Source organism: Paraburkholderia fungorum, from assembly GCF_046026025.1.
Classification (GTDB): Bacteria; Pseudomonadota; Gammaproteobacteria; order Burkholderiales; family Burkholderiaceae; genus Paraburkholderia; species Paraburkholderia fungorum_E.
Genome location: NZ_JAQQFL010000005.1, coordinates 170701 through 226128 on the forward strand (window position 1 = coordinate 170701; position 55428 = coordinate 226128).

57 protein-coding genes, 1 tRNA gene and 1 pseudogene (1 of these 59 only partly in view) are annotated in these 55428 nt (G+C 62.3%); 34 read left to right on the plus strand and 25 right to left on the minus strand.

Translation table 11 applies throughout. The features are described from left to right. Positions 1 to 39: 39 nt before the first annotated feature. The 3 genes from PQR67_RS08370 to gpmA all read right to left on the minus strand — a co-directional run bounded on the left by PQR67_RS08370 (position 40) and on the right by gpmA (position 3649). The gene (locus PQR67_RS08370) at positions 40 to 798 is read right to left on the minus strand and encodes a HesA/MoeB/ThiF family protein (protein WP_408456947.1); all 759 of its coding nucleotides are present in this window, start codon (positions 796 to 798) and stop codon (positions 40 to 42) included. Between the two features lie 203 nt (positions 799 to 1001). Then, positions 1002 to 2588: a S41 family peptidase gene (locus PQR67_RS08375; protein WP_408456949.1), complete on the minus strand. Its 1587-nt coding sequence runs from the start codon at positions 2586 to 2588 to the stop codon at positions 1002 to 1004. Positions 2589 to 2902: 314 nt separating this feature from the next. Beyond that, positions 2903 to 3649, minus strand: coding sequence for a 2,3-diphosphoglycerate-dependent phosphoglycerate mutase (gpmA, locus tag PQR67_RS08380; protein WP_115781735.1), 747 nt, complete (start codon positions 3647 to 3649; stop codon positions 2903 to 2905). Positions 3650 to 3786: 137 nt separating this feature from the next. Here gpmA and PQR67_RS08385 point away from each other — a divergent pair, with 137 nt between their 5' ends. The 5 genes from PQR67_RS08385 to PQR67_RS08405 all read left to right on the plus strand — a co-directional run bounded on the left by PQR67_RS08385 (position 3787) and on the right by PQR67_RS08405 (position 6779). Further along, the gene (locus PQR67_RS08385) at positions 3787 to 4212 is read left to right on the plus strand and encodes a rhodanese-like domain-containing protein (protein WP_408456952.1); all 426 of its coding nucleotides are present in this window, start codon (positions 3787 to 3789) and stop codon (positions 4210 to 4212) included. Next, positions 4209 to 4469, plus strand: coding sequence for a glutaredoxin 3 (grxC, locus tag PQR67_RS08390; protein WP_028199035.1), 261 nt, complete (start codon positions 4209 to 4211; stop codon positions 4467 to 4469). The genes PQR67_RS08385 and grxC overlap by 4 nt, the downstream gene beginning before the upstream one ends. A gap of 175 nt (positions 4470 to 4644) precedes the next feature. Next, positions 4645 to 5115: a protein-export chaperone SecB gene (secB, locus tag PQR67_RS08395; protein WP_028199036.1), complete on the plus strand. Its 471-nt coding sequence runs from the start codon at positions 4645 to 4647 to the stop codon at positions 5113 to 5115. A gap of 21 nt (positions 5116 to 5136) precedes the next feature. Continuing rightward, the gene (locus tag PQR67_RS08400) at positions 5137 to 6135 is read left to right on the plus strand and encodes an NAD(P)H-dependent glycerol-3-phosphate dehydrogenase (RefSeq protein ID WP_408456955.1); all 999 of its coding nucleotides are present in this window, start codon (positions 5137 to 5139) and stop codon (positions 6133 to 6135) included. A 95-nt stretch (positions 6136 to 6230) separates the two neighbouring features. Then, a complete protein-coding gene (locus tag PQR67_RS08405) occupies positions 6231 to 6779 on the plus strand; it encodes an O-acetyl-ADP-ribose deacetylase (protein ID WP_408456958.1) in 549 nt (182 codons plus the stop codon). Here the strand turns inward: PQR67_RS08405 and trmL are convergent. Both trmL and PQR67_RS08415 read right to left on the minus strand, forming a co-directional pair. Further along, positions 6752 to 7222, minus strand: a complete 471-nt coding sequence (gene trmL / locus PQR67_RS08410; protein ID WP_408456961.1) for a tRNA (uridine(34)/cytosine(34)/5-carboxymethylaminomethyluridine(34)-2'-O)-methyltransferase TrmL — start codon at positions 7220 to 7222, stop codon at positions 6752 to 6754. The genes PQR67_RS08405 and trmL overlap by 28 nt on opposite strands. A gap of 18 nt (positions 7223 to 7240) precedes the next feature. Continuing rightward, the gene (locus PQR67_RS08415; RefSeq protein WP_408456964.1) at positions 7241 to 8035 is read right to left on the minus strand and encodes a ComF family protein; all 795 of its coding nucleotides are present in this window, start codon (positions 8033 to 8035) and stop codon (positions 7241 to 7243) included. A gap of 84 nt (positions 8036 to 8119) precedes the next feature. Between PQR67_RS08415 and PQR67_RS08420 the strand changes: the two genes are divergently transcribed. The 8 genes from PQR67_RS08420 to PQR67_RS08455 all read left to right on the plus strand — a co-directional run bounded on the left by PQR67_RS08420 (position 8120) and on the right by PQR67_RS08455 (position 15361). After that, positions 8120 to 9085 (plus strand): methyltransferase domain-containing protein, encoded by a 966-nt coding sequence (locus PQR67_RS08420; RefSeq protein WP_408456967.1) that lies wholly within the window; start codon positions 8120 to 8122, stop codon positions 9083 to 9085. A 313-nt stretch (positions 9086 to 9398) separates the two neighbouring features. Next, positions 9399 to 9872 (plus strand): DUF2244 domain-containing protein, encoded by a 474-nt coding sequence (locus PQR67_RS08425; RefSeq protein WP_408456970.1) that lies wholly within the window; start codon positions 9399 to 9401, stop codon positions 9870 to 9872. 66 nt (positions 9873 to 9938) lie between these two features. Beyond that, entirely contained in the window at positions 9939 to 11558 is a 1620-nt protein-coding gene (gene coxB / locus PQR67_RS08430; RefSeq protein WP_408456973.1) for a cytochrome c oxidase subunit II, read from the plus strand. Positions 11559 to 11602: 44 nt separating this feature from the next. Continuing rightward, positions 11603 to 13216: a cytochrome c oxidase subunit I gene (ctaD, locus tag PQR67_RS08435; RefSeq protein WP_120297519.1), complete on the plus strand. Its 1614-nt coding sequence runs from the start codon at positions 11603 to 11605 to the stop codon at positions 13214 to 13216. A gap of 120 nt (positions 13217 to 13336) precedes the next feature. Beyond that, the gene (locus PQR67_RS08440) at positions 13337 to 13471 is read left to right on the plus strand and encodes a cytochrome oxidase small assembly protein (RefSeq protein WP_097391202.1); all 135 of its coding nucleotides are present in this window, start codon (positions 13337 to 13339) and stop codon (positions 13469 to 13471) included. Positions 13472 to 13514: 43 nt separating this feature from the next. Beyond that, complete coding sequence (locus PQR67_RS08445) at positions 13515 to 14129, plus strand: cytochrome c oxidase assembly protein (RefSeq protein WP_408456976.1); 615 nt, start codon at positions 13515 to 13517, stop codon at positions 14127 to 14129. 33 nt (positions 14130 to 14162) lie between these two features. After that, positions 14163 to 14372, plus strand: a complete 210-nt coding sequence (locus PQR67_RS08450) for a DUF2970 domain-containing protein (protein WP_408456979.1) — start codon at positions 14163 to 14165, stop codon at positions 14370 to 14372. Between the two features lie 131 nt (positions 14373 to 14503). Continuing rightward, the gene (locus PQR67_RS08455) at positions 14504 to 15361 is read left to right on the plus strand and encodes a cytochrome c oxidase subunit 3 (RefSeq protein ID WP_408456982.1); all 858 of its coding nucleotides are present in this window, start codon (positions 14504 to 14506) and stop codon (positions 15359 to 15361) included. 187 nt (positions 15362 to 15548) lie between these two features. Here the strand turns inward: PQR67_RS08455 and PQR67_RS08460 are convergent, their stop codons facing one another. Next, entirely contained in the window at positions 15549 to 15758 is a 210-nt protein-coding gene (locus PQR67_RS08460; protein ID WP_007179452.1) for a twin transmembrane helix small protein, read from the minus strand. 114 nt (positions 15759 to 15872) lie between these two features. Here PQR67_RS08460 and PQR67_RS08465 point away from each other — a divergent pair, with 114 nt between their 5' ends. The 5 genes from PQR67_RS08465 (at position 15873) to PQR67_RS08485 (ending at position 20010) form a co-directional block, all read left to right on the plus strand. Continuing rightward, positions 15873 to 16589, plus strand: coding sequence for an SURF1 family protein (locus PQR67_RS08465; RefSeq protein WP_408456985.1), 717 nt, complete (start codon positions 15873 to 15875; stop codon positions 16587 to 16589). Positions 16590 to 16659: 70 nt separating this feature from the next. Next, positions 16660 to 17322 (plus strand): SCO family protein, encoded by a 663-nt coding sequence (locus PQR67_RS08470; RefSeq protein ID WP_408456988.1) that lies wholly within the window; start codon positions 16660 to 16662, stop codon positions 17320 to 17322. A 31-nt stretch (positions 17323 to 17353) separates the two neighbouring features. Beyond that, positions 17354 to 18463 carry a COX15/CtaA family protein gene (locus PQR67_RS08475; RefSeq protein WP_408457198.1) on the plus strand — a complete coding sequence of 370 codons (1110 nt, stop codon included), beginning with the start codon at positions 17354 to 17356 and terminating at the stop codon, positions 18461 to 18463. 6 nt (positions 18464 to 18469) lie between these two features. After that, complete coding sequence (cyoE, locus tag PQR67_RS08480; RefSeq protein WP_408456991.1) at positions 18470 to 19375, plus strand: heme o synthase; 906 nt, start codon at positions 18470 to 18472, stop codon at positions 19373 to 19375. 5 nt (positions 19376 to 19380) lie between these two features. Next, a complete protein-coding gene (locus tag PQR67_RS08485; protein ID WP_408456993.1) occupies positions 19381 to 20010 on the plus strand; it encodes an SCO family protein in 630 nt (209 codons plus the stop codon). Between the two features lie 66 nt (positions 20011 to 20076). Here PQR67_RS08485 and PQR67_RS08490 read toward each other — a convergent pair whose 3' ends face one another. Then, a complete protein-coding gene (locus PQR67_RS08490; protein ID WP_408456998.1) occupies positions 20077 to 20367 on the minus strand; it encodes a YciI family protein in 291 nt (96 codons plus the stop codon). A 282-nt stretch (positions 20368 to 20649) separates the two neighbouring features. Here PQR67_RS08490 and PQR67_RS08495 point away from each other — a divergent pair, with 282 nt between their 5' ends. After that, on the plus strand, positions 20650 to 22215 hold the full coding sequence (locus PQR67_RS08495; RefSeq protein WP_408457001.1) for a methyl-accepting chemotaxis protein: 1566 nt from the start codon (positions 20650 to 20652) through the stop codon (positions 22213 to 22215). Positions 22216 to 22378: 163 nt separating this feature from the next. Continuing rightward, complete coding sequence (locus tag PQR67_RS08500) at positions 22379 to 23191, plus strand: MetQ/NlpA family ABC transporter substrate-binding protein (RefSeq protein ID WP_408457004.1); 813 nt, start codon at positions 22379 to 22381, stop codon at positions 23189 to 23191. A 90-nt stretch (positions 23192 to 23281) separates the two neighbouring features. Here the strand turns inward: PQR67_RS08500 and PQR67_RS08505 are convergent, their stop codons facing one another. Beyond that, positions 23282 to 24208, minus strand: a complete 927-nt coding sequence (locus tag PQR67_RS08505; RefSeq protein ID WP_408457201.1) for a bifunctional helix-turn-helix transcriptional regulator/GNAT family N-acetyltransferase — start codon at positions 24206 to 24208, stop codon at positions 23282 to 23284. Positions 24209 to 24578: 370 nt separating this feature from the next. On the opposite strand from PQR67_RS08505, the gene PQR67_RS08510 reads away from it, so the two are divergent. The 5 genes from PQR67_RS08510 (at position 24579) to nagE (ending at position 32010) form a co-directional block, all read left to right on the plus strand. Beyond that, positions 24579 to 25313 carry a GntR family transcriptional regulator gene (locus tag PQR67_RS08510; RefSeq protein ID WP_408457007.1) on the plus strand — a complete coding sequence of 245 codons (735 nt, stop codon included), beginning with the start codon at positions 24579 to 24581 and terminating at the stop codon, positions 25311 to 25313. A gap of 111 nt (positions 25314 to 25424) precedes the next feature. After that, positions 25425 to 26528 carry an N-acetylglucosamine-6-phosphate deacetylase gene (nagA, locus tag PQR67_RS08515; RefSeq protein WP_408457009.1) on the plus strand — a complete coding sequence of 368 codons (1104 nt, stop codon included), beginning with the start codon at positions 25425 to 25427 and terminating at the stop codon, positions 26526 to 26528. After that, positions 26521 to 27528 (plus strand): SIS domain-containing protein, encoded by a 1008-nt coding sequence (locus tag PQR67_RS08520; protein WP_408457204.1) that lies wholly within the window; start codon positions 26521 to 26523, stop codon positions 27526 to 27528. Before nagA ends, PQR67_RS08520 begins: the two co-directional genes overlap by 8 nt. A gap of 38 nt (positions 27529 to 27566) precedes the next feature. Further along, positions 27567 to 30131: a phosphoenolpyruvate--protein phosphotransferase gene (gene ptsP, locus PQR67_RS08525; protein ID WP_408457012.1), complete on the plus strand. Its 2565-nt coding sequence runs from the start codon at positions 27567 to 27569 to the stop codon at positions 30129 to 30131. A gap of 97 nt (positions 30132 to 30228) precedes the next feature. Beyond that, on the plus strand, positions 30229 to 32010 hold the full coding sequence (gene nagE / locus PQR67_RS08530; protein WP_408457015.1) for an N-acetylglucosamine-specific PTS transporter subunit IIBC: 1782 nt from the start codon (positions 30229 to 30231) through the stop codon (positions 32008 to 32010). A 191-nt stretch (positions 32011 to 32201) separates the two neighbouring features. Here the strand turns inward: nagE and cydX are convergent, their stop codons facing one another. The 5 genes from cydX to rpoH all read right to left on the minus strand — a co-directional run bounded on the left by cydX (position 32202) and on the right by rpoH (position 36655). Beyond that, a complete protein-coding gene (gene cydX, locus PQR67_RS08535) occupies positions 32202 to 32318 on the minus strand; it encodes a cytochrome bd-I oxidase subunit CydX (protein ID WP_408457018.1) in 117 nt (38 codons plus the stop codon). A gap of 28 nt (positions 32319 to 32346) precedes the next feature. Continuing rightward, the gene (gene cydB / locus PQR67_RS08540) at positions 32347 to 33483 is read right to left on the minus strand and encodes a cytochrome d ubiquinol oxidase subunit II (RefSeq protein ID WP_408457021.1); all 1137 of its coding nucleotides are present in this window, start codon (positions 33481 to 33483) and stop codon (positions 32347 to 32349) included. A gap of 34 nt (positions 33484 to 33517) precedes the next feature. Further along, the gene (locus PQR67_RS08545; RefSeq protein ID WP_408457024.1) at positions 33518 to 35107 is read right to left on the minus strand and encodes a cytochrome ubiquinol oxidase subunit I; all 1590 of its coding nucleotides are present in this window, start codon (positions 35105 to 35107) and stop codon (positions 33518 to 33520) included. After that, positions 35097 to 35357 carry a cytochrome oxidase putative small subunit CydP gene (gene cydP / locus PQR67_RS08550; protein WP_408457027.1) on the minus strand — a complete coding sequence of 87 codons (261 nt, stop codon included), beginning with the start codon at positions 35355 to 35357 and terminating at the stop codon, positions 35097 to 35099. Before cydP ends, PQR67_RS08545 begins: the two co-directional genes overlap by 11 nt. Before the next feature lie 362 nt (positions 35358 to 35719). After that, the gene (rpoH, locus tag PQR67_RS08555; RefSeq protein WP_408457030.1) at positions 35720 to 36655 is read right to left on the minus strand and encodes an RNA polymerase sigma factor RpoH; all 936 of its coding nucleotides are present in this window, start codon (positions 36653 to 36655) and stop codon (positions 35720 to 35722) included. Between the two features lie 363 nt (positions 36656 to 37018). Between rpoH and PQR67_RS08560 the strand changes: the two genes are divergently transcribed. Beyond that, positions 37019 to 37582 carry an acyloxyacyl hydrolase gene (locus tag PQR67_RS08560; RefSeq protein ID WP_408457033.1) on the plus strand — a complete coding sequence of 188 codons (564 nt, stop codon included), beginning with the start codon at positions 37019 to 37021 and terminating at the stop codon, positions 37580 to 37582. Positions 37583 to 37625: 43 nt separating this feature from the next. Then, positions 37626 to 38009, plus strand: coding sequence for a nuclear transport factor 2 family protein (locus PQR67_RS08565; RefSeq protein WP_408457036.1), 384 nt, complete (start codon positions 37626 to 37628; stop codon positions 38007 to 38009). Positions 38010 to 38230: 221 nt separating this feature from the next. Here PQR67_RS08565 and PQR67_RS08570 read toward each other — a convergent pair. Beyond that, a pseudogene (locus PQR67_RS08570) lies at positions 38231 to 39238 on the minus strand (2-isopropylmalate synthase); the annotation flags it as partial. Between the two features lie 544 nt (positions 39239 to 39782). Further along, positions 39783 to 40754, minus strand: coding sequence for a DNA-binding protein YbiB (gene ybiB, locus PQR67_RS08575; RefSeq protein ID WP_408457039.1), 972 nt, complete (start codon positions 40752 to 40754; stop codon positions 39783 to 39785). A gap of 243 nt (positions 40755 to 40997) precedes the next feature. Here ybiB and PQR67_RS08580 point away from each other — a divergent pair, with 243 nt between their 5' ends. After that, positions 40998 to 41696 carry a fumarylacetoacetate hydrolase family protein gene (locus PQR67_RS08580; RefSeq protein ID WP_408457041.1) on the plus strand — a complete coding sequence of 233 codons (699 nt, stop codon included), beginning with the start codon at positions 40998 to 41000 and terminating at the stop codon, positions 41694 to 41696. 25 nt (positions 41697 to 41721) lie between these two features. After that, positions 41722 to 42366, plus strand: coding sequence for a maleylacetoacetate isomerase (maiA, locus tag PQR67_RS08585; protein WP_408457044.1), 645 nt, complete (start codon positions 41722 to 41724; stop codon positions 42364 to 42366). Between the two features lie 77 nt (positions 42367 to 42443). Here the strand turns inward: maiA and ftsY are convergent, their stop codons facing one another. Further along, positions 42444 to 43604: a signal recognition particle-docking protein FtsY gene (gene ftsY / locus PQR67_RS08590; protein ID WP_408457047.1), complete on the minus strand. Its 1161-nt coding sequence runs from the start codon at positions 43602 to 43604 to the stop codon at positions 42444 to 42446. Between the two features lie 240 nt (positions 43605 to 43844). On the opposite strand from ftsY, the gene rsmD reads away from it, so the two are divergent. The 3 genes from rsmD (at position 43845) to PQR67_RS08605 (ending at position 45407) form a co-directional block, all read left to right on the plus strand. Further along, positions 43845 to 44459, plus strand: coding sequence for a 16S rRNA (guanine(966)-N(2))-methyltransferase RsmD (gene rsmD / locus PQR67_RS08595; protein ID WP_408457049.1), 615 nt, complete (start codon positions 43845 to 43847; stop codon positions 44457 to 44459). A gap of 111 nt (positions 44460 to 44570) precedes the next feature. Next, positions 44571 to 45086, plus strand: a complete 516-nt coding sequence (gene coaD, locus PQR67_RS08600) for a pantetheine-phosphate adenylyltransferase (protein WP_028199075.1) — start codon at positions 44571 to 44573, stop codon at positions 45084 to 45086. A gap of 63 nt (positions 45087 to 45149) precedes the next feature. Next, positions 45150 to 45407 carry a YfhL family 4Fe-4S dicluster ferredoxin gene (locus PQR67_RS08605; protein WP_028199076.1) on the plus strand — a complete coding sequence of 86 codons (258 nt, stop codon included), beginning with the start codon at positions 45150 to 45152 and terminating at the stop codon, positions 45405 to 45407. Between the two features lie 108 nt (positions 45408 to 45515). Here PQR67_RS08605 and hisC read toward each other — a convergent pair whose 3' ends face one another. The 8 genes from hisC to PQR67_RS08645 all read right to left on the minus strand — a co-directional run bounded on the left by hisC (position 45516) and on the right by PQR67_RS08645 (position 52746). Beyond that, entirely contained in the window at positions 45516 to 46595 is a 1080-nt protein-coding gene (hisC, locus tag PQR67_RS08610; protein ID WP_408457052.1) for a histidinol-phosphate transaminase, read from the minus strand. Positions 46596 to 46647: 52 nt separating this feature from the next. After that, the gene (gene pth / locus PQR67_RS08615) at positions 46648 to 47253 is read right to left on the minus strand and encodes an aminoacyl-tRNA hydrolase (RefSeq protein ID WP_408457054.1); all 606 of its coding nucleotides are present in this window, start codon (positions 47251 to 47253) and stop codon (positions 46648 to 46650) included. Between the two features lie 150 nt (positions 47254 to 47403). Then, positions 47404 to 48027, minus strand: a complete 624-nt coding sequence (locus PQR67_RS08620) for a 50S ribosomal protein L25/general stress protein Ctc (RefSeq protein WP_408457057.1) — start codon at positions 48025 to 48027, stop codon at positions 47404 to 47406. A gap of 165 nt (positions 48028 to 48192) precedes the next feature. Further along, the gene (locus PQR67_RS08625; RefSeq protein WP_028199080.1) at positions 48193 to 49149 is read right to left on the minus strand and encodes a ribose-phosphate pyrophosphokinase; all 957 of its coding nucleotides are present in this window, start codon (positions 49147 to 49149) and stop codon (positions 48193 to 48195) included. Positions 49150 to 49194: 45 nt separating this feature from the next. Then, a tRNA-Gln gene (locus tag PQR67_RS08630) sits at positions 49195 to 49271 on the minus strand. A gap of 50 nt (positions 49272 to 49321) precedes the next feature. Continuing rightward, positions 49322 to 50203, minus strand: a complete 882-nt coding sequence (gene ispE, locus PQR67_RS08635; protein WP_408457061.1) for a 4-(cytidine 5'-diphospho)-2-C-methyl-D-erythritol kinase — start codon at positions 50201 to 50203, stop codon at positions 49322 to 49324. A 69-nt stretch (positions 50204 to 50272) separates the two neighbouring features. After that, entirely contained in the window at positions 50273 to 50905 is a 633-nt protein-coding gene (lolB, locus tag PQR67_RS08640) for a lipoprotein insertase outer membrane protein LolB (RefSeq protein WP_408457063.1), read from the minus strand. Next, a complete protein-coding gene (locus tag PQR67_RS08645; protein ID WP_408457065.1) occupies positions 50905 to 52746 on the minus strand; it encodes a tetratricopeptide repeat protein in 1842 nt (613 codons plus the stop codon). Before PQR67_RS08645 ends, lolB begins: the two co-directional genes overlap by 1 nt. 87 nt (positions 52747 to 52833) lie before the next feature. Between PQR67_RS08645 and mutM the strand changes: the two genes are divergently transcribed. Together mutM and mutY are read left to right on the plus strand one after the other, a co-directional pair. Beyond that, positions 52834 to 53664: a bifunctional DNA-formamidopyrimidine glycosylase/DNA-(apurinic or apyrimidinic site) lyase gene (gene mutM, locus PQR67_RS08650; RefSeq protein WP_408457068.1), complete on the plus strand. Its 831-nt coding sequence runs from the start codon at positions 52834 to 52836 to the stop codon at positions 53662 to 53664. 7 nt (positions 53665 to 53671) lie between these two features. Further along, the gene (gene mutY, locus PQR67_RS08655; RefSeq protein ID WP_408457070.1) at positions 53672 to 54796 is read left to right on the plus strand and encodes an A/G-specific adenine glycosylase; all 1125 of its coding nucleotides are present in this window, start codon (positions 53672 to 53674) and stop codon (positions 54794 to 54796) included. Between the two features lie 27 nt (positions 54797 to 54823). Here mutY and PQR67_RS08660 read toward each other — a convergent pair whose 3' ends face one another. Beyond that, positions 54824 to 55428, minus strand: the 3' portion of a protein-coding gene (locus PQR67_RS08660) for an LON peptidase substrate-binding domain-containing protein (protein ID WP_408457073.1). The gene runs 28 nt beyond the window's last position; the window shows 605 of its 633 coding nt (coding positions 29-633); its start codon lies off the right edge, out of view — the gene reads right to left on this strand; its stop codon occupies positions 54824 to 54826.

The window sequence follows — 55428 nt, forward strand, 5'->3', positions numbered from 1 at the left end:
TGTGCGGCGTTTTTCATTTGGCGTCGAGCTTGGATCCAGTCAGGCCTGATGCTGTTGCCCACAGACCGGGCAATCCGGCTGGCGCGCGATGCGCATCGTGTTCCATTCCATTCGCAGCGAATCGAGCATCGTGAGGCGGCCCACCAGCGGCGTGCCGATTTCACCGATCACTTTCAGCGCTTCGGCGGCTTGCATCGAACCGATGATGCCGACCGTGGGCGCGAACACGCCCATGGTCGAGCACGCAACTTCCTCGAAAGGCTGATCCTCGGGAAACACGCAGGCGTAGCAGGGTGATGCTTCGTCGCGGAAATCGAAGGTGCTGATCTGGCCGTCGAAGCGCAACGCCGCACCCGACACGAGCGGCACGCCATGTTTCACGCACGCCCGGTTGATCGCATGGCGGGTCGCGAAGTTATCGGTGCAATCGAGCACGACGGTGGCGTGCGGCACCTCGCGATCGAGCCATGCATCGTCGACACGTTCGGCGACCGCATTCACCACCACCTCGGGATTGATCTGGGCGATCGCGTCGCGCCCGGAGTCCACCTTCTTGCGCCCGACCGACGCGCTCACGTGCAGAATCTGCCGCTGCAGATTCGTCAGGTCGACCGTATCGGCATCGACCAGCGTTAAGCGGCCGACGCCCGCCGCCGCCAGATACATCGCTGCGGGCGAACCTAGCCCGCCCGCGCCGATGACGATCGCGTGCGCGTCGAGAAAGCGCTGCTGCGCCTCGATGCCGATTTCGTCGACGAGGATGTGGCGGGAATAGCGGAGGAGTTGATCGTCATTCATGGCGGGGCGCGTGGAGTGTCGCGCAATGAAATGCGGGCCCGGTGGCCTGCCATGCGCGGTTTCGTTATTTTAATCGCGCGAGGGAGCGGGGGTTCGTGCTGGGGCCGGGTATTGAGTCCTGGATATTGCAAGACGCACGCCGGCGTCTACTGCGACGTGCCTTCGCAGCCGGACAAGCTGCGAAGGCACGCTGGGTTTGCTGCTTAGTTGCTTTGCGTGGCAGGCGTCGAGGCCGGGACCGGGGTTGCTGCGCCCGGCACCGGTTGCGTCGGCTTCACCGCGACCGGCGCGGACGCCGACGTTGCCGGCTTGTTCTGCGCCAGACGCCGCTCGGTCAGCGACTTCGATTCCTGCACCGGCTTGCCTTCCAGCTTGTTCAGCGCCTGCGTCAGCATGAAGTCGTCGGTCGAACCGAACTCGACCGGCTTGCGCTCACGATCCTTTTGACGCTGTTCCGGCGTCTTCTTGTCGTTTTGCTCTTCAAGCTGGCGCAGTTGATCCATGCGCTCCTGTTCGCGCTGATCGGCTTCCTTCTTCTCGTTCGGATCCTGCGTGTTCGCAAGGTGGTTCGAGTAGTCGACTTCGCGGGTCACCAGCGCGTCGTCCGGATCGCCTTCTGCGTATTGGTCGACCGCGATGTCAGGACGGATGCCCTTGTTCTGGATCGAACGGCCGCTCGGCGTGTAGTAGTACGCCGTGGTCAGACGCAGGGCCGTATCGGCCGTCATCGGACGGACGGTTTGCACCGAGCCCTTGCCGAAAGTGGTCTTGCCGACGATCAGCGCACGATGCTGATCCTGCAGCGCGCCGGCGACAATTTCCGAAGCCGACGCCGAGTAGGCGTTGGTCAGTACGATCATCGGCACAGTCTTGAAGATCGGCGCTTCGTCTTTCAGCGGATCGCTGTCGAAGGACTGAAGGCGATAGTTATCGTACGTATCGCGATAGACCTGCTTCGAATCCGGGATCTGACCGTTGGTGGACACCACAACCGAATTTGCCGGCAGGAACGCGCCGGCAACGCCGACGGCGCTTTGCAGCAGACCGCCGCCGTTATTGCGCAGGTCGAGCACGAGACCCTTCAGGTTCGGCTGTTGACGCGCGATGTCTTGCAGCTTGGCGGCCAGATCAGGCGTGGTGCGTTCCTGGAAGCTGGTGACGCGGATATACGCATAGCCCGGTGCCAGGATCTTCATCTTGACCGACTGGACCTTGATGATCGCGCGCGTGACCGTGAGCGGGAACGTACGGTCGTCGGTCTTGCGGAAGATGGTCAGCGTGACCTTGGTGCCCGGATCGCCACGCATCTGCTTGACGGCCTGATCGAGCGTCATGCCGCGCACGGGTTTGTCGTTGATGCGGGTGATCAGGTCGCCCGGACGGATGCCGGCGCGAAATGCAGGCGTGTCTTCAATCGGCGAGATCACCTTGATCAGGCCGTCTTCAGACGAAATTTCGATGCCGAGACCCGCGAAGCGACCCTTGGTCTGCTCCTGCAGTTCTTCGTAATCGGTTTTGTCGAGATACGACGAGTGCGGGTCGAGGCTCGACACCATGCCCTTGATCGCGGCGGTGAGGAGTTTCTTATCGTCGACCGGTTCGACGTACTCATGCTTGATTTGCCCGAAGACTTCGGCAAAGAGCCTGAGCTGGTCCAGCGGCAACGGCGCGACGGCGCTCGAGGCGGCGCTGGCGGGTTGCTGGGCCGAGGCGGAGAGTTGCAGGGTGGCGAATACGCCGGTTGCAAGGCCCGCGGCAATCAGGCCGATATTTTTCAGGTTCTTTCGCATAGAGTCTGTTGCGGTCGGAAGCGCGTGGCAGCGTCGATAGAGATGGGGACGGACAAGTATAACTGCACACCCGCCCTGTCAGGGCGCGGCGCAGGCAATCGTGATTCGACAGCACAGGCGGGCCCTGGTTCGTGAGCCGGAGGTCGCGGTGCCGAAGTAATGTGCCGTAACGGCAAGATGGCAGTGCGATGGCGCAATTGACAGCCGGCGCGCCGCGTACGCCGGTAGGTCTTGCCGGTGGAATGGCCCGTTTGCCGGGCCCCCGCGGCAAATTTCCACTACAGGCGGGGGCCGCGGCGGCCGGTGGCCCCGGTTTAGCCCGCTTTGCCTTGCTTGGCCACAGCGGCTTGCGCCTTGGCAATCGCGTCCTGGTCGCCCAGATAGTAGTGCTTGATCGGCTTCAGGTTTTCGTCGAGTTCATAGACGAGCGGCACGCCGTTCGGGATATTCAGGCCGACGATGTCGTCGTCCGAAATGTTGTCGAGATACTTCACCATGGCGCGGATCGAGTTGCCGTGCGCGGCGATCACGACCTTGCGCCCCGACTTGATGGCCGGCGCAATCGACTCGTTCCACAACGGCAAAACGCGCGCGACGGTATCCTTCAGGCACTCGGTGAGCGGCAATTGCTCGCGCGGCACCTTGGCGTAGCGCGGGTCGCTGTAGGGCGCGCGCTCGTCCGAGGGATCGAGCGCCGGCGGCGGCGTGTCGTAGCTGCGGCGCCAGACCAGCACCTGCTCGTCGCCGAATTTCGCGGCGGTTTCCGCCTTGTTCAGACCCGACAGCGCGCCGTAGTGGCGTTCGTTCAGGCGCCACGAATGCACCACCGGCAGGTACATCAGATCCATCTGGTCCTGCACGTGCCACAGGGTGCGGATCGCGCGCTTGAGCACCGACGTGTAGGCAATATCGAACGAGTAGCCCGATTCCTTCAGCAGCACGCCCGCTTGCTGCGCTTCACGATTGCCCTGCTCGGTCAGGTCGACGTCGACCCAGCCCGTGAAGCGGTTTTCCTTGTTCCACGTCGATTCGCCGTGGCGGATGAGAACGAGTTTGTACATGAGATTGCCGGTCGGTAGTAAGGAAGCGGTAAAGCGTTGCGAGGGTCCTCTAGAGGAGCGCCGCCATCGCGTCAGACGGTTATTTTATAATGGGTGGATTGCCCTTTTCGATTTCTCTCTTTTTCGGCGGATTTTCCGTGAAGTTTTTCACTGATTACACAAACCTTGTACTGATCGCAATCGTCCTCATCTCCGGTGGGTTGCTGCTGTGGCCAACGATCAGCCGGCGCGGCCGCGGTGGCCTCTCGGCCGCTGAAGCGACCCAACTGATCAACCGGCGCAATGCGGCGGTCGTCGATCTGCGTTCCTCCGCCGAGTTTGCCAAGGGCCATTTGCCCGCGGCGCGGAACCTTGAATTTGCAGAGTTGCAGGCGAAAGTCGCGCAACTCGTGAAGAACAAGAACAACCCGGTGTTGCTGGTATGCCAGACCGGCCAGCAGTCGAACAAGGCGGCGCGTATCGTGCAAGATGCCGGATACGCCGAAGTCCACGTTCTCGACGGCGGTGTCGACGCCTGGCAGAAGGCCGGTATGCCGGTTGTGAAACAAGGAGCAGCCAAGTGAACAAAGTGATCATGTACAGCACGCAGGTGTGCCCGTATTGCCAGATGGCCGAACGTCTTTTAAAGTCGCGCGGCGTCGAGCACGTTGAAAAGGTACTGATCGACAAAGACCCGGCCCGTCGTGAAGAAATGATGACCCGGACCGGTCGCCGCACGGTGCCGCAGGTGTTCATCGGCGAGACGCATGTCGGCGGGTACGATGATCTGTCCGCGCTCGATCGCGCGGGCGGTTTGATGCCGCTGCTCGAAGCTGCCTGAGCGAAGTTGCCTTACTCATGCGCCGGCCGGCGCGTGAATGGGGCGGATGAAATACAAGTCGGCGCATGCCGGCCCTGCGAGGACAACTTCGAGGGCAGGCATGTGCCGCAACGATCTGGCGGCCCGTGAAACCATGGGCCGCCGCCATGCATACCTATCAGGGAATCACTCAATCATGTCCGACGAGAACAACCAGCCGTTTTTCAACATCCAGCGCATCTACCTGAAGGACATGTCGCTCGAGCAGCCGAATTCGCCGGGCATCTTCCTCGAGCAGGAAATGCCGTCGGTTGAAGTCGAAGTCGACGTGAAGGCCGAGCGCCTCGCCGACACCGTGTTCGAAATTCTCGTGACGGGCACGGTCACGGCCAAGGTGTCGGACAAGGTCGCGTTCCTGATCGAAGCCAAGCAAGCCGGCATTTTCGACATCCGCAACATTCCGGCTGAACAGATCGACCCGCTGGTCGGCATTGCCTGCCCGACGATCCTGTTCCCGTACCTGCGCTCGAACATCGCCGACGCGATCACCCGTGCAGGCTTTCCGCCGATCCACCTCGCCGAGATCAACTTCCAGGCGCTGTACGAGCAACGTCTCGCGCAAATGGGCGGCCAGGAAGGCGCGGTGCAGAACGGCGTCACGCATTAACGCGTCCGTTCGGTGCCGGCTATGAAGGTCGCTGTCCTCGGCGCCGGTGCATGGGGCACAGCCCTCGCCGGCCATCTGGCCGCGCGGCACGACACGGTGCTGTGGGCGCGCGAACCCGCGCTCATCGCCGATCTCTCCGCTTCGCACGAAAACGCCCGCTATCTGGCGGGCGTTGCTTTGCCGCCGTCCCTTCGCTATGAAGCCGATCTGAACGCAGCGCTCGACCACGCGCTCGCCGACGACGCGTTATGCGTCGTGGCGACGCCCGTCGCCGGTCTGCGGGGTCTGTTCCGGGCCATGCACGACGCGGGCAAAGTGCCGGCGCATGTGGTGTGGTTGTGCAAAGGTTTCGAAGCCGACTCGCAGTTGTTGCCGCATCAGGTGGTCGCGGCTGAATTGCCGGGGCATGGCAGCAACGGCGTTCTGTCGGGGCCGAGTTTCGCGCGTGAAGTCGGGCAGGGCTTGCCGGTCGCGTTGACGATCGCGAGCACGTCATCGACATGCCGCGAGCGCACAGTGGCCGCGTTCCATCATGGCGCCATGCGTATCTATACCGGCGACGACATCGTCGGTGTGGAAGTGGGCGGTGCGGTGAAGAACGTGCTGGCGATTGCCACGGGTATTGCCGATGGCCTCGGCCTTGGTCTCAATGCGCGTGCGGCGTTGGTCACGCGCGGCCTCGCGGAAATGTCGCGCCTCGGTGTGACGCTCGGCGGACGGGCGGAGACGTTCACCGGTTTGACCGGCCTGGGCGATCTGATCCTGACCGCCACGGGCGATCTGTCGCGCAATCGCACGGTCGGCCTGCAACTTGCCGCGGGCCGTACGCTCGACGATATCCTCGGTGGGCTCGGTCACGTGGCCGAGGGCGTGCGTTGTGCGCAAGCCGTACTGGCGATTGCCCGCGCTCATGCGATCGAGATGCCGATCACGCAGGCAGTCTGCGCCGTGCTGTTCGACGGTGTAGCGCCTCGCGACGCCGTCAGCGCTCTGCTGCGGCGCGATTCGAAAGCAGAATAAGTCTTGTCTTTCAGCCGTTTAGCGCGAAAAGCGCTGAACGGCTGCCCGCTATCGCTGTCCACGTTGTATCGACGCTTCGGACCAGCGAGGTTCTCATGCCCAATTTCCACAACCGCATCCTGGAAGCGCGTCGGGTCGACATCACGACACTGGCCGTGGATGCGATCGTCAATGCCGCGAATACCTCGTTGCTAGGCGGCGGCGGCGTGGATGGCGCGATCCACCGCGCGGCCGGCGAGGAACTGCTGCGAGAGTGCGAGACGCTCGACGGCTGCGCGACTGGCGACGCGAAGATCACCGGCGGCTACCGCCTGCCGGCCAATCATGTGATTCACGCGGTCGGCCCGGTGTGGCGGGGCGGGGCGCATGGTGAGGCCGACCTTCTCGCCTCCTGCTATCAGCGCGCGCTCGAAGTGGCGCATCAGGCGCATTGCACGAGCATTGCGTTTCCCGCGATTAGTTGCGGCATCTACCATTTTCCCGCCGACGAGGCCGTGAAGATTGCCGTGGGCATCGTGCTCGAAACCTTGCCACGCGCGCCGAAGATCGAGCGCGTGATATTCGCCTGTTTCGACAGCGCCATGCTCGCGCTTTACGAAGCCGAATTGGCGCGCCGTCAGGCGCCGCCGTCGAAACCGGTCTGACGCCACGCCTCGAACACGACCACGGCGACCGTATTCGAGAGATTCAGGCTGCGGTTGCCTGGCCGCATCGGCAGACGTACGCGTTGCTCATTGGCGAATTGACCGAGCACCGTGTCAGGCAGGCCGCGCGTTTCGGCGCCGAACACGAACCAGTCGCCGGATTGAAACGCATGCTCGTGAAACCGGCCCGAGCCCCGCGTGGTGAAGGCGAACATCCGCGCTGGATCAGGCGTTTCCCTGGCGACGAACGCTGCCCAATCGGCATGCACGTTCATCTGCGCATACTCGTGATAGTCGAGTCCGGCGCGGCGCAACTTGGCGTCGTCGAGCGGAAAGCCAAGTGGCTCGATCAGATGCAGCCGCGCGCCAGTGTTGGCGCACAGGCGGATAACGTTACCGGTGTTCGGCGGGATTTCGGGTTCGACGAGAACGACATTGAACATGATGGCTTCGGGTAGGGACTAGTTTTTCGGCGTGCGCAGCGCGACGAAGTTGGTGACGCGTCGCGCACCGGCAGCTTTGAGCGTACGCGCGAGAGCCTCGAGCGTCGCGCCGGTCGTCATCACATCGTCGACGATACCGACATGCAGGCCGTGTACCGGTTTGGCGACTTCGAACGCGCGGCCCACGTTCAACCGGCGCGCGTCCAGATCGAGCCGTGATTGCGGTGCAGTATGGATCACGCGATGCAGCAAGGTGGCGTCGCTGCGTACATTCAGCGTGCGGGCGAGAGGTCTCGCAATCTGCCAGGCCTGGTTGTAGCCGCGCTCGGCGAGACGCTTGCCGGCCAGCGGCACGGGGGCGAGCACGTCGGGTTTTTCGGACACGTCGACCCAGGTGTCCTGCGCGAGACGCGCCAGGCGTTGTGCGAACTCGCGCGCCAGCATCAGCCGGGCGCGGAACTTCAGGCCGAGCGCGAGAGTGTCCAGCGGCTGGCGGTAATCGGCGAGAGCAAAGCTAGCCTCGAACGGCGGCGGTTCGCCGACGCAATCCGCGCAACGATATTCAGCGTGACCCGCCCGGCGCATTCCGGACAGCGGGACCGCGCACACCGTGCAACGCAGCCGGCCTTCGTTCCAATAGGTTTCGTCACAACCGCCACACAGCGTCTTATGCGACAAATTGCCGCACAATGCGCACAGGTTCGGCAGCGCGGCGTGCATCACATGCGGCCATGCCGTATACAAGCCGCGCGTGAATCGCGCAAAAGGTGCCTTCGAACTGTCGGGAGACACAGAATTTTTTCGGAATGGCATGATTGGACCGCCCACTAAGGCCTTTCAGGCTGAATGGAAGGAAGCGAGCGAGTATACTTCGTGCTCCACGCCAGTACGACACCCATGCCCCCAACTACGTCTCAATCTGGCCGTCCGGCCTATGATTCCCGGCGCCTCAGGCAGATTTTCGACCGCCGTGCAGCGACCTTCGACAATGTCGCGTTCCTGCCGCGCGAAATCGCGCAGCGCATGCGCGAGCGCCTCGACTACATCAAGGTTACGCCGGTGAGCGTACTCGACGCTGGTTGTGGCGCGGGCGAGGACATTCCCGCATTGCGCGAGCGCTTTCCCGAGGCGCCGGTGTTCGGCACCGACCTGTCGCACGGCATGCTCAGCCGCGCGCTGCGTCACGATTCCGGCGACACGAGCTGGCGGCGTTTTCTACCGGCCACGCTCGGCCGCGCGCTTGGCGCACGCGGCCCGCGTTTCGCGCAGGCGGACTTCTCGGCACTCCCGTTCGCGGCCGGCGCCTTCGAATTCATCTGGTCCAATCTCGCCTTGCACTGGCACTCGCGGCCCGACCTCGTGTTTCCCGAGTGGCAACGCGTGCTCAAAGTGAACGGCCTGCTGATGTTCAGCACGCTCGGTCCCGATTCGCTGAAGGAATTGCGCGGTGCCTACGCCGAGGTCGAGGCGGCGCACGGCGTGGCCTCGCGCAAGCATGTGATCGACTTTGTCGATATGCACGACCTTGGGGACATGCTGGTCGAGAGCGGTTTCGAGATTCCCGTGATGGACCAGGAAACCCTCACTATTACGTATAAGTCGCCTGAGTCGCTGCTCGCCGACGTGCGCCGCTGGGGCGCCTATCCGTTTGAGCGGGAGGCCAGTTCGAATGCCGTCGCGCGTAGGCTGCACAAGGCTTTGCTGGCGGCGCTCGAAGCCCGCCGGCGCGCCGACGGCACGATTGCGTTGACCTTCGAAGTCATCTACGGCCACGCCTGGAAAGCCGTGCCGCGCACTACGGCTGAAGGTCATGGAATCGTGCGGATCGAGGATATCGGACGAGGTTCGTCGAGGAGTCGCTGAGGAATACATGAAGCGGTAAAGAGGACATCTGTTATGTCTGAAATTACCGCTTCAAAAGACGCGTGAAAGCTGCGTCAAAACGGCGCGGAGGCTTGTCGCACCTGGCTTGTGGGCCGATTGAGGCTTGCTTGTGGATGCTATGGATCGCGCCTATAATGCGTCAGTTTGTCGCCCGGAGTTCCCACATTTGGGGCGGCAGGCCCGAGGTACAGGGCTGCAATATGACGTGACGCGGCGGGGAATCGAGTGGCCGCTCAGCGGTCGCGAGCAATGGCCGCAGGTGGTGATAGGCGACGGTCGGCAGGAGGCAGCGATGGAAGCATCAGATCTGCTGGCGGATTCAGAACCGGTTCTCAAAGACTGGACGATGAAACGCAACTGTTCGATTTCGCCGCGGCAGTTTGTATGTTTCTACGTATCACTTGCGTTGTTCTCGTTGGCAATTGCTTTCATGCTGGTTCTGGTCGGCGCCTGGCTGGTGTTGCCGTTCACCGGTATCGAATTGCTGGCGGTAGGCATCGCGTTTGCCATATATGCGCGTCATGCTGTCGATTACGAGCGCGTCCGGCTGTTTCAGCACCGGCTCGTGATCGAGCAGGTCAGCGCCGAGCGGCTCACGCAGTTCGAATTCAATCCGCGCTGGGTGCGGATCGAACCGGGCGCAACGCCGCGTGACCAGATCAAACTGGTCTCGCGCGGGCAGACGATCATGATCGGGCAACATCTCGCGCAGTATCGGCGCGCGCAGTTCGCAGGCGAATTGCGTATGTGGCTCACACGGTGTTAGACGTGTTGAGACGCGCGGCGTTCAAGGGGAGCGCGAGACAGCCCGCCAGCGGGATCGAGGGTTTGAATGGAAATTTTGGGTAAGGAAGCTATGAAAACAATCAAGCGAGCCCTCATGGGTGTGCTGGCGATGAGCGGACTGCTTTTCGCCGGTGCCGCCCTGGCAGTGGGCGATGTTCCGGGCGGCCCTGCCGTCAACGAGATCAATCTCCAGCCGCCTGCGACAAAAATCGCTGAGGAGCTCTTCAGCCTCCACATGTTCATGCTGGTTCTTTGCCTGGTGATCTTCGTCGGCGTGTTCGGCGTGATGTTCTATTCGATCTTTGCTCACCGCAAATCGAAAGGTCACAAGGCTTCGAATTTCCACGAAAGCACCACCGTCGAAATCATCTGGACGATCGTGCCGTTCATCATCGTCGTGTTGATGGCGCTGCCCGCCACCAAGACCGTCGTCGCGATGAAAGACACCACGAACGCCGACCTCACTATCAAGGTCACTGGCTACCAGTGGAAGTGGGGCTACGACTACGTGAAGGGTCCGGGTGAGGGCATCAACTTCCTGTCTACGCTGGCCACGCCGCGTGCGGAAACCGATGGCCGCATGCCGATTTCCACCACGTATCTGCAGGAAGTCGACAATCCGCTCGTCGTCCCGGTCGACAAGAAAATCCGCATCATCACCACCGCGAACGACGTGGTCCACTCCTGGTACGTGCCGGCTTTCGGCGTGAAGCAGGATGCGATCCCGGGTTTTGTGCGCGACACGTGGTTCAAGGCTGACAAGACCGGCACCTTCCGCGGCTTCTGTACCGAACTGTGCGGTAAGGAACACGCGTTCATGCCGGTGGTGGTCGAAGTGCTGTCGGCGGATGACTACGCGAAGTGGGTCGATACGCAGAAGCAGAAAATGGCCGCCAGCCAGGACGATCCGAACAAGACCTACACGATGGCCGAGCTGATGGAGCGCGGCGGCAAGGTGTATACAGCGAACTGCGCGGTTTGCCACCAGCCGACCGGCAAAGGCGCGGGCGTGTTTCCGGCGCTGGACGGCAGCAAGATCGCCAATGGCCCGATCGCCGAGCACGTCAGCCTGGTGCTGAAGGGCAAGAACGCGATGCCTTCGTGGGCGCCGACGCTGAACGATGTCGAGATCGCCTCGGTCATCACGTACGAACGTAACTCGTGGGGCAACCACACCGGCGATATTCTCCAGCCGAAGCAGATCCTGGACGCCCGTAACGGCAAGCTGCCGGAAGGCGGCAATCATCTGGCCGACGCAGGCGCGGCAGCGAGCGGTGCAGAAGCGGCTTCGGGCGCGTCGGGCGCGGAAGCGGCGGCGGCCGGTTCGGATAGTGCGGCGGCCACGCAAGCCGCACTCCCGGCAAACGTCTACTTTGAGACCGGCAAGAGCACGCTGCCGGCTGACGCGAAAGCGGCGGTTGACGCGGCTGCGGCCTACGCGAAAGCACACCCTGACGCAAAGTTCACGCTGTCGGGCTTCACCGACGCCACGGGTTCTGCCGAAGTCAACGCGAAGCTCGCGAAGACCCGTGCCGAAGCCGTGCGCGACGCGCTGAAAGCAGCCGGCATTGCCGAAGATCACATTATTTTAAAGAAGCCGGAAACGATCACGGGCGGCGGCGACGCGAAAGAAGCCCGGCGTGTCCAGATCAGCCCGGCTGCCTGACGTGTTCATGGTCAGCACCGCAGTATTCGTATTAGGAGATTGTCATGTCTAGCATCGGACACGATGTAACCGCGGGCCACGAGCACGTACACGGCGACCATGCCCACGAAACGCCGCATGGCTGGCGTCGTTGGCTGTTCGCAACCAATCACAAGGACATCGGTACGCTGTACCTGATCTTCTCGTTCACCATGTTCCTCTCCGGGGGCGTGATGGCGTTGATGATCCGTGCCGAATTGTTCGAGCCGGGTCTGCAGATCATGCGTCCCGAGTTCTTTAATCAGTTGACCACCATGCACGGCCTCATCATGGTGTTCGGCGCGATCATGCCGGCCTTCGTCGGTTTCGCGAACTGGATGGTGCCGCTGCAGATCGGCGCATCGGACATGGCTTTCGCGCGGATGAACAACTTCAGCTTCTGGCTGCTGCCGGTGGCTGCGGTGTTGCTGGTCGGTTCGTTCTTCGCACCGGGCGGCGCGACCGCCGCGGGCTGGACGCTGTACGCGCCGTTGTCGACGCAGATGGGCCCGGGCATGGACTTCGCGATTTTCGCGATCCACTTGATGGGTGCTTCGTCGATCATGGGCGGGATCAACATCGTTGTGACGATCCTGAACATGCGCGCACCTGGCCTCACGCTGATGAAGATGCCGATGTTCGTCTGGACGTGGCTGATCACCGCGTACCTGCTGATCGCCGTGATGCCGGTTCTGGCAGGCGCGATCACCATGGTGCTGTTCGATCGCCACTTCGGCACGTCGTTCTTTAACGCGGCAGGCGGCGGCGACCCGGTGATGTACCAGCATATCTTCTGGTTCTTCGGGCACCCCGAGGTGTACATCATGATCTTGCCGGCGTTCGGGATCGTGTCGCAGGTGATCCCGGCGTTCTCGCGCAAGCCGCTGTTCGGCTATAGCTCGATGGTGTACGCCACCTCGTCGATCGCGATTCTGTCGTTCATGGTCTGGGCGCACCACATGTTCGCAACCGGCATGCCGGTGACGGGCCAATTGTTCTTCATGTACGCGACGATGCTGATCGCCGTGCCGACGGGTGTGAAGGTGTTCAACTGGGTCGCGACGATGTGGCGCGGTTCGCTGTCCTTCGAAACGCCCATGCTGTTCGCGGTCGGCTTCTTGCTGGTGTTCACGTTCGGCGGTCTGTCGGGCCTGATGCTCGCTATGGCACCGCTGGACATCCAGTATCACGGTACTTATTTCGTGGTGGCGCACTTCCACTATGTGCTTGTTGCGGGTTCTCTATTCGCGCTGTTCTCCGGGTGGTACTACTGGGCGCCGAAGTGGACCGGCTGGATGTACAACGAAACGCGCGGCAAGATCCACTTCTGGGCGTCGATGTTCTTCTTCAACCTCGCGTTCCTGCCGATGCACTTTGTCGGTCTCGCAGGTATGCCGCGTCGCTACGCTGACTACCCGGCACAGTTCACGGACTGGAACCAGGTCATCTCGATCGGCGCATTCGGCTTCGGTCTGGCACAGGTCTACTTCCTGTTCGCAGTTGCACTGCCGGCCTACCGTGGCGGCGGCGAACTCGAAAAGGCCGGCGACAAGCCGTGGGACGGCGCAACGGGCCTCGAATGGACCGTGCCGAGCCCGGCACCGTTCCACACGTTCGAACACCCGCCGACCGTCGAGTAATCGGCGTTCAGTGAGGTTGCCGGTCCCGGTGGTGTGGTTGTAGCAAGTCGCCGCCGGAACCGCGCAGCCACACGAGCAGTGGCGGCACATGTAGTCACGAAAGTATTCAGAAAATCGAGCATGACGCGCAATCCTCAAGAAAGACGTACACCCGAGCAGATTCGCGCGGGCAACCGGCGGATAGGTTTTGTGATGTTCGTGATTGCCGCGGTCTTTTTCGCGAGCGTCATCATTCATCAGAAGTGGTTCACCTGACGCGGCGCTTCAAGTCTGATTTGCAGGATTGTTGAGGATTGAGATGTCGACGCAACCGCCGGCTGAGGCCGACCGCTCTTTTAACCGTTCGATGTTGATCAAGCTGTTCGTCGTCGCGTTGATGATGTTCGGTTTCGGTTTTGCGCTGGTGCCGATGTATCGCGCGATCTGCGAGGTCACCGGCATCAACAACCTCGTGCAGCGTGATGCCACGGCGCGTGAGGCGAAGAATACGCAGGTCGACATGAGCCGCACGATTTCGATCGAATTCGATGCGAACGCGCGCGGCCCGCTGGGTTTCAAGCCGGAGCAGCGCAGTCTCGACGTGCATCCGGGCGAAGTGACGACAGTGATGTACGAGGTCAGCAACGAACAGGCGCGCACGATTCAGGCGCAAGCCATTCCGAGCTACGCGCCGAAGCAGGCCACCGAGTACTTCAAGAAGATCGAGTGTTTTTGCTTTACGCAGCAGACTTTGACCGCGAATCAGACGAAGCGGCTGCCGGTGGTGTTCGTGGTCGACCCGAAGTTGCCGAAGGATGTGAAAACGATCACGTTGTCGTACACGTTCTTCGAATTGAATACGCCGGCAGCGGCGACGGCCACAAGCGCGTCACCTACGGCCAATACGGCGGCAACCACCGCCAATCCCGCCTGACGGTTTGTGCCGCGGGCGAAGGAAGAAGACGTAATGAGCGATAACAGCGGCGGCCCACGCAAGAGCAGTTTCGGCCAGTCGATGAAAGCTGTGTTCTGGTCGTTTTTCGGGGTGCGCAAGCGTCGTGATCTGGAAGCGGACGCAACGCAGCTGAACCCGTTGCATGTGCTTGCAGCGGCGCTGATCAGCGTAGCCATCCTGATCGGAGTACTGATCCTGATCGTGCACGCCGTAGTAGGTTGAGCCGGAAGGCTCACGCGTAGTACGGGGCGCAGCAGGGCCCACGAATTAGAGTGAAGCGGTGCGGTATCGACGCGCCGCCGAAGATACAGCCGGAGATTCCGGAACAACTGGACTGAAGTGGAGAATCAAGAATGAGCGGTCAAAACGAGAGCCCGTACTATTTCGTACCGCATCCGTCGCGGCATCCGATCAGCGCCGCTGCCGGGTTGCTGGTCATGCTCGGATCGCTTGCGGCCTGGATCAACGACCACGAATTGGCACCGCTCGGCGTCGTCGTCGGTTTGCTGTGGCTGCTTTATACGTTGTGGCACTGGTTTGGCGACGCGATCGCGGAATCCGAGGGCGGCATGTACGGCAAGAATGTCGACAAGTCGTACCGCTGGAGCATGAGCTGGTTCATTTTCTCCGAAGTGATGTTCTTCGGCGCCTTTTTTGGCGCACTGTTCTATGCACGCGAAATCGCGCTGCATCAACTCGGCAGTCTCGACTACAAGCTGATCTGGCCGGACTTTTCGGCGGTGTGGCCGAACAACGGTCCGGCAGCGCTGGTCTCGACATTCAAGTCGATGCAGCCGTGGCCGGTGCCGACCATCAACACGGCGCTGCTGCTGTCGTCCGGCGCTACGTTGACGGTTTCGCACCACGCACTGCGTGAAGATCACCGTAAGAAGGCGATCATCTGGCTTGCGGCCACGCTGGTGCTGGGTGTCTGCTTCCTGTTCCTGCAAGGCTTCGAGTATTTCCACGCGTACAACGAACTGAACCTGACGCTGTCTTCGGGTGTGTACGGCTCGACCTTCTTCCTGCTGACAGGCTTCCACGGTTTCCACGTGTTCCTCGGCGGCACGATGCTGGCCGTGGTGCTGGTGCGGATGATTCGCGGCCACTTCACGGCCGAGCATCACTTTGCATTCGAAGGCGCCGCCTGGTACTGGCACTTTGTGGACGTCGTGTGGCTCGGGTTGTACATCGTCGTGTACTGGCTGTAACGCAGTCTGGCCTGCATACGTACTGGAAACCGGCCGGTTTCCGGAAACGGTGCGCAGGCCGTTCGCGCATCGCCATTCAAGGGCGTGGCGCACGAGCAGTACGCAAGTTATGCAGCGCCGCCCTAGACCCTGTCAGGGCGGCGTTTTGTTTGGTGAGTCTGGCGACGCGAAGTGCTTTGCGTCGAGCTCAACGCCCGTAAGGAATGCCGGTCGACTGAATCCAGCCCATCCAGTGAGCGAACAGGATGAACAGGAACAGCGAGATCGACAGACCCACCCGCGTGGCGAGCGACCAGACCATCCGCTTGGTTTTGCCCTTGTCATGCATCATGAAATACAGCGCCGACACCATGCTGGCGATGATCAGGACGAAGGCGATGGGAACGAGAATGTGCATGGAACCAACTGAAACCAGAAAGCGCAGAGGCAAGACGTTTATTATCGCACCGCGCGTCGGCGTCTGCCGTACGTTCCGGACGCCGGCGCAAGCGCTGATGCGGGAGTGCGTTCGATGAAGTTCCGCCTCATTCCCGCGCTGCTGATTCTGCTGGTGATCATGGTGACGGTGCGGCTCGGTTTCTGGCAGCGCGACCGCGCACACCAGAAGGAAGCGCTCGAAGCGCACATCACGCAGTTCGAAAACGCACCCGCGCAGCCTGTCAGCGCTACGCCGGTCGCTCTGAAGGACATCGAATTTCATCGCGTGAAGGCGCGCGGCAGTTTCGTCGCGGACAAAGTCGTCTATCTGGATAATCGCCCGTATAACGATCAGCCGGGCTTTTACGTCGTGATGCCTTTTAAACTGGCCGACGGCGGCTATGTGCTGGTCAATCGCGGCTGGTTGCCGCGCAACACGAGCGATCGCGAAACCATCGCACCGTACACCACGCCGCAGGGCGAGATCGATATCGAAGGCATTGCGCGTGCCGATGCCTCGCGTGCTTTCGAGTTGGGGCAGGGCGGATCGGCCGCGCATCAGAAGATCCGTCAGAATCTGGATACGGTGGCCTACGCTGCGGAAACCGGGCTGCCGTTGCAATCGTTCGTGATCCAGCAATTGAGCGACGACGGCGACAAGCTGGTGCGCGACTGGCCGGCGCCCACGACCGGCGTCGAAACAAACTACGGCTACATGTTCCAATGGTGGGGCATGGCGGCTGCGGCCCTGGTCTTCGGCCTATACGCCGCGCGCCGCGCCGCCAAGAAAGAGCACGCCCCGGGCGTGTAATGCATCGCCTGCGGCTTCGTGCCCCGAGCAAGGGTCTTCAAGCCGCGCAATCATTCAAAGAGGTCCTGTAGTGTCGACGCAATCTCCCCGTTCGCCGCAAGCCGGCAAACCCGCAGCTTCGAAAGTGATGCCTGGTCAACCCAATGGCGAGGGATCGTGGAAGCGCGGCCGCTGGATGCTGCTGTTGCTGGCGGTCATCTGCGCCGCGCCGATCGCCGTGTCGTACTTCGTGTACTACGTGGTCAAGCCGGCCGGCGGCAGCACGAGCTACGGCACGCTGGTCGAACCGCAGCGGCCGATTCCCGATTCGCTCGTCGTCACCGGTGAAGACGGCAAGCCGCTCAAGCTCGCGTCGCTGCGCGGCCGCTGGCTGATGATCTCCGTCGACAACAGCGCATGCGACAAAGCCTGCGCCACCAAGCTGTACTTCATGCGACAAATCCGCGCAGCTCAGGGCCCGGAACGCGAACGCGTCGTAGAAGTGTGGCTACGTACCGATGCAGGCAACGTGTCTGACGTGATACAAAAGGCCTACCCGGACACCGACATGCTGATTGCCAACCCGGCACAGGTGTCCGCGTGGCTGCCGACCGACACCGGCACGCAACTCACCGACCACATCTACATGGTCGATCCGAACGGCAACCTGATGATGCGTTTCCCGAAAGATCCGAACCCCAGCAAGATCAAGGGCGACGTGACCAAGCTGCTCAAATGGTCGAGCATCGGCTGATGCCGCAACAAGGGTAGGAAAGATGTCTGCATTGCAATTTCTGCAACTAGCCTTGATCGGCTTGTGTATCGCGTTGTTGCCGCTGTCATATGTATGGGTCAAGGCCGACGACAACAAATTCCGCAAGCTGGTATGGCTCACCACCTTCCTGACGCTGGACCTGGTGATGTTCGGCGGCTTCACGCGCCTCACTGATTCTGGTCTCGGTTGCCCGGACTGGCCTGGGTGCTATGGCACGTCGTCGCCGTTCATCGCCCACGCTGCGATCACCGCCGCGCATCAATTGATGCCGACCGGCCCGGTCAGCATGACCAAGGCCTGGATCGAAATGATCCACCGTTACTTCGCAATGGCGATCGGAGTGCTGATCATCGCGCAAACCTTGATTGCGTGGACTGCGCGTATCAAGCGTCGTCCGCTGCATGTGTCGCCGTGGTGGCCGACTTCGCTGCTGTTGCTGATTCTCGTGCAGGGTGCGTTCGGTGCGTGGACCGTGACCATGAAGCTGCAACCGATCATCGTGACGACTCATTTGCTGCTCGGCCTCGCCCTGCTCGGCATGCTCGGCTGGCTGGCCGCACGCCAAACGCCGCTGCCGGCTTATGAGCCCGAGGCCGCGCGCTGGCGTGCGGCGGCGATTGCCGGTCTCGTGCTGCTGGTCGTGCAGATCGCGTTGGGCGGCTGGGTGAGCACCAACTACGCGGTGCTCGCCTGCACGGACTTCCCGACCTGCAACGGCCAATGGGTTCCGCCGATGGACTTCGCGCACGGCTTCCATTTGTGGCGCGCGCTCGGCATGACCGGCGACGGCGACATGATCACGCAAGATGCGCTGGTCGCAATTCACTGGACACATCGCACGTTCGCGATTGTCGTGGTCGCATACCTGGCGTGGCTGGCGCTGAAACTGCGCCGTTTCGAGTCGCTGCGGCGGCCGGCCAACGGCGTGTTGCTGGTGGTGCTGATCCAGTTCATTACCGGCTTGTCGAATATCGTCCTGCAATGGCCGTTGCCCATTGCGGTCGCGCATAACGGGGGGGCCGCGATCCTGCTGCTTTTGCTCGTTATGTTAAACTTTCGGATCGCTTATAGCCGTCCCGGCCGCGCCGTGTTGCCTGCGCGCGATGCCGCGCCAGCGTGACCCCACATGGACAGCACAACACTCTCCCAAACACCCGGTAGCCGGGTCTCCCAGTACATCGCCCTGACGAAGCCGCGCGTCACGCAGCTCGCTGTGTTTTGCGCAGTCATCGGCATGTTTCTGTCGACGCCCGGCATGGTGCCGTGGACCGTCCTGATCGGAGGCACCGTCGGCATCTGGCTGCTGGCCGGAGCGGCCTTCGCCATCAATTGCCTGATGGAGCAGAAGATCGACGCGAAGATGCGTCGTACCTCGTGGCGGCCGTCCGCGCGCGGCGAAATCACTACCCCGCAAATCCTGCTGTTTTCGGCCGTGCTCGGCGGCCTCGGCATGTGGACGCTCTACACGTTCGCCAATCCGCTGACCATGTGGCTCACGCTCGCCACCTTCGTTGGCTATGCGGTCATCTATACGTTGCTGCTCAAACCGGCCACGCCGCAGAACATCGTGATCGGCGGGGCGTCGGGCGCGATGCCGCCGGCGCTCGGTTGGGCCGCAGTCACCGGGCATGTGCCGGGTGACGCATGGATTCTTGTGTTGATCATTTTCGTCTGGACGCCGCCGCATTTCTGGGCGCTCGCGCTGTATCGCCGCAAAGACTACGAAAACGCCGGCCTGCCGATGCTGCCGAACACGCACGGCGAAAAGTACACGCGCCTGCATATTCTGCTGTACACCGTGATCCTGTTCGCGGTCACGATGATGCCGTTCATCTCCGGCATGAGCGGCGTGGTGTACCTCACGGCGGCCGTGTTGCTCGGCGCCGTTTTCCTCGCGTATGCGTGGAAGATCTACCGGGAATATTCCGATGATCTGGCGCGTAAGACCTTCCGTTATTCGATCGTCTATCTGTCGGTGCTGTTCGCTGCGCTGTTGATCGACCACTATGCGCGCGTCGTGATCGGCGCGTAACACCCATGCTTAAACAAAGCTTTGTGCGCAAGGCGCGTGCCGCCGCGCGTGTCACCCTGATCGCCTGCGCACTCGGCGGCGCGCTGCTGGTGGCGGGCTGCGGCAAGCAGCCGCCAGCGTTCCAGAACCTCGACATCACCGGCAACACGCAATTCGGCAGCAACTTCTCGCTGCCCGATACGTCCGGCAAGATCCGCACAATGGCGGACTACAAGGGCAAGGTGGTGGTGCTGTTCTTCGGCTATACGCACTGCCCGGACGTCTGCCCGACCACGATGGCCGAGCTTTCGCAGGCACTCCAGCAGCTCGGCCCGGAAGACGCGAAGCGTGTGCAGGTGCTGTTCGTCACCGTCGACCCCGACCGCGACACGCCGGCCTTACTCGCGCAATATGTCCCCGCGTTCAATCCGACGTTCGTCGGCTTGCGTCCGGCGGACCCGGCGCAACTCACCAAGATCACGAAAGACTTCCGCGTCTACTACGCGAAGGTACCGGGCAAGACGCCGGATAGCTACACGATGGACCACACGGCGGCGAGCTATGTGTTCGACACGGACGGCAAGCTGCGTCTGTTCGCGCGCGACGGCCAGGGCGCCACACCGTGGGTGCACGATATCAAGCTGCTGCTCGATTGATGGTTTGATGCAGACGGGCGCGTGCATCCGCCGCGCGCCCGTATTCAAGTTCGTTCCCTGTAGTCCTCAAGCCGGCATCGGCAAATTCATTCCTGGCGCGAGGCGCGTCGCCCTGAACTCCGTCACCTCGTAACGCGCGAGCTTCTGCTCGGCGAACGGGTCGCTGGCGAGAATCTTATCCAGCTCATCGCGCTCGATGCGCACCGCGAGAATGATGCCGCCGTCACGCGGCACTTTCGGTCCGGCGGCCACGAATACCCCCGATTCGAAGTGTTTTGTCAGAAACGCGCGATGCGCTTCGAGTGCGTCGTCGACGCGTTCGAGCGATGCGGTGTAGATGAGATTGATGACGTACATGAGCGTTCTCGTAGGCGAATGGCTGGGCCGCATGCGGTTGCGGGCAATGACCATTGATTTTATCTGTCACCGAGCGATTCGTTGCGCACCGTCAATGCCAGCTCATGTTGCTTTCTCCCAGCCGTCGCTTCCTTACAGCTTGCCTCAAGTTGAGCGCCTGACATGCCGATATACCTGTGGCAATCGTTTGCGCGCCTGGCCGCCAACGCGTCCGCATCGCGCGAGACGGTGGCGAGACCGGCCCGCAAACAGAACACGAATCACACGAGAGAGATCACAACAATGAGCAGGATGAGTTTGAATCGCAAACTATGGTTGTCGCTTGCGCTCGTCTGGCTGGGGCTGCTGGGCGTCGGACTGTGGAGCGCGGTAGAGACGCGCAGCACGATGCTGGCCGAGCGCAAGGCGGGCATGGTGAACCTCGTCGACGCGGCGCAGGGCGTCGTGAACGGCTACTACGCGCTTTCGCAGAGCGGCAAGATGAGCGAGGCCGACGCACAGCGCGAAGCGCTCGCCCGTCTCGCCACGATGCGCTACGGCGAATCCGGCTACCTGTTCGTGATGGACTCGAAGCCGGTCGTGCTGATGCACCCGACGCTGCCGCAGATGACCGGCAAGCCGGTCGGCGACTTCAAGGACCCGGACGGCAAGCTGCTGTACGTGACGATCGTCGACGCAGCCAAGGCGAGCGGCAAAGGCTTCGCGGAATATCGCGGACGCTTGCCGCACAGTGAAACCGCGGTGCCGAAAATCAGCTACGTGGTGCGTTTCGCGCCGTGGGACTGGAACATCACGAGTGGCGTGTTCATCAAGGACATCGATACGGTCTACTACGAAACGCTGCTGGGCCATCTGTTCGTTGTGCTGGTGATCGGCGCGATCATTTCGCTGGCAATGGTGCTGATCATCCGCAACGTGCGCGCGAGTCTGGGCGGTGAGCCGGATCAGGCCGCGCGCCTTGCCGCGAGCATCGCCCGGGGCGATCTCACGCAGGTGGTCGAGGTTCGTGCGCAAGACAAGACCAGCATGATGGCGGCCATGCACGAGATGCAGAGCCGTTTGCAGCGGACTATCGGCGAGATTCGCCACTCGGCGGAATCGATTGCCTCGGCGACTCAGCAGATTGCCGCCGGCAATGGGGATCTGTCGCAGCGCACCGAGCAGCAGGCAGCCTCGTTGCAGGAGACGGCGGCGAGCATGGAAGAGCTCACCGCGACCGTCAAGCAGAATGCGGACAACGCGCGCCAGGCGAGCGGTCTCGCGCACAGCGCGTCGGAAATCGCGATGCGCGGCAACGACGTGGTGAGTCGCGTGATCGGCACCATGGGCGAGATCAACGACAGTTCGCGGCAGATCGCCGACATCATCGGTGTGATCGAAGGTATCGCGTTCCAGACGAATATTCTGGCCCTGAACGCGGCGGTCGAAGCCGCGCGCGCAGGCGAGCAAGGCCGTGGTTTTGCGGTTGTCGCCGGCGAAGTGCGCAGCCTCGCGCAGCGCTCGGGAACAGCTGCCAAGGAGATCAAGCAGTTGATCGGCGCCTCGGTGGAGCGCGTGCAGAACGGCTCGACGCTGGTCCAGCAGGCCGGCACGACGATGGGCGAAATTCTGCAGGCCGTGCAGCGTGTCACCGACATCATGGGCGAGATTGCGGCGGCGTCCGAGGAGCAGAGCAGCGGCATTTCGCAAGTGGGCCGCGCGGTTACGCAGATGGACGAAGTGACCCAGCAGAATGCGGCGCTGGTCGAACAGGCCACGGCCGCTGCGGCGTCATTACAGGATCAGGCGGGGCGTTTGCGTGACACAGTCAGCGCATTTCGCGTGCACGCCGCCGCGCAAGACGCATAAGGATATGCGATCGTGATATTTCCCATCTTGCCGGGCATATGAGACCATTTACGGTCCAGTTGGCGGTGCACTGCCGGAACACATAAGCGCAGCACATAAGCGCAGCAGCGCTGCCGCCGGCTTCCACCCGAATCTGACATCGATCAGAAAAAGCGAGAATCACATGCAGCGCAGAAACATCCTTAAAGCCCTCTCGGCCGTGGTCGCCGGTGCGGCGATCGTCACCAGCTTCGGCGCACATGCCGACGACAAGGTCATCAAGGTCGGCACCATCGGCGGGCCGGATGCGCAAATCTGGGAAGTCGTCACGAAAGTGGCGAAGCGCGAAGGCCTGAACGTGAAAGTTGTCGAATTCAACGACTACGTGCAGCCGAACGCCGCGCTCGACGCAGGCGATCTGGACGCCAATAGCTTCCAGCATCAACCGTACCTCGACAGCCAGGTCAAACAACGCGGCTACAAGATCGTCAATGCCGGCCTCACGTACATTTCGCCGCTCGGCATCTATTCGAAGAAGCTGAAGTCGCTGAAGGATCTGGCACAGGGCGCGAAGATCGCGGTGCCGAACGATCCGTCGAACGAGAACCGCGCACTGCTGCTGTTGCAGGCGCAAGGCGTGATCAAGCTGAAGGCCGGCGCGGGCACGAACGGCAATAACGCCACGCCGCTCGACGTCGCCGAGAATCCGAAAAAGATCAAGCTGCTCGAACTCGACGCGGCACAACTGCCGCGCTCGCTGTCGGACGTCGACGCTGCCGCGATCAACACGAACTTCGCGCTGGCAGCCGGTCTGCAGCCGACCAAAGACGCGATCGCGCTCGAAGACATCCGCAGCCCGTACGCGAACCTGATCGCGGTGCGCGCGCAGGATAAGGACAAGCCGTGGGTCAAGAAGCTGGTTGCGGCTTACCAGTCGGAAGACGTGCGCCAGTTTATCAAGACGCAGTTCAAGGGTTCGGTGGTGCCGTCGTTCTAAGCGGCAGCCTTCAACCTACGCTGGGAAACGAAAACGCCACAGTCGCAAAAGCCGTGGCGTTTTTTTTGCGTCGCGCATAGGCGGGCGACGCTACAGCTCCAACTCCCATCGCTCGATCAGCAGATCCTTGCCGAAACGGCGCTCCGCCGTCGTGCAGGCGAGCTGGAAGCCGGCGCGCTCGCATAGCCGCCTCGGTTCCTCGAGGATGCTGGCCGTGGTCAGCGTGAGTTTGGTGTACCCCGCGCGCCGGGCGAACCGCACGCATTCGCTCATCAATTGCGTGCCGATGCCAAGACGCTGCATGTCCGGTTCGACCCACAAGAGCCGCACGCCCGCCACCGTCGTCGAGATCCCGACGATGCACACCGATCCGACCACCATGCCGTCCTGATCGGCGATCCAGCACATCTCGCGCACAGAATCGCGGCGTTGCGAGTAATCGGCGACGATGCGCGAGAGCAAGCCCTCGAACGATTGATCCCAGCCGTATTGCGCGGTGAACCACTGCGCCTGCCGATGCACGAGCCAGCTGCAGTCGCCGGCGCGGGGTTGTCGAAGGATCACGAGTTCGTGGTTTGGCTTGCTGTCGAGGAGCCGTTCGATCACCTTCATCGCGGTGATCAGTTGATCCTGGGAGAGCGCTGTCAGGCCGTTCAGCAGTGCCGATACTTCTTCGATCGCCGCGGTGTCGAGCGGCGCGTAGGCTGCGTGACCATTGTCGGTGAGTGCAATGAGCGACTGGCGGCCGTCCGAGTCGGATGGGCGCCGCGTGATCAGATCGCGTCGTTCGAAGCTGGTCAGAAGACGGCTGAGATAACCGCTGTCGAGGCCGAGATTGCGCCCGAGCACCGAGGCCGTCTGCGCGCTTGCGCGGGACAGCTCATGCAGAACGCGCACTTCTGTCAGCGAGAACGCGCTCTTTGCCAAATGCTCATGCAGCGCGCCGATGTGCTGAGTATAGAAGCGGTTGAAATGCCGGACGGCCTGAGCGCGCCGCAGCGCCTCGGAATCTGTCAAATGCTGCTCCCCGGGGAATTTTTGTGGCTTGCTACCCAGCACTATATTGGATGGCATCTCTTTAAAAAAGGCGCGCGGGTCAGGGTCGCATCGAAGTGGTATCAGAAAGGTATCGATTTCGGGGTGCCCGTTGACCGGGCAGAGCCAGTGTGGACCACCCAGGCGCAGTCCGGTATCTCCAATACGGGTAAATCCCGATCCCTGTAAACCGCCTTCCCGACCCTCCCGATCTCCTTCAAACGCATACCCAGCAAGGCTTTCCATTGAACTATACCAACATGAGACCAGTTGATTGACTGGTATTATGTTGGTTATATAATGGGCTCTCATTTTCGTAGGCCGCATTCTTCGAGACGACCGCCGGAGCCCCATGGAAACTCGCTGGTCCGCACTGATGCCTGACGCTCGTAACGTCACGCCGCTCTATCTGCAGCTCGCGCGCAATCTGGCGACGGCGATCCACTGCGGCGTGTGGTCGGCGGGTGAAGCGCTGCCCTCGGAGCGCACGCTGTCCGACGCGATCGGCGTGTCGCGTATCACCGCGCGCAAGGCGATCGAGTTGCTGGTCGAACAAGGCCTGATCCGGCGGGCGCGAGGGGCGGGCAGTTTCATTACGCCGCGTGTGGAAGACCCGCTGTCGCGGCTCACCGGTTTCACGAAGAAAATGCAGCAACGTGGCTTCCGACCCGATTCGGTGTGGCTCGAGCGCGATATCCGCGCCGCCAACCGTGATGAGCTGGTGCACCTCGGTCTGTCGCCCGGTGCGGCGGTGGCGAGCTTGCGGCGCCTGCGGCGCGCGGACGGCATCGTGATGGCGGTCGAGCATTCCGCGCTGCCCGCGGCGATCGTGCCCGATCCGCAGGCCATCGGCGTGTCGCTTTACAGCTACCTCGAACAACGCGGCGCCGCCGTCGTGCGCGCCTTGCAGCACTTTCGCGCGGTCAACGCTTCGAGCGAGATCGCCTCGTTGATGGATATCGAACCGCGCTCGGCGCTGCTGGTCATTACCCGTATCGGGTATAGCGCGGACCAGCATGCGATCGAACTGACCGACACCTATTGCCGCGACGATTACTACGATTTTGTCGCTGAATTGCGCACCTGATCGCTGTGCCTGATTGGCGCACCTGAGCGAGGCCACGCGGCTCGCTATCACGTGCGGCGCCATCGAGCGCATTTCAGTCGCACCCCGCATTACGCCTCACCAGAGAGACTCATGCTGACCGGAAACATACTCACCACCGATGGGTGGATTCACGGCACGCTCGAATACGAAAACGGCCGCATCACGGCGCTGACCGGCGAACGCGCCGATCCGTCGAAGAACGACGCGCCCTACATCCTGCCTGGCTTCATCGATCTGCACGTGCATGGGGGCGGCGGTTCCGATGTGATGGAAGGCGGCGACGCGATCGAAACCATCACCCGCACGCATGCGCGTTACGGCACGACCAGCCTGCTCGCCACCACGATGACGGCGCCGCGCGACGAGCTGATGAAGGTCGTCGCGGAGTTGGGCAACAACGCGCGGATTCGCACACCAGGCGGCGCGCGCGTGCTCGGCGTCCATCTGGAAGGTCCGTATATCAACCCGGGCAAGCTCGGCGCGCAGCCCGACGCCGCCGTGTCGGCGGTGATGGACGAAGTGCTGAAGTATCTGTCGATCGCACCGATTCGCGTGGTCACGCTGGCGCCGGAAATCGCCGGCCACATGGAGATCATCTCCGAGATGGCGGCGCGCGGCGTGCGCGTGCAACTCGGCCACTCGCTCGGCACTTACGACGACGCCGTCGCCGCACTCAAGCACGGCGCGTGTGGCTTCACGCATCTGTTTAACGCGATGTCGCCGCTGCATCACCGTAATCCCGGTCTTGTCGGTGCCGCGCTCGCGCACGCCGAATTCGCCGAAATCATTCCCGACCTGCTGCACGTCCATCCGGGCGCGATCCGCGCTGCGTTGCGCGCGATTCCGCGCCTCTACGTCGTGACGGACAGCACCTCGGCGACCGGCATGCCCGACGGCGAATACCGCCTCGGCAGCCAGCATGTGACGAAGTGCCTCGGCGGTGTGCGTCTCGCCGACGGCACACTCGCCGGCAGCACCCTGACGATGGATCAGGCGCTGCGCAATCTCGTATCGATCGGCTTGCCGATCGCCGATGTTTCAAACCGTTTGTCGCGCTACGCCGCCGACTACCTCGGCATCGAAGACCGCGGCCGCATCGCTCGCGGCGCGTGGGCCGATGTGGTCGTGTTCGATCGTGAACTGGCGTTGACCGCGACATACGTCGAAGGAGAATCAATTGTCGAATATGCTTAAAGAGGCGCTGGCGTCCGCTGAAACGGTCGCGGCGCAACTCGCGGAACCCTCGCACGTCGAGGCGCTGGCGGCGAAGCTCGCCCAGCAGCCGCGTCATGTCGCGCTGACGGTCGCACGCGGCAGCTCGGACCACGCAGCGAGTTATTTCGCAAGCCTGACGATGAGCCGTCTCGGCGTGCCGGTCGCCTCGCTGCCGATGTCGGTGGCGACGCTCCAGCAAGCGCCACTGCAGGTGCGTGATCAGCTCGCGCTGGCGTTCTCGCAATCGGGCAAGAGCCCCGATCTGGTCGGCACGATGGAAGCGCTGCGCAAGGCTGGCGCGTTGACGGTCGCCGCCGTGAATGCGCCGAACTCGCCGTTGGCCGATGCCTGCGAGTTTCACCTGCCGCTCGTCGCCGGTCCGGAACTGAGCGTCGCGGCCACCAAGAGTTACATCGCCATGCTGTCGATCTCCGCGCAACTGGTCGCTCACTGGCAAAAGGACGACGCGCTGCTCGGCGCGTTGAACACGCTGCCCGAAGCCCTCCAGCGCGCCGGCAAGCTCGACTGGTCGAAAGCGGTGGACGAATTGCGTGGCATCGAACGCATGATCGTGATCGGCCGCGGCCTGGGTCTCGCGATCGCGCAGGAAGCCGCGCTGAAACTGAAGGAAACGTCAGGCATTCAGGCCGAAGCGTTTTCGAGCGCGGAAGTGCGGCATGGTCCGATGGAGCTGATCGACCGCGACTATCCGCTGCTGGTGTTCGCACCGCGCGGCCCTGAACAGGCCGGTCTGCTGCAACTCGCACGCGACATGCAGGCACGCGGCGCCCGCGTGCTGCTCGCCGCACCGGACGACGTGCCCGAAGCCACGCTGCCGCTTGCCACCACCGCTCATGCGGCGCTCGATCCGATCGCCGCGATCCTGTCCTTTTACGTGATGGCCGCGGGCCTTGCCGCCGCACGCGGGCGCAATCCTGACGCGCCACGCCATCTCAACAAAGTCACCGAAACTCACTGACGAGAAATCAGATGCGACGTGTCGAGGAGTCCCGCTTGATGAGCCATTCTGAAGGCCATATTGTTTTGCTCGCGCCAATGACCGGTCCGGTCGTGCCGCTGGCGAATGTGCCCGATCCTGTGTTTTCGGGCGGCATGTTCGGCGACGGTATCGGCGTCGATCCGCTCGAGGGGCGACTCGTCGCGCCATGCGACGGCACTATCACCCATCTTGCGCGCACCGGCCACGCGGTCACGCTCGCGACGGCTGAAGGCGTGGAGATTCTGCTGCACATCGGCATCGACACGGTCGAACTGAATGGCCAGGGCTTTGCGCCGATGGTCGCGCAAGGCGCACAGGTGCGTACGGGTGAAGTGCTGATCGAATTCGATCAGGACCGGGTCGCGCTGAACGCGCCGAGTCTCGTTTCGGTGATCGCGATTGCCAACTCGGATGCGTTCGAGATTGTCGAGCGCGCTGACGGCGGCATGCTGAAGGCCGGTGAAACGCCATTGCTGGTGCTGCGCGCCCGCAGCGGCGAAGCGGCTGACGCATCGCGTCAGGCGAGTGCCACCAACGTGACCGAAGAGGCCCGTCAGCAAGTCAAGCTGGTCCACGCAGGCGGTCTGCATGCACGGCCGGCAGCGCGCGCTCGCGAAGCGGCGCGCGGTTTCGATGCGCGTGTCGAAGTGCGTTATGAAGGGCGCAAGGCGGCGATCGAAAGCGTGGTCGGTTTGCTCGGTCTTGGCGCGGGCGAAGGTGCGACTGTCGAGTTGCTCGGCGTCGGCCCGCAAGCCCAGGCCGCGATCGACGCGATCGCCCACGAATTGACGCGTGAAGCGCACGGTGAAGCGGAAGAAAAACCGGCGCGACAAAGCTCGCCGGCGCCTCAGGCCGTTGCCCGCGCCGCGGGCGAAGCGCTGGCGCCGAATACGCTCGCGGGAGTGTGCGCGTCGCCGGGCGTCGCGGTCGGCAAGCTGGTGCGTTGGGACGATGCGGATATCGATCCGCCGGAAAAGGCGAACGGCACGTCGGCGGCTGAAAGCCGTTTGCTCGACAAGGCGATTGCTACGGTCGACGCCGACCTCGGAACCACCGTGCGCGATGCGTCGCAACGCGGCGCGGTGGGCGAAGCGGGTATTTTCGCGGTGCATCGCGTCCTGCTCGAAGATCCCACGCTGGTCGACGCCGCGCGCGATCTGATCAGCCTCGGCAAGAGTGCCGGCTTTGCGTGGCGCGAAGCGATCCGCGCGCAGATCGCCATCCTGACGAAGATCGAAGACGCATTGCTCGCGGAACGTGCGGCCGACCTGCGTGATATCGAGAAGCGCGTGCTGCGCGCGCTCGGCTATACGAATGCTGCGGCACGCACGCTGCCGGAAGAAGCTGTGCTGGCGGCCGAAGAGTTCACGCCGTCGGATCTGTCCTCGCTGGATCGCACGCGCGTTACCGCACTCGTCATGGCTCGCGGCGGCGCGACCTCGCACGCGGCGATTCTGGCGCGCCAGGCCGGTATTCCGGCGCTGGTGGCGGTCGGCGATGCATTGCACGCGATCCCCGAAGGCACGCAGGTCGTGGTGAACGCTACCACCGGCCGCCTCGAATTTGCGCCGACCGAACTCGACGTCGAACGCGCGCGCCTTGAGCGCAGCCGCCTGGCCGGCATGCGCGAAGCGAACCGCCGCACGTCGCAACAGGCGGCGGTCACTTCCGATGGCCGCGCGATCGAAGTCGCCGCGAACATTGCCACGCTCGACGACGCGAAAATCGCCGTCGACAACGGCGCGGACTCCGTGGGTCTGCTGCGCACCGAACTGCTGTTCATCCACCGTGCCGCGGCGCCGACCACCGACGAACATCGCCAGAGCTATCAGGCCATTGTCGATGCGTTGAGCGGTCGCACCGCGATCATTCGCACGCTGGACGTCGGCGCGGACAAGGAGGTCGACTACCTGACGCTGCCGCCCGAACCGAATCCGGCGCTCGGCTTGCGCGGCATCCGCCTCGCACAAGTGCGCCCGGATCTGCTCGACGATCAATTGCGCGGTCTGCTGGCGGTGCAGCCGCTCGGCGCGGTACGCATCCTGCTGCCGATGGTGACCGATGTGGGCGAGCTGATCAGCATCCGCAAGCGCATTGACGAATTCGCCCGCGAATCGGGTCGTACTGAACCGATCGAAGTCGGCGTGATGATCGAAGTGCCGTCGGCCGCGTTGCTCGCCGATCAACTGTCGCAACACGCGGATTTTCTGTCGATCGGCACCAATGATCTGACGCAATACACGCTCGCCATGGACCGTTGCCAGGCCGATCTCGCGGCCCAGGCCGACGGCTTGCATCCGGCGGTGCTGCGGCTGATCGCGGCGACCGTGCAGGGCGCGAACAAGCATGGCAAATGGGTTGGCGTATGCGGCGCACTGGCGGGCGACCCGCTCGCCATGCCGCTGCTCGTCGGCCTCGGCGTGACCGAGCTTTCGGTGGACCCGGTGTCGGTGCCGGGCATCAAGGCGCGTGTGCGCAACCTCGATTATCAGCTGTGCCGTCAACGCGCCCAGGATGCCCTGGCGCTCGAATCGGCGCAGGCGGTAAGAGCAGTAAGCCGCGAAACCTGGCCTTTGGACTGACCCTCACGCAGTCCGCAACCAGCTTCGCATAGTCAGGACGTATCGCTAGAAAACTCAACGACGACAGTCGACAACGAGACAAGGATTGGAGGTGTCAATGGATGGGAATCCGTTTCTGAAGATTCAGCGCCTGGGCCGGGCGCTGATGCTGCCGATTGCAGTGCTGCCGGTTGCCGGCCTGCTGCTGCGATTGGGCCAGCCCGATGTGTTCAACATCAAGATGATCGCCGACGCCGGCGGCGCGATCTTCGACAATCTGCCGTTGCTGTTCGCAATCGGCGTGGCAGTCGGCTTCGCCAAAGACAACAACGGCGTGGCGGGTCTCGCGGGTGCGATCGGTTATCTGATCGAAGTCGCGGTGATGAAGGACATCAACGACAAGCTCAACATGGGCGTGTTGTCCGGCATCGTGGCGGGTATCGTCGCGGGCTTGCTGTACAACAAGTACAAAGACATCAAGCTGCCCGACTACCTCGCATTCTTCGGAGGGAAACGCTTCGTGCCGATTGTCACCGGCGTGGTCTGTCTGGCGATAGGCATTGTGTTCGGCTACGTCTGGCAGCCGGTGCAAGGCGTTATCGACACGGCCGGTCATTGGCTGACAACCGCGGGTGCGCTCGGCGCGTTTGTGTTCGGTGTGCTGAACCGTTTGCTGCTCGTCACGGGTCTGCATCACATCCTCAATTCGCTCACGTGGTTCGTGTTCGGCAGCTTCACGCCGCCGGGCGGCGTCGCGGTGACGGGCGATCTGCATCGCTTCTTCGCCGGCGACCCGACCGCGGGCACATTCATGACGGGCTTCTTCCCGGTCATGATGTTCGGCCTGCCGGCCGCGTGTCTCGCGATGTATCACGAAGCACCGAAAGAACGCCGCGCGATGGTGTTCGGCCTGTTGGCGTCGATGGCGCTCACCTCGTTCCTGACGGGCGTGACCGAGCCGATCGAATTCAGCTTCATGTTCCTCGCGCCGGTGCTGTATGCGATCCACGCGGTGCTGACGGGCTTGTCGCTGGCAATCTGCTCGGCGCTCGGGATTCATCTCGGCTTCACCTTCTCGGCTGGCTTCATCGACTACGTGCTGAACTACGGCCTGTCGACCAAGGGCTGGTGGGCGATTCCGCTCGGCGTCGTGTATGCGGTGGTGTACTACGGCCTGTTCCGCTTCTTCATCCGCAAATTCAACATGGCGACACCGGGCCGTGAACCCGCTGCGGAAGAAGAACAGATCGAGTCGTTCGAGGCTGGCGGTTTTGTGTCGCCGGTTGCGGGCGCCGCCGTGCCGCGCGCACAGCGTTATATCGCGGCGCTGGGTGGCGCTGCGAACCTGTCGGTGGTGGATGCCTGCACGACGCGTCTGCGTCTGTCGGTGGTCGATACCGGCAAGGTCTCGGAAAGCGAACTGAAGACGATCGGCGCGCGTGGCGTGCTCAAGCGCGGCGCGACCAGCGTGCAGGTGATCATCGGACCGGAAGCGGACATCATCGCCGATGAAATCCGCACGGTGATCGCACAAGGCGGTGGCGATGCGGTGAAGCCGGCGGCTGCGCCTGCTGCCGCTGCGGCTACTGTGAGTGCAGCAACTGCTGCAGGCGGTGCTCAGGGCGGCGCACTCGACCCGGACCCGATGCGTTGGCTCGCCGTGTTCGGCGGCGCGGGCAACGTCGTGTCGCTGGATGCCGTAGCAGCAACGCGTCTGCGGATCGTGGTTCGCGATCCGTCAGCGGTTGATCGTCAACGCCTCGCTACGCTCGATACGGCGTGGGTTTCGGCCGACACGTTCCACATCGTCGTGGGCGACGCAGCCCAGCGCTACGCAGCGCAACTGGCGACGCGTCTGTCGCCCGATACGGGTGCCGGTACGGCGGCGCAGCCCGCGTAATCTCATCGAGGTTTTGAGCTGAGCTGACTTCAGTGTTTCGCTCAGCTCGAAAACCACGATAGGGCAATGAGAACAGGCAGGCGCTGCATTCTGTCGAGCTTCGTAGAAATAGAAAACGGCACCTTGATTCAAGGTGCCGTTTTTGTGTTTACCGGCAAACGTCTAACGGCGCTCCGCCGGCAACGGATGCGTCACCGCGCCTTGTGCTTACCCGCTTCCAAAGGCCGGCGCGATTCCAGCCACATCACGTTGATGATGCCGAACGCCAACGCCACGCCAATACCGAGAAGCCAACTGAAATACCACATCACAAACTCCTGTTATCCGTATTCCTGATCAATACATCGAATGGTGATTTTCCTTGAGCGCCGCGGCGGTCACCTTGCCTCGCATTACGCGATACACCCAGCTCGTGTAGATCAGGATGATCGGCAGGAAGATGATCACGGCGACCAGCATGATCTGCAGCGTCATGCGGCTCGAGGTCGAATCCCACACGGTGAGACTGCTGCGGCCGTCGAGCGAGGAGGGCATGATGAACGGGAACATCGAGAAACCCGCCGTCAGTATCACGCCGATGACCATCAACGAGGTCGACAGGAAAGCGCTCTTTTCAAAGCGTGAGCGCGCCAGCAACAACGCGAGCACGCCGCCGAGCACACCCGCCACCGGGGCTGCCACCATCCATGGATAGTTTGCGTAGTTGGTGAGCCACAGGCCGGGTGCGCCGATCACGTTTTTCAGGAGGGGATTGGCGACCGTATCGAGCGGCGCGGCGTCGATGATCTGATAGCCGCCGATCATCGTGGCGATCAGTGCGCCGGCGAGCAGGAACAGCACCACGGCGGCAAGCGATGCGATCCGTAGCGCGAGCGATGCGCGCTCGGCGACGACGTCGTCCGCTTTCATCTTCACGAAGGCCGCACCGTGCGCGGCCAGCATCGACACGCTCACGAGTCCGCACAGCACGGCGAACGGGTTGAGCAGCGCGAAAAAGCTACCGTGATACGTGACGCGCAGATCGGTGTCGAACGAGAACGGCACGCCTTGCAGCAGGTTGCCGAATGCCACGCCGAACACCAGCGCGGGGACGAAACCGCCGACAAACAATGCCCAATCCCATGCACTGCGCCAGCGCGGGTCTTCACGTTTGCTGCGGTAGTCGAAGCCGACCGGCCGGAAGAATAGTGAGAACAGCACCAGCAGCATCGCGAAGTAGAAGCCCGAGAACGACGCGGCGTACACCAGCGGCCACGCGGCGAACATCGCGCCGCCCGCCGTGATCAGCCACACCTGATTGCCTTCCCACGTCGCGCCGACCGTGTTCACGACGATGCGCCGCTCGGCGTCCGTTTTAGCGATGAACGGCAGAAGAATCGCCGCGCCCATGTCGAAGCCGTCAGTGAGCGCGAAGCCGATCAGCAGCACGCCGATCAACACCCACCAGATCAGTTTGAGGGTTGCGTAATCCATGATGATCTTTCCCTTGGAACAGAGTGGCGGCGAATCATGCGGCCGTGTTGGTCGGCAGCGGCTGATGCAGCGGCTGTTCGTGGTGATAGCGCCCGGTGTGCAGTGATGACGGTCCGAGTCGCGCGTACTTGAACATCAGCATGATTTCGATGATGAACAGCACCGTGTAGAACACGACGAAGCCGGCAATGCTCAGGTAGAGATCACCCGGCGTCAGGCTGGAGGCGGACAACGCGGTCGGCAAAATGCCGGCGATGGTCCACGGCTGACGGCCCACTTCGGCGACGATCCAGCCGAATTCCGCCGCAAGCCATGGCAACGGAATCGCCCACACGGCCCAGCGCAGGAACCAGCGGCGCTTCTCCAGCAGCAGCGAGCGCTGCGCGCAGAACCAGAACGCCAGCACGAAGGTCGCGAGGAACAGGATGCCGAGGCCGACCATCAGACGGAATGAAAAGAACACGGGCGCCACCGGCGGAATCGTCTTCTTGGCGGCTTGTGCGATTTGATCCGGCGTGGCGTCGGTGACGTTCGCGGTGAACTGCTTGAGCATCAGGCCGTAGCCGAGGTCCTCTTTGTGCGCGTCGAAAGCGGCCTTGGCTTCGTCCGTCGCGTCGCCGAGTTTCAGCTTTTGCAACGCGGCGTAGGCGAGCATGCCGTTCTTGATGCGCACTTCGTTCTGCGCCATCAGGTCTTTCAGGCCGAGCACCGGTTCGTCGATTGAGCGCGTGGCGATAAGGCCGAGCGCATACGGAATTCGTATCGCATAGTCGGTGCGTTCTTCCTTCTGGTTCGGAATGCCGAAGATCGTAAACGGCGCGGGTGCGGGCGCGGTTTCCCATTCGGATTCGATGGCGGCCAGCTTGACCTGCTGAACTTCGCCGGTGCGGTAACCGGACTCGTCGCCAAGCACGATCACGCATAACGTCGACGCCAGACCGAAGCCGGCGGCAATGGCGAACGAGCGCAAGGCGAACTCAGTGTCGCGGCGCTTCAGCAGATACCACGACGACACGCCGAGCACGAACATCGAAGCGGTCACGTAACCGGCCGATACGGTGTGCACGAACTTCACCTGCGCGACCGGATTGAACAGCACCGAGAAGATGCTGTCGAGTTCCATGCGCATGGTCTGGTAGTTGAAGGTGGCGCCGACCGGATTGTTCATCCAGCCGTTGGCCACGAGAATCCACAGCGCCGACAGGTTCGAGCCGAGCGCAACGAGGAACGTGACGCTCACGTGCTGCACTCTCGAGAGCCGGTTCCATCCGAAGAAGAACAGGCCGACGAAGGTCGACTCGAGGAAGAACGCCATCAAGCCTTCGACGGCCAGCGGCACGCCGAAGATGTCGCCGACATAGTGCGAGTAGTACGACCAGTTGGTGCCGAACTGGAATTCCAGCGTGAGACCCGTGGTGACGCCCATCGCGAAGTTGATGCCGAACAGCTTGCCCCAGAATTGGGTCATGTCCTTGTAGATCTGCTTGCCGGTCATCACGTAGACCGACTCCATGATCACGAGCAACCAGGACAGGCCGAGCGTAAGCGGCACGAACAGAAAGTGATAAAGCGCCGTGATGGCGAACTGGAGGCGCGACAGTTCTACGACTTCGCTAACGGGCATGTTGTTCACCTTGGGACGGATGCGGGGCAGGCACGGACAGCAGCGCCTGCGCGACTTGATCAGGCGGCAGCGACATATGCTCCGCCTGCGGATGATTGAAGAACGCGTACTTGAGCACCATCAGTAATGCGAATTTGATGGCGAGGACGATGGCGATATCCCGCGCCAGCGTCGGACCGCGCGCCCAGGCGGCGAGCCGTTTGCGCAGGCCCGGGCGAGGGGTGCTATTGCGATTCAGGGCTATGGTCATTGTCGGTCGAAGGCAACTTCACACCGGTGAGTCCGGCTGGATCCAGGCCGCCTGGGCGGTCTGGAGAGTGCATCTCGATTTTAGGAGCGGAGACCTTGTACGCATAAGTTCGACGCTGCGGCATTGGGTCGCGAGCGTCACCCCGTGCGAACAGTATTGCTATGAGGTTTGTGATACGTCAAGAAACACGTGTTTGATAGGCATGTTCTTGAGGGAGGGCGAATGCGTCTGCGATTGAGCGCATGCGTCATTGAGCGGGCACAAAAAAGCCCTGCCTTCTTGCGAAGGCAGGGCTTTGTAGCCAGTCGGCGCGCACCGGACGAAGCCGGCACGACCCAACGTTTACGTCCTGGTTTTAAGCCTTACGCATATTCGGCTAATGCGCCGCGCATTTTCTTCATTGCGCTCGCCTCGATCTGGCGAATACGTTCAGCCGACACGCCGAATTCGTCGGCCAGTTCATGCAGCGTCGAGCCACCCGAACCGTCGTCTTCCACCTTCAGCCAGCGTGCTTCAATGATGCGGCGGCTGCGGGCGTCCAGCGCGTTCAGGGCGCTCGCGATGCCGTCGCTTTGCAGCTTGTCGCGCTGGCGCGAAGCCAGCACGGCAGTCGGCTCGCTATGCGAGTCGGCGAGGTAGGCGATCGGGGCGTACGACTCTTCGCCATCTTCGACCTGACCTTCCAGCGCAATATCGCCACCGGACAAGCGCGTTTCCATCTCGGCCACTTCTTCGCGCTTCACGTTCAGCTCCTGGGCGAGACCTTCGATCTCGTCCGGGGTGAATGCGCCGAGGCCTTGCTTGTGGCTGCGCAGGTTGAAGAACAGCTTGCGCTGCGCTTTGGTGGTGGCGACCTTCACCATCCGCCAGTTGCGCAGAATGTATTCATGGATCTCGGCCTTGATCCAATGCATGGCGTACGACACGAGCCGCACGTTCTGCTCCGGATCGAAGCGCTTCACGGCCTTCATCAGGCCGATATTGCCTTCCTGGATCAGGTCGGCGTGCGGCAGTCCATAACCGAGGTAGTTGCGCGCGATCGAGACGACCAGCCGCAGATGCGACAGGACGAGACGGCGTGCGGACCCAAGGTTGTCCTGCTCGCGAAATTCGGTGGCGAACTGGCGTTCTTCCGCCGGCGTCAGCATCGGAATCCGATTAACGGCCTGGATGTAGGCGTCGATATTGCCCAGTTGACCGGGCAGCAGCGAGGAATGCGAGAGCGCCAGTGCACCTGCCGAAGCGGCCTTAGCCGACGACGGGCTCAAAGTACTCGGAAGGGTCATTGCATGGCTCACGTAGGAAACTCCTTTGGAATCAGACAAAAGCGTATTCAGTTAACGACTCCAGCGTTGGATGTTAGCACTCTGATTTGCCGAGTGCTAATACTTAGAAGGCGTAGGGGCATCCAAGTTCCGTAAATTCCTATTGAAATTTATGCTTCGATAGCCATGTGGGGTCAGGCGATCGATCTTCAAGGGGGCGTATGATTTTCCCGGCAAAGCGCATTCGTTCTCATAAGTGACCGATATTTTTTAAAGTAGAAGTGACTAATTGCAAAAATTTGCCTTTCTTCATACAAAGCACCGGAAGTACATTGTCTCTAAAATAGACCGCGCAGTAGTCTGCGGATCAACGTTCGGCTAGCTCCCGGGTGCCCGATGAAGAACAAAAAAAATGCGTGGCGTGGTCTGACGCTAAAAGGTGCTGTGGCGGCCATCCTGTTCGCCGCTTCGAGACTGGCCGCAGCCGACCAGTTTGGCGTGCAGATTGCCGGCGGAGTGGGCGATCACCACATTAAAACGCTCGATCTGGGCTTTGTTTGGGATCCGGATCTGACGTGGTGGCAGATCGGTGACTGGCATTTTTCACTGATCGGCGAAGCGCACGTGGCCTGGTGGCATACCAATGAAGGGAATGTGCATGAAAACATCGGCGAGATCGGTGTGACGCCGATCATTCGCTTCATCGACGCGGCGGGGGCGATTCGCCCTTATATCGAGGTGGGCGCCGGTGTCCGCCTCCTGTCGAGTCCTCGAATCTCCTCTGACTTCACGCTCGCGACTGCGTTCCAGTTTGCTCCCATGGCGGGCGTTGGCGTGCAATTCGGCAACCATCAGCAGTACGAGGCGGGCTACCGCTTCCAGCATATTTCCAACGGCGGTATCAAAGAGCCCAATCCTGGTATAAATTTCCACGAGCTATATTTGCAATATAACTTCTGACGACCGAGGCCATGTCCGGCCTACCGGTGCAAGGGGCTGAGCAATGGCGGCAAAGACAATCGAAGCGATTCGCGGGCTGGAGCGGGAGCGCTTTCGTGCAATGGTCGACGGCGACGGGCAGTTGCTCGATGCGCTGATCTCGGACAATGTGAGCTACGTCCACACGAACGGCAAGCGCGAAACGAAGCGGCAGTTCATTGACGGGATAACTGCCGGGCGTCGCCGCTATCGGCAGATCGAGGTGCAGTCGCAAGAGGTGCTGCCGGTGGGGCGTGAGACCTGCGTCGTCACCGGGCGCGCACTGATCGAGATGGAAGCGAATAACGGGGCGCTGCTGTTCCCGATTGCGTACACGGCGATTCATACACAGGAAGACGGGCAATGGCGCCTGATCGCCTGGCAGGCGACGCGTTGCGCGATCGAGTGAGCCTTTTGAGCCCACCGGGTTTCACCGGTTGCGCCTTGTGAGCGCCCGGATAGCACAGGCAGGCGGGTTGCGCCGCTTGTGCAGAGTGAGCCGCCTGCCGGGTTGGGCCGGGCGGGTGTCGATGCAACGCGCTGCCAGGAGCGCGGCAACGCAGCACGGGGGGCTTCGCCCCGCTTCATGCTTCATGTCACTCAGGCGGCCGCGCGCTGCAGATCCTCATCTCCCCCTACCTGCCGATACGTCGCGTCGCCCGCATACGGGTGCCGCGGATGTACCGGAATCTGGTTGCAGCGCTCGACCACGCGCCGCACCGCGTCGATGCCGGAGAAGTCGAGGCCCGGCTCGACGCCCTGCGTGTAAAGGTTCATCGCGACCGTCACGAGGTCCACGTTGCCGGTGCGCTCACCGTTGCCGAACAGACATCCTTCGACGCGATCGGCGCCCGCCAGCAGCGCCAGTTCCGTTGCGGCCACGGCGGTGCCGCGATCGTTATGCGGATGCACCGACAGCACGATGCTGTCGCGATAGCTGAGATTGCGGTCCATCCACTCGATCTGGTCGGCGAACACGTTAGGCGTCGCGGCCTCGACGCTCGCGGGCAAGTTGACGATCATCTTGTGATCGCGCGTGGGCCGCCATGTCTGCGCGACCGCGTCGCATACTTCGCGCGCGTATGGGAGCTCGGTCGCGTTGAAGGTTTCGGGCGAATACTGGAATGTCCAGTGTGTGTCGGGCCGCGCCTCGGCGTGTTCCTTGATGATGCGTGTGCCTTCTACCGCCAGCGCCTTGATCTGACTCTTCGACTGGTTGAAGACGATCTTGCGAAACGACGGACAGATCGCGTTGTACAGATGCACGATGGCGCGCGGCGCGCCTTCCAGCGATTCGAACGTGCGCGCGATCAATTCGGGGCGCGAGGGCACGAACACTTCGATCGTCACGTCGTCGGGAATGCGTTCTTCTTCGATCAGTTTGCGGACGAAATCGAAGTCGGTTTGCGAGGCCGAGGGGAAACCGACTTCGATCTCCTTGAAGCCAATCGCCACCAGCATCTCGAAGAACTCGAGCTTTTGTGCCGCATTCATCGGCTCGATCAGCGCCTGATTGCCGTCGCGCAGATCAGTGCTCATCCAGATCGGCGCCTGGTTGATCGTGCGGCTTGGCCATTTGCGGCCGGTGAGGCGCACAGCGGGGAAGGGACGGTATTTCTCAGCGGGATTGCGCAACATGAAGAGCCTCGTTCGTTGTGTCGTGTGCGAAAGGGTGTGGCCTCAAGCGGCTGGCGGGCTGCCACGAATGCACGTCCCGCCAGCCGGTGGCTAGCGGCAACAACGAACGGGCGCGAACGAACAACGTCAGGGTGACGACGAAAACGAACGTGGATGATGCCCATGCGACGTGCATTTGATCCTCGCGCTTCGTCCGAACGGTAAACGGACGAATGCAAACGACTACAGGTTGTGAAGAACTACGGTCGGGGGTGATGCGGGAACTACGGAACTGCTTTGAGGACCGCGTTTTGGGCAACGAAAGCTGCCAACGCGCGGCGCTACGACTGGCTTACGCTAGACGTAGCGATAGGGGCCGCGCTAGGCGGCCGGAGGTAATTCGGAGGGTGTTCGGAAGGGAACGCATGGGTCCAATGTATGACGGCTCGTAGCGGCCTGTCAACCCGCGGCTGTCATATCCGGTGCGTGAGTGAGGCGCCGCAGGCGCTGCGTCGCACTCACGCCGTGTACGTTGCGTGGGCGCTATGTGGGCGCTGCACGGGCGCTATGTGGATATTCGCGCGACATCCACGATCAGCTCCACCTGGCGCTCGATCGCACTCGGCACGGGCGCTTCGCCGCGCAGCACCGCGCTGATCCACGCGGCCGTAGTCGCGGCGTCGCGCGCTTCGGGCAGGTCGACTTCAGGCGCGTCGGGCGACGAGCGCTCGTGCGGCACACGCGTTTCGCAGATGCCGTCATGCAGCCAATCCACCTGCACCTGGCGCCGCGTGTCGGCTACCGCCTCACCTTCGGTGCCACGTGCGAGCAGGGCGCCTCCCGCGGCGGCGTCCGAGTGCGTGTTGAACAACTGCGTGAGACTGTCACGGTACGGCGGATGCGTATAGTTCACGAGCCGCAGCCCCGCAGGCGCGAACGGTTGCAGGATTTTCACGAGCGTATGCGTCGAATTGCGCACACCCATCCGTCGGCGCAGCGAAAGAAGCTGCGCCAGCTTCGGTGCGAGAACGTCGATCGGCGCGAACGCGAGGCGGCGCTCGGCGAGACCGTCTTCGATATCGGCGTGCGATTGCGCGTGCGGGATCTGCAGATGCGTGAAGATTTCGGCACTTGTCACGCGGCCTGGATCTTCGGTGACGCCATGCACGAGCACCGGCACACCCTCGCGCGCCAACAGCAGCGCCAGCAGAGGCACCAGATTGGGCTGTTTGCGCGCGCCGTTGTAGGTGGGTATCGAAACGGGTCGGAACGCCGTATGCGGCAAATGAACCGGTTCGAACGACGCATGCGCGCCAGCCAGCATGGCGGCGAGTTCGTCGGCGGTTTCGCCCTTCACGCGATAGGCGAGCAGCACGGCGCCGAGTTCGAGATCGGCCACGCGGCCGTCGAGCATGGCGGTGTAGAGCGCGCGCGTGTCCTCGGCGGTCAGGGCGCGGGCGCCGTTCGGGCCGCGGCCGATTTCCTTGATATAGCGGGCACAGGGGAACGGATTGGCGGAGTCGGCGGAGTCGGTCATCGGGCGCAGTGGGACGGGGGCGTGCCGCCTTTGGGCGGCCGGCCACGGTATTGAAAGGACACTATTCGGTGTGAGTATCGCATCTATGGCGGTCCGGCGGTCCGGCAACCCTGCGAGACGATGCGCCTGGAACGCCGGTCCACGCACGCCTGTGCCGATTGGCTGCGCCGCGCTTTGCTGCGCGTTACACTCGATGTTTTATCGCCGCGCGGACGCGGCACAATCCAGAAAACGGAGAACGGGATGAGTTACGTATTTGCACCCGCACCGGTGGTCGCGGTGCCGGTCGTGGGGTCCAGCGAGCAGTTCGCGGTGCGTCGCATCTACTGTGTGGGCCGCAATTACGAGGCACACGCGCGCGAGATGGGGCATGATCCCGAGCGCGAACCGCCGTTCTTCTTTGCCAAGCCGGCCGACGCCGTGCTGTATGTCGCAGCGGGTACGACGGGCGAATTCCCCTATCCGTCGCTATCGAAGAACGTCCACTTCGAGATGGAACTGGTGGCCGCGATCGGGAAGGGCGGCAAGAACATTCCGGCCGAAAACGCACTCGACCACGTGTACGGCTATGCGCTCGGTCTCGACATGACGCGCCGCGATCTGCAGGCCGAAGCGAAGAAGCTGGGCCGTCCGTGGGATACCGCGAAGGGCTTCGATCACTCGGCGCCGCTCGGCCCGATTCATCCGGTAACGACGGTCGGCCATGTCGGCAAGGGCGCGATCTGGTTGTCGGTGAACGGTGAGGAGAAGCAGAACTCGGACGTGTCGCAACTGATCTGGTCGGTGGCTGAGACGATCGCCTATCTGTCGACACTGTTCGAACTGCAGCCGGGTGACCTGATTTTCACCGGTACGCCGGAAGGTGTCGGCGCCGTGGTGCAGGGCGACCTCATGAAGGGCGGTGTGGACGGGCTGGGCGAGCTCAGCGTACGCGTCGTCTGAAGCGCGGTTGGAGGAGACCCACAACATGAAGCTCTACAGCTATTTCCGTAGCTCGGCGTCTTATCGTGTGCGCATCGCGCTCAACGTGAAGAACCTGCCGTACGACTACGTGCCGGTGCACCTCGTGCGTGACGGCGGCGAGCAACTGAAGCCGGAGTACCGGAAGGTGAATGTTGACGGCATCGTGCCCACGTTCGTCGACGGTAACGAGGTGATGCCGCAGTCGCTCGCGATCATCGAGTATCTGGAGGAAACGCATCCGGAGCCGCCGCTTCTGCCCAGGACGCCGGCGGACCGCGCGTACGTGCGCGCAGTCGCGCTGCAGGTCGCGTGCGAGATTCATCCGCTAAACAATCTGCGCGTGCTGAAGTACCTGAAACACACGCTGCGTGTCGACGACGAAGCGAAAGACGCGTGGTACCGGCATTGGGTCGAAGCGGGTTTTGCGACCCTCGAGGCGCATCTGGCGGCCGACCCGCGCACGGGCAAGCTGTGTTTCGGCGACACCCCGACACTGGCCGATGCCTGTCTGATTCCGCAGGTGTTCAACGCGCAGCGCTTCAAGGTTGACACAGCGAAGTTTCCGACGATTCAGCGTATCTACGACCATGCAATGCAACTCGACGCGTTCGCTCGTGCGGCACCGGGGGTTCAGCCCGACGCGGAGTGATGCGGTGGTTTGAATGAAAAAAGGGCACTCGGAAGAGTGCCCTTTTTGCTTGCTTCGCGACGCGAACGCTCCTGAGTTCAACCGCCCAGCAGCGCGTCCGAAAATTCTTCTGCGCTGAAAGGCTGCAAGTCTTCCACCTTTTCGCCGACACCGATGAAGTACACCGGGATCGGACGCTGACGCGCGATTGCCGCGAGAATCCCGCCCTTGGCGGTGCCGTCGAGTTTGGTGACGATCAGGCCGGTGAGGCCGAGCGCGTCGTCGAAGGCTTTCACTTGCGCAAGCCCGTTCTGGCCGGTGTTCGCGTCGATCACCAGCAGCACTTCATGCGGCGCGCCGTCTTGCGCCTTGCCGATCACGCGCTTCACTTTGCGCAGTTCTTCCATCAGATGCAACTGGGTCGGCAGACGGCCAGCCGTGTCCGCCATCATGACGTCGATCTTGCGCGCACGCGCGGCGCCAACCGCGTCGTAAATCACGGCAGCCGGGTCGCCGCTTTCCTGCGACACCACCGTCACGTTGTTGCGCTGGCCCCAGATCGCGAGTTGCTCGCGGGCGGCGGCGCGGAACGTGTCGCCCGCAGCCAGCAACACCGACTGGTCGAAGCTCTGCAAATGCTTGGCGAGCTTGCCGATGCTGGTGGTTTTGCCCGCACCGTTCACGCCCGCGATCATCACGACCAGGGGTTGCGCGTGGCCGAGCATCAACGATTTTTCCAACGGCTTGAGCAGATTGATCAGCAGGGTGCGCAGCGCCGTTTTCACCTGCTGGGGATCGGTGAGGCGCTCGGTGCGCACCTTTTCGCGCAGCGATTCGAGCAGGAACTCGGTGGCCTCGACGCCCGCATCCGACATCAACAATGCGGTTTCGAGTTCTTCGTACAAATCCTCGTCGATTTTCGTACCGACGAAAATGCCGGTCAGGCTCGAACTCGTTTTCGACAGGCCGGTCTTCAGGCGGGTGAGCCAGGAGCGCCTGGCGCTGGCGTCCTGCTGGGGCGGCGGGACGATTTCGACGGTTTCGGGCGCGGTTGCTGCGGGTCCGTTGGCGGGCGGCGCGGCAGCCGGCTGCGTATCGACGTTAGCGGGCGCAACCGGCCGTGGCGCTGACGGCGCGACGGGTGCCACCGGCGCCTCTGCAGCGGGTTCGGCCGCCAGGGCTTCCGGCGCGGTTTGCGATTCTTCTGGCGCGTTGTCGGACTCTTTCGAACCCTTGAATCGTTTGAAAAAGCTGAACATGATCTGGCGTGGTGAGAGCGCGCGCCGATGCGCGCAGCCGGGACAAGCCCGTGGGAGCGGCAGGCAGCGTTGCGATGCGGGATGCAAGGCGCTGGAAGCCGCACATTTTATCAGGCGCGCCGCCACCCGTCGTATTGGCCGAACGGCCAGGCTGGACGCCGTGCGCCCCTGTGGTAACGTTGGCCCTCCAGCCCCCACGCATCGGCGTCGCGGGCATCCCTATCACGTATTCGAAACTGCATGCCCCGTTCTGCTCCCTCACGCGCCCACGGCGCTTCGTCCAAAGGCGGCAAGGCGCACGCCATCCGTATCATTGGCGGCGACTGGAAGCGCACGCCGCTGCCCGTGCTAGACCTCGACGGTCTGCGCCCCACACCCGATCGCGTCCGCGAAACCCTGTTCAACTGGCTCGGCCAGCGGCTGGACGGCCAGCGCTGCCTCGATCTGTTCGCCGGCAGCGGTGCGCTCGGCTTCGAGGCCGCCTCGCGCGGCGCGGCGCGGGTATTGATGGTCGAGCGCAATGCACGAGCCGCCAGCCAGTTGCGCGCGAACCAGGCGCATCTGTCGGCGCGTACGATCGAAATTGCGGAAGCCGACGGCTTACGTCTCGCGGCAAGTCTCGCACCGGGATCGTTCGATGTGATTTTCCTCGATCCGCCGTTCGACGGCGATCTGCTCGACAAGGCGCTCGCGCTGGCCGTGCCGCTGCTCAGCCCGGAGGGTTTTCTGTATGTGGAGGCGGGTGTTGCGCTCGAACTCGAGGGGAACGAGACGCTCGCCGGTTGGGAAATCGTGCGGCAAGGCAAAGCGGGTGCTGTCCACTTTCATTTGCTGCAGCGCGAAAATAAGGAATAATGCGCGTTCCAAAACAAGCGGCGGACGGTTACCGTCACGCGTGCGGTCGGTGCCAAATGCGTCGCGTGGACGCTTTGACGTGCCCATTTGTCTGAAGAGAGGAGAAGTCTCATGGTAGTCGCCGTGTACCCGGGCACGTTCGACCCGCTGACGCGCGGTCACGAAGACCTCGTTCGACGCGCGTCGAGTATTTTCGACACGCTGGTGGTGGGTGTTGCCGACAGCCGCAACAAGAAGCCGTTTTTCACCCTGAAAGAGCGTCTCGACATCGCTCATGAAGTGCTCGGGCACTACCCGAACGTTCAGGTGATGAGCTTCAAAGGGCTTTTGAAGGACTTTGTCCGCAGCAATAACGCGCGGGTGATCGTGCGTGGCCTGCGGGCCGTCTCCGACTTCGAATATGAGTTCCAGATGGCGGGCATGAACCGCTATCTGCTACCGGACGTCGAAACCATGTTCATGACGCCGTCGGATCAATACCAGTTCATCTCCGGCACCATCGTGCGTGAAATTGCACAACTGGGCGGCGACGTCAGCAAGTTCGTGTTCCCGTCGGTCGAAAAATGGCTGAAGGAGAAAGTCGCTGCGCTGGATCCGAATGACGGTGTTTCGGCGGGACAACCTTAACAGGCGTAAACTGGCGGTTTGACGGATCAAAGCTGGCATCGGCCGGCGCGAAGTGAGAGAAGTATGGCCTTGATGATTACCGACGAGTGCATCAATTGCGACGTGTGCGAGCCCGAGTGCCCGAACGACGCGATTTCGATGGGCGCGGAAATCTATGTAATCGACCCGAAGAAATGCACCGAGTGTGTCGGTCATTTCGACGAGCCCCAGTGTATTCAGGTGTGCCCGGTCGAGTGTATTCCGCGCGACCCTGAGCATCTGGAGACGGCGGAAGGGTTAATGGCGAAGTATCACGCGCTGCAGGCTGCGAAGAGTGCTTGAGCGTTGAATGAGGGTGAACGGCGAGGCGTCTGCCTCGCCGTTCTCTTTGGCGGCAACGGTATGTGTCTGTCGCGCGCGAGCTTGTCCCGACCGCTCGCTATCCCATCGTTACCCGACGTAAGCGCTGAAAATGTCGCGCAGCGCATCCAGCAGAATGTCGCATTCGGCGTCAGTGCCGACCGAGATTCGCAGATGCTGGTCGATTCGCGTCGCCTTGAAGTGGCGCACGAAAATCTCCTTTTCCCTAAGCCGTGCCGCGAGCGTCGCGGCATCGTAGCCTTCGTGACGCGCGAACAGCAAATTCGCCGCCGACGGCACCACCTCGAAGCCCAGTGCGGTCAAGCCTGCCGCCAGCCGCTCACGGCTAGCGATCACCTTGGCGCAATTGTCGCGGAACCATGCATCGTCTTCATACGCAGCGACGGCCGCGACTTGCGCCAGGCGGTCGAGCGGATATGAGTTGAAGCTGTCCTTCACGCGATTCAGGGCGTCGATCAGTTCCGGATTGCCGAACGCGAAGCCGACCCGCATGCCGGCCAGCGAACGCGACTTCGATACCGTCTGGATCACCAGCAGGTTGGGATAGCGGTCGATCAGGGCAATGGCCGATTCGGCACCGAAATCGACATAGGCCTCGTCGATTACCACGACCGATTCGGTGTTTCTCGCCACCAGGCGCTCGATATCGGCAAGCGGCAGTGGTCGTCCGGTCGGCGCATTCGGATTCGGGAACAATACGCCACCGTTAGGTGCGGTGTAGTCGTCGACCTGAATGGCGAAGCTGTCGTCGAGTGCGATGGTCCGATAGTCGACTTCGAAGAGCCGCGCGTAGGTCGGGTAGAAGCTGTACGTGATATCAGGAAACATCAACGGCTTGTCGTGTTTCAGCAAGGCCTGAAAGGTGAGCGCGAGCACTTCGTCCGAGCCGTTGCCTGCGAACACCTGTTCCGGGCGAATGCCGTGGAACGCGGCTACCGTTTCGCGTAACTTGCGCGCGCTCGGGTCGGGATAGCGCCGTAGCGACTCGCCCGCGGCGCCCAGTTCCCGCCGGATCGCTTCAAGTACGCGCGGTGACGGGGGATACGGATTTTCGTTGGTGTTCAGCTTCACCGGATGCGCGACGGCCGGTTGTTCGCCCGGCACATACGGCGTTAGACGGTGAACGATGTCACTCCAGTAGCGGCTCAAGCGAATCTCCTGTCGATGGCGATACGGCGATACGGGTGCGGGCAGGGCGCGCTTAGGGATTGTTGCGATGCAGTTGCATCGTCGCCCGTTCGAGCTCGCCCTGGATGATCTGCGGCATCACGGCCAACGCCCGTTCGACCGACGCATCGATCACATCCTGTTCTTCCCGCCGCGGCGGTTTAAGCACATAGTTGGCGACGTCCGGCTTGGCGCCGGCTCGCGCGCTTTCTGGAATCAGGTCGCGTGGATGGCCGATGCCGATCCGCAGCCGCCAGTACTGCTGCGAGGACAAATGCGCGGTGATGTCCTTCAGCCCGTTATGGCCGCCGCTGCCGCCACCGAGCTTCAGCTTGACACTGCCTGGCGGCATATCGAGTTCATCGTGCGCAACCAGAATTTCGTCCGGAAGAATTTTGAAGAATTGCGCGAGCGCCACAACCGACTGTCCCGAGCGGTTCATATACGTCTGCGGCTCCAGCAGATGTACTTCTTCGCCATGCAGCCGGGCCTTCGCGTAGAACCCGTGGAAGCGCCGCTCGTCGCGCAGCGCCGTGCCTGCTTCGCGCGCCAGTTGATCGACCAGCCAGAAGCCGGCGTTGTGGCGCGTCGCGGTGTATTCAGCGCCCGGATTGCCGAGCCCGACGATCAGCTTGATCATGATTGCGTAGGTCCATCTGGCCCAGGCGCCGAAAGCGGCCGAGCCGAAAAAAACCGAAAAAAAACCCGCCGGGGCGAACCTCGGCGGGTCACATCGACCGTTTCATTGAAACGGATCGAGAGGATTGCTTGCTCAGCGCCCAAAAGGCACTTAGGCAGCCGGCTTTTCGCCTTCGCCTGCAGCAGCAGCGGCGTCGCCTTCAGCGATTGCGCCAGCCGGGATCGTCGCCAATGCGATGACCGGGTTTTCTGCATCAACGTGAGCAACCAGTGCCACGCCTGCCGGCAGGACGATGTCCTTGGCGTGCAGCGAGTGGCCTGCTTCGATCTTCACCAGGTCGACTTCGAGGAATTCCGGCAGTGCCGACGGCAGGCACTCGATTTCGATTTCGTTGAGGACGTGCGAGATCACCGCGCCCGACAGCTTCACAGCCGGGTTGGTTTCCTGGTTCATGAAGTGCAGCGGCACCTTGGTGTGCAGCTTCTTCTTCGCGTCGACACGTTGGAAGTCCACGTGCAGCACGAGCTGACGGAACGGGTGGTATTGCACGTCGCGCAGCAGAACCTGTTGCGACTTGCCCGCCACTTCCAATTCGAGGATCGACGAGTGGAAAACTTCTTTCTTCAGCGCGTGCCAAAGTGCGTTGTGGTCGAGTTCGACCAATTGCGTGTCAGCACCAGCGCCATATACGATGCCCGGGGTCTTACCCGAGATACGCAGGCGGCGGCTCGCACCCGTACCTTGCAAGGAACGCTCGAAAGCGACTACTTTCATGTTGAATCTCCAATGCACTGCCCGCGACCAGGCAGTAAAAACGGGGCCTCCAAGCCATTACGGCTGAGGCCCCAGAGCGATGGCACGAACCTTCGTTCGTTCGTGCCAATTGTGCAAAAGCGCGGCGTGCGGTACTGCAATGCCGCGCCGCGCCTTCGCAAATACTTAACTTTCAGCGAACAGCGACATCACCGAATCGCCGCGGCGAATCCGCGAGAACGTTTCGGCGAGGAGGCCGGCGCTGCTCAACGAACGGATCTTGGCGCACGAGCGGGCTTCTTCGCCGAGCGGGATCGTATCGGTGACAACGAGTTCATCGAGTGCGGAAGCTGCAATACGCTCGCCTGCACCGCCCGACAGAACCGGGTGGGTGGCGTACGCGAACACCTGCTTCGCACCGCGTTCCTTCAAAACCTGAGCGGCCTTGCAAAGCGTGCCTGCGGTGTCGACCATGTCGTCCATGATCACGCAGGTGCGGCCTTCGACTTCGCCGATGATGTTCATCACTTCGGCAACGTTCGCTTTCGGGCGGCGTTTGTCGATGATCGCGAGATCGCAATTCAGTTGCTTGGCCAGTGCACGGGCACGCACCACGCCGCCGACGTCCGGCGAAACGACCAGCAGGTTCTCGTAGTTCTGCTTGCGCAGATCGCCGAGCAGCACGGGCGTAGCGTAGATATTGTCGACCGGGATGTCGAAGAAACCTTGAATCTGGTCGGCGTGCAGATCCATCGTAATGATCCGCTCTACACCGGCGATTTCCAGCATGTTCGCCACGATCTTCGCCGAGATGGCGACGCGCGCCGAACGCGGGCGCCGATCTTGACGTGCATAACCGAAGTAGGGGATGGCTGCGGTGATCCGGCCAGCGGATGCGCGCTTGAGCGCATCGACCATGATCATCAGTTCCATCAGATTGTCATTCGCCGGTGCGCACGTGGATTGCAGGACGAAGACATCCTTGCCACGCACGTTTTCCTGAATCTCGACCTGGATTTCACCGTCCGAGAAACGGCTGACCATTGCTTTGCCGAGGGGAATACCGAGGATTTTGACGACTTCCTGTGCAAGCGCGGGATTTGCGTTGCCAGTAAAAACCATCAGGCCGTCATGGCTGCTCATCGTGCACCTACTTCAGGCTGGGGGCGAGGGAAATGCGAGAATTTTTGGCAGGGGAGGAAGGAGTCGAACCTTCGAATGCCGGAATCAAAATCCGGTGCCTTAACCAACTTGGCGACTCCCCTACACTAACTTTGAGCTTCACCGAACGAGGGAACGTTCGACGATGCAAAACTTATGACGCGAAAGCAAAGAGTGGATGCTGATCGAGACCTGCAGTCACTGCGCTGTTCCATTCGGCTGGCAGTTTGGCTTGCACCGCTTCTGCTTCAGCTTTACTACGGAACGCTGCAAATACACTTGCACCTGACCCAGACATCCGCGCTGGTGCGATGTTTTCAAACCACCGCAGCACTTGCGCTACTTCCACGTATTTTCCCACGACAACCTGCTGCATGTCATTCCGGCCGAAACTTTCTGGCCATTCAGTGTTGCAGCTAAGTTCTGCAGGAAAGTCCGTAATTATGAGAGGTTTCGAATCTCTTGTCAACGTTTTTTCGGAGAAAATCGCTGCAGTCGGAACGTGAACCCTCGGCGTCACTACCAGGAAATGACGCGGCGGCAATTGTACAACGTCTAATGCTTCTCCGACACCCTGTGCGAACGCATTTTTCCCAAAAACAAAGAATGGCACGTCCGCGCCGAGTTTCAACGCCAGCGCCTGCAACTCCAGTCGCGGTAAATCGAGTTTCCAGAGGCGGTTCAGCGCGAGCAGCGTGGTGGCCGCATCGGAGCTGCCACCGCCAAGGCCCGCACCCATCGGCAGGCGCTTGTCGATTTCGATATCGACACCTTCGGGCGAGCCGGTATGCGCCTTCAGGAGCGTTGCCGCGCGTACGGTGAGGTCGTGTTCGGGCGGCACATCGGCGATTTCGGTACTGCGCGTGATGAGGCCGTCGTCGCGCCGCTTGAAATGCAGCGTGTCGCCCCAGTCGAGCATCTGAAACACGGTTTGCAGCGTGTGATAGCCATCGGGCCGGCGGCCGGTGATGTGGAGGAAGAGGTTGAGTTTCGCTGGCGCGAGGCAGTCGCGCAGCGAGTCGGTCGTTTCAATCATGAGTCAGGGTTACATGCGCCATCGCGGCGCGGAAGAAGCGGTAAAGGTTGTGCACGCGAACAGGCGTGACTACTGATCCAGCACGAGCTTGATGTCGAGCGGCGGTTCCGAGCGGCTCAGGTTCAAGCGCTTCACGCCAGTGGCCGGTGCATCGGCATAGGCCAGGTAATCGATCGTCCAGCCGTCTTGCTTGATCTGCTTCAGGTGCGAAGGCTGGTCCGGATCCTTCTCGGTCCTGGCGCGCGACGTGGGAGCCGGCGAAGGCTGCAGCCAGTAACGCAGCCCTTCGACCGGCAGCGCGAAGCCGAGCGCATTCTGCATGAGCGTGGAGACGTTGTCGGCGGTGAGCGGTTGACGGTTGGGCAACTCGAGCGTGGCGGACGCCGGCGACGAGGTCACGATCGCCAGTGTCTGCCCAAGCGGATTGCGCAATTGCAAGGTGACCGTGTCACCCGTTTCCTGCCACGTGAAGTTGCCATACGCATTGCGCTGCTGGCCGTTCTGATCGTTGTACTGGATCGCGAAACGGCCCTGATAAGCGCGGCTGGTCTGCGTAGAAACGGCTGTTGCCGCGTTCGACGTGGACGGCCCCTGCGGCTTCACCGATGCACAACCGGCCAAGGCGACAATCGCTGCCGCTACGAATCCGAGCGCTGCGCCACGCGGCGCCCGGGGAAAGGAGATCAAGCGGGAAAGACGCATCAAAGATCGTTTACCTGAAGGCGTTGCAGCGTTTTGACCAGCGTGTCGTTGTCCGGTTCGAGCTTGCGCGCGTCGCGGAAGGCGGCGCGGGCTTGGTCCTGCGCTCCGGTTTTCCACAACACCTCGCCGAGGTGCGCGCCGATTTCGGCGTTCGGCTGGAGGTCGTACGCTTTGCGCAGCAGCTTGATTGCGTCCGTCGTATTGCCCATCCGGTACTTGACCCAACCGACGCTGTCCATGATGAACGCGTCGTTCGGCGCCAGTGACGACGCCTTCTCGACCAGCTTGTCGGCTTCCGACAGGCGCTGATTGCGATCGGCCAGCGAATAGCCCAGCGCGTTGTATGCCTGCGGATTGTCCGGCTGCGTCTGGATCAGCTTGCGCAGTTGTGCTTCCATGACATCGTAGTGACCGGTCTTTTCGGCGGACATCGCGTAGTCGTAGGTGAGATCGGGATCGTCGGGGAATGCGGCCGTTGCTTGTTGCAGGCGTGTTTCCGCCTCCGGATAGCGCTTCGCGTCGAACAGAATCGCGGCGTCGGTGCGTGCGATCAGCGCCTGGTCGCGCGGATCGGGTGACTGCAGGCCGGCCAGCAGCCTGCGCGCGTCGTCGGTCTTGCCCTGCTTGGCGAGCAATTGCGCCCGCGTGATCTGCGCCGGCATGAATTGCTGGCTCGAGGGCGTTACCTTGTTCAGCCAATCGCCTGCCGCCGCTTCGTTCTTCTGTTCGAGCGCCAGTTGCGCAAGATAGATGTACGCCTGGCCCGGATCGGCGCCCGGCGTTTTTTCAGCTTGCTGCGCGTACTGGGTCAGATAGGTCTGCGCGTCGTTGAAGTTCTTCTGCTGGATCTTGATCAGCGCGAGCGCCATCAGCGGCGTAAGGTCGGCCGCGTTGTTCTTGTGCATGATCTCGAACTGCTTCTGCGCGTCGTCCAGACGGTCGCTCGCGAGATACATCTGGGCGAGCGCGAGACGCGCGTCATGCGATTTCGGATTCTGCTGCACGTACTTTTCGAGCGAAGCGATCCCTTCCTTGCGCTCCTCCGGGCCCATTTGCGACAGCATCAGCGCGGCCGGCAAATAATCGGGCTTGAGCGTGAGCGCCTGTTCGAGCGACTTGCGTGCACCCGGTGCGTCGTCGGAAACGAGCTGCTGGCGTGCGATGGCCAGTTGCGCTTCGGGCCGGTTCAGGTCGTCTTTCAGCAGGTCTTGCAGCACGTGCAGCCCGCCGATCCGGTTGGGACCGCGCGAGAGCAACAGTTGTAGCGCCAGAATCGCGCTGCCGCGATTCTCGGCCGGTACTTTCGTGAGTTCGCGCGCGAGGATCGGCTCGGCGTCATCAGGCTTGCCGGACAGCACGAGCAGTGACGCGTCGAGTTGCGCGGCGCGTTCCGAATTCGGCGCATACTGCTGCCACAATTGCGCGGCGGCCAAAGCGTCCGACGGGCTTTGCGCGGCCAGCGCGATTTCCGTGGCGCGTTGCGCCATGCGTGGATCGTGCGTGTCGCGCGCGAGCGCGAGGTATGTCTGGTAGGCGGGCGCCGGCTGGTCGCGTTGCAATGCGACTTCAGCGGCGAGCACCTGGAATACGATCTGGCTGGACAGCGGCACGCCCGGCAGAGACTTCTGGTCTTCTGCCGTTGCCGGGCCGAGCGGGTCCGGCAGGGTGACGGACGTGTCATCCGAGTCGGGCGATGGATCCTGCGCGTGCGCGGGCACAGCAGCCAGCGCCCAGACGGCGAGTGCGGCGGCACCGAGCATGCGTCGAGCGGATACGGCGTGCGGCACGCGGGATGCGCTAGCCGGGCGCTTCGAAAACAGCTTCACGAAGGACAAGTTCATGGAAATCCGTTCAATGTTTCGGACGATTGTAACGCGCTCGCTACAATAAGCGCACAACCACTCACGCAAGTTGCAGACCAGTTAGACATGCCAGAGTTGCCAGAAGTTGAGGTTACCCGAAGGGGAATCGAACCGTATGTGTCCGGCCGCAAGGTTGAACGCGTCGATGTGCGCACGCCCGCGCTGCGTTGGCCGATTCCGGCGGACCTTGCGAAAACCTTGCGGGGCAGCGTGGTGCGCAAGGTCGAACGGCGGGGCAAGTATCTGCTGTTCGAAATCGATGCCGGCTGGTTCATTGTGCATCTCGGCATGACCGGCACGCTGCGTGTGCTGCGCCATGTGCCGCATCCGCCTGCCGCGGCGAAGCACGATCACGTCGACTGGATTTTCGACGAATTCATTTTGCGCTATCGCGATCCGCGGCGCTTTGGAGCGGTGCTGTGGCACCCGCGCGAAGCCGGCGACGTGCTCGAGCATCCGCTGCTCGCGGGTCTCGGTGTCGAGCCGTTTTCGCCGGCGTTCTCCGGCGCGCTGATGCACCGGCTCACGCGTGGGCGCAAGGTGTCGGTGAAGCAGGCGTTGCTGGCAGGGGAGATCGTGGTCGGCGTGGGCAATATCTACGCATCGGAAAGTCTCTTTCGCGCTGGTATCCGGCCTACCACCGCGGCGGGCCGTGTCTCGCTTGTGCGCTACGATTTGCTTGCGGACGCGGTGCGCGTCACGCTCGCCGCGGCGATCGAGAAGGGGGGCAGCACGCTGCGTGATTTCGTCGGCAGCGATGGTGAAAGTGGTTACTTCCAGCTCGACTATTTCGTCTATGATCGCGCGGGGCTGCCATGCCGCGTGTGTGGAACGCCGATCAGACAGATCGTACAGGGGCAGCGTTCTACGTATTTCTGTCCCACCTGCCAGCGTTAATTCCTCGATGCCATCTCGTTTAAGCCCGACTGCTCCGTCCGCTGCGCCCGCTTTCCCGGTTATGTCTGATTTTTCCGCGCGGCTGATTGCGTGGCAGCGCCAGCATGGCCGTCATGACCTGCCGTGGCAGAACACGCGCGATCCGTATCGCATCTGGCTGTCGGAAATCATGCTGCAGCAGACGCAGGTATCGACGGTGATTCCGTACTACGCCAAGTTTCTCGCGCGTTGTCCGGATGTTGCGTCACTCGCCGCCGCGCCGGCGGACGATGTGATGGCGTTGTGGGCAGGCCTTGGCTACTACTCGCGCGCACGCAATCTGCATCGTTGCGCGCAGGTGGTCGTCGAGCAACATGGCGGCGCGTTCCCTGCGTCCGCCGACGAGCTCGCGGAATTGCCGGGCATCGGCCGTTCGACGGCGGCGGCAATCGCTTCATTCGCATTCGGCGCGCGAGCCACGATTCTCGACGGCAACGTGAAGCGCGTGTTGGCGCGTGTATTCGGCGTCGAAGGTTTTCCGGGTGAAAAGAAAGTCGAGAATGCGATGTGGACGCTGGCGGAATCACTGCTGCCGTCCAACGCATCGGAAAACGATGTCAGTGCGTACACGCAAGGTCTGATGGACCTCGGTGCAACGTTGTGCGTACGCGGCAAGCCGGATTGCCTGCGCTGCCCGTTCGCCGTCGACTGTGTGGCCAACGTGACCGGACGTCAGCGTGAGCTGCCCACGGCACGGCCAAAGAAAGCTGTGCCGACGCGCCGCACATGGATGCTGGTGCTACGCGACGGCAATGCCGTGATGCTTGAAAAACGTCCACCGTCGGGCATCTGGGGCGGCTTGTGGAGCCTGCCCGAAGCCGCCGACGAAGCCGCGCTCGCCGAGCGTGCGAGCGCCTTCGGTGGCGATGGAGCGGCTTCACCGCTCGCGCCGCTCGCCCCGTTTACGCACGTTTTTACGCATTTCAAGCTGGATATCGAACCTCGGCTCGTCGAGCTGGATCGCGGTGCGGGTGCATTCTCCGCGCTAGGCGACGCGGATACCGCGTGGGTCCCGCTAAGCGATCTCGACTCGTTCGGTGTGCCCGCGCCGGTGCGCAAACTGCTGGATGGTTTGCAGGGCTCGTTGATTTAAGCAATCGCTAGCGGAGCCCACGTCAAATCAAAGCAGCTGATGCTGCTGCATATAGTGATGAACCACGTCGATTCGCGCACCTGCGTCCTGCAATTCCATGAGTTTTTGCCTTGCGCGAAGGGCGATCGGCAATACTTCCGCGAGCCGGTTCGACACCCATGACGGATCTTCCAGTCTGAACGGCTCGGCGAACGGCAAACTGTCTGGATCGCGTTCGCGGATCGTGGCGATGATCCGTTCGAGTACTTCCGCGCACGCGCCGAATTTGGCCAGTTGCTCATTGCCCTCGAGCGGTATGTCGTCGCCGAGCGGCTCCGCCATGCCGACCAGCAAGCCACTCGTTTCCACGCGATGCGACAGCAGGCGAAACCGTCGCGTACCCCGTGCCCGAATCAGCAGCATGCCGAAAGCTTCGACATCGCACTCTTCGATTTCGGCAAGGCAGCCAATTGGTTCGGGTACCGAAGGCTCTTCAGCGCGCGCCACTTCGGCGCCGCTTTTCAGCAGACACACCCCGAACGGCATTTTGTCGCGCAAACAGTCGCGTGCCATGTCGAGATAGCGCGCTTCGAAGATTTTCAGCGGCAATAATCCGTCGGGAAACAGCACCGTATGCAGCGGAAACAGCGGCA

Bases quoted from the DNA above. Each gene is read 5' to 3' on its own strand.
- mutY (WP_408457070.1), top strand. From the start codon at position 53,672: ATGCCATCTCGTTTAAGCCCGACTGCTCCGTCCGCTGCGCCCGCTTTC.
- ispE (WP_408457061.1), bottom strand. From the start codon at position 50,203: ATGATTGAAACGACCGACTCGCTGCGCGACTGCCTCGCGCCAGCGAAA.
- cydB (WP_408457021.1), bottom strand. From the start codon at position 33,483: ATGGATTACGCAACCCTCAAACTGATCTGGTGGGTGTTGATCGGCGTG.
- PQR67_RS08580 (WP_408457041.1), top strand. From the start codon at position 40,998: ATGAGTTACGTATTTGCACCCGCACCGGTGGTCGCGGTGCCGGTCGTG.
- coaD (WP_028199075.1), top strand. From the start codon at position 44,571: ATGGTAGTCGCCGTGTACCCGGGCACGTTCGACCCGCTGACGCGCGGT.
- PQR67_RS08620 (WP_408457057.1), bottom strand. From the start codon at position 48,027: ATGAAAGTAGTCGCTTTCGAGCGTTCCTTGCAAGGTACGGGTGCGAGC.
- PQR67_RS08545 (WP_408457024.1), bottom strand. From the start codon at position 35,107: ATGCCCGTTAGCGAAGTCGTAGAACTGTCGCGCCTCCAGTTCGCCATC.
- PQR67_RS08400 (WP_408456955.1), top strand. From the start codon at position 5,137: ATGAAGGTCGCTGTCCTCGGCGCCGGTGCATGGGGCACAGCCCTCGCC.
- gpmA (WP_115781735.1), bottom strand. From the start codon at position 3,649: ATGTACAAACTCGTTCTCATCCGCCACGGCGAATCGACGTGGAACAAG.
- PQR67_RS08420 (WP_408456967.1), top strand. From the start codon at position 8,120: ATGCCCCCAACTACGTCTCAATCTGGCCGTCCGGCCTATGATTCCCGG.
- PQR67_RS08465 (WP_408456985.1), top strand. From the start codon at position 15,873: ATGAAGTTCCGCCTCATTCCCGCGCTGCTGATTCTGCTGGTGATCATG.
- PQR67_RS08485 (WP_408456993.1), top strand. From the start codon at position 19,381: ATGCTTAAACAAAGCTTTGTGCGCAAGGCGCGTGCCGCCGCGCGTGTC.
- lolB (WP_408457063.1), bottom strand. From the start codon at position 50,905: ATGCGTCTTTCCCGCTTGATCTCCTTTCCCCGGGCGCCGCGTGGCGCA.
- mutM (WP_408457068.1), top strand. From the start codon at position 52,834: ATGCCAGAGTTGCCAGAAGTTGAGGTTACCCGAAGGGGAATCGAACCG.
- ctaD (WP_120297519.1), top strand. From the start codon at position 11,603: ATGTCTAGCATCGGACACGATGTAACCGCGGGCCACGAGCACGTACAC.
- PQR67_RS08370 (WP_408456947.1), bottom strand. From the start codon at position 798: ATGAATGACGATCAACTCCTCCGCTATTCCCGCCACATCCTCGTCGAC.
- PQR67_RS08495 (WP_408457001.1), top strand. From the start codon at position 20,650: ATGAGCAGGATGAGTTTGAATCGCAAACTATGGTTGTCGCTTGCGCTC.
- PQR67_RS08560 (WP_408457033.1), top strand. From the start codon at position 37,019: ATGAAGAACAAAAAAAATGCGTGGCGTGGTCTGACGCTAAAAGGTGCT.
- PQR67_RS08490 (WP_408456998.1), bottom strand. From the start codon at position 20,367: ATGTACGTCATCAATCTCATCTACACCGCATCGCTCGAACGCGTCGAC.
- PQR67_RS08440 (WP_097391202.1), top strand. From the start codon at position 13,337: ATGACGCGCAATCCTCAAGAAAGACGTACACCCGAGCAGATTCGCGCG.
- ptsP (WP_408457012.1), top strand. From the start codon at position 27,567: ATGAGCCATTCTGAAGGCCATATTGTTTTGCTCGCGCCAATGACCGGT.
- PQR67_RS08565 (WP_408457036.1), top strand. From the start codon at position 37,626: ATGGCGGCAAAGACAATCGAAGCGATTCGCGGGCTGGAGCGGGAGCGC.
- cyoE (WP_408456991.1), top strand. From the start codon at position 18,470: ATGGACAGCACAACACTCTCCCAAACACCCGGTAGCCGGGTCTCCCAG.
- PQR67_RS08520 (WP_408457204.1), top strand. From the start codon at position 26,521: ATGCTTAAAGAGGCGCTGGCGTCCGCTGAAACGGTCGCGGCGCAACTC.
- trmL (WP_408456961.1), bottom strand. From the start codon at position 7,222: ATGTTCAATGTCGTTCTCGTCGAACCCGAAATCCCGCCGAACACCGGT.
- PQR67_RS08455 (WP_408456982.1), top strand. From the start codon at position 14,504: ATGAGCGGTCAAAACGAGAGCCCGTACTATTTCGTACCGCATCCGTCG.
- ftsY (WP_408457047.1), bottom strand. From the start codon at position 43,604: ATGTTCAGCTTTTTCAAACGATTCAAGGGTTCGAAAGAGTCCGACAAC.
- ybiB (WP_408457039.1), bottom strand. From the start codon at position 40,754: ATGACCGACTCCGCCGACTCCGCCAATCCGTTCCCCTGTGCCCGCTAT.
- PQR67_RS08425 (WP_408456970.1), top strand. From the start codon at position 9,399: ATGGAAGCATCAGATCTGCTGGCGGATTCAGAACCGGTTCTCAAAGAC.
- nagA (WP_408457009.1), top strand. From the start codon at position 25,425: ATGCTGACCGGAAACATACTCACCACCGATGGGTGGATTCACGGCACG.
- nagE (WP_408457015.1), top strand. From the start codon at position 30,229: ATGGATGGGAATCCGTTTCTGAAGATTCAGCGCCTGGGCCGGGCGCTG.
- PQR67_RS08375 (WP_408456949.1), bottom strand. From the start codon at position 2,588: ATGCGAAAGAACCTGAAAAATATCGGCCTGATTGCCGCGGGCCTTGCA.
- PQR67_RS08510 (WP_408457007.1), top strand. From the start codon at position 24,579: ATGGAAACTCGCTGGTCCGCACTGATGCCTGACGCTCGTAACGTCACG.
- PQR67_RS08500 (WP_408457004.1), top strand. From the start codon at position 22,379: ATGCAGCGCAGAAACATCCTTAAAGCCCTCTCGGCCGTGGTCGCCGGT.
- PQR67_RS08460 (WP_007179452.1), bottom strand. From the start codon at position 15,758: ATGCACATTCTCGTTCCCATCGCCTTCGTCCTGATCATCGCCAGCATG.
- coxB (WP_408456973.1), top strand. From the start codon at position 9,939: ATGGAAATTTTGGGTAAGGAAGCTATGAAAACAATCAAGCGAGCCCTC.
- secB (WP_028199036.1), top strand. From the start codon at position 4,645: ATGTCCGACGAGAACAACCAGCCGTTTTTCAACATCCAGCGCATCTAC.
- maiA (WP_408457044.1), top strand. From the start codon at position 41,722: ATGAAGCTCTACAGCTATTTCCGTAGCTCGGCGTCTTATCGTGTGCGC.
- PQR67_RS08645 (WP_408457065.1), bottom strand. From the start codon at position 52,746: ATGAACTTGTCCTTCGTGAAGCTGTTTTCGAAGCGCCCGGCTAGCGCA.
- PQR67_RS08450 (WP_408456979.1), top strand. From the start codon at position 14,163: ATGAGCGATAACAGCGGCGGCCCACGCAAGAGCAGTTTCGGCCAGTCG.
- PQR67_RS08445 (WP_408456976.1), top strand. From the start codon at position 13,515: ATGTCGACGCAACCGCCGGCTGAGGCCGACCGCTCTTTTAACCGTTCG.
- PQR67_RS08625 (WP_028199080.1), bottom strand. From the start codon at position 49,149: ATGAGCAGCCATGACGGCCTGATGGTTTTTACTGGCAACGCAAATCCC.
- pth (WP_408457054.1), bottom strand. From the start codon at position 47,253: ATGATCAAGCTGATCGTCGGGCTCGGCAATCCGGGCGCTGAATACACC.
- cydP (WP_408457027.1), bottom strand. From the start codon at position 35,357: ATGACCATAGCCCTGAATCGCAATAGCACCCCTCGCCCGGGCCTGCGC.
- PQR67_RS08405 (WP_408456958.1), top strand. From the start codon at position 6,231: ATGCCCAATTTCCACAACCGCATCCTGGAAGCGCGTCGGGTCGACATC.
- PQR67_RS08415 (WP_408456964.1), bottom strand. From the start codon at position 8,035: ATGCCATTCCGAAAAAATTCTGTGTCTCCCGACAGTTCGAAGGCACCT.
- cydX (WP_408457018.1), bottom strand. From the start codon at position 32,318: ATGTGGTATTTCAGTTGGCTTCTCGGTATTGGCGTGGCGTTGGCGTTC.
- rsmD (WP_408457049.1), top strand. From the start codon at position 43,845: ATGCCCCGTTCTGCTCCCTCACGCGCCCACGGCGCTTCGTCCAAAGGC.
- PQR67_RS08605 (WP_028199076.1), top strand. From the start codon at position 45,150: ATGGCCTTGATGATTACCGACGAGTGCATCAATTGCGACGTGTGCGAG.